The 56101-nt window shown below is 64.0% G+C and carries 54 protein-coding genes (1 of these 54 running past the window's edge); 24 read left to right on the forward strand and 30 right to left on the reverse strand.

Annotated elements, in window-relative coordinates; translation table 11 throughout:
• The 8 genes from AB1Z25_RS03310 to ccoN form a co-directional block, all read right to left on the reverse strand.
• Positions 1-756: the 5' portion of a peptide MFS transporter gene (locus AB1Z25_RS03310; protein WP_107798187.1), read on the reverse strand. 621 nt of this gene lie to the left of the window's left edge; only the first 756 of its 1377 coding nucleotides appear in the window; the start codon lies at positions 754-756; the stop codon falls past the left edge of the window.
• 446 nt (positions 757-1202) lie between these two features.
• Positions 1203-1622 (reverse strand): YbaY family lipoprotein, encoded by a 420-nt coding sequence (locus AB1Z25_RS03315; protein ID WP_227106993.1) that lies wholly within the window; start codon positions 1620-1622, stop codon positions 1203-1205.
• Complete coding sequence (locus AB1Z25_RS03320) at positions 1622-2149, reverse strand: FixH family protein (protein ID WP_107798188.1); 528 nt, start codon at positions 2147-2149, stop codon at positions 1622-1624. Before AB1Z25_RS03320 ends, AB1Z25_RS03315 begins: the two co-directional genes overlap by 1 nt.
• Positions 2150-2152: 3 nt before the next feature.
• Positions 2153-3604, reverse strand: a complete 1452-nt coding sequence (ccoG, locus tag AB1Z25_RS03325; RefSeq protein ID WP_107798189.1) for a cytochrome c oxidase accessory protein CcoG — start codon at positions 3602-3604, stop codon at positions 2153-2155.
• A gap of 154 nt (positions 3605-3758) precedes the next feature.
• On the reverse strand, positions 3759-4676 hold the full coding sequence (gene ccoP, locus AB1Z25_RS03330; RefSeq protein WP_019102683.1) for a cytochrome-c oxidase, cbb3-type subunit III: 918 nt from the start codon (positions 4674-4676) through the stop codon (positions 3759-3761).
• Positions 4673-4864 carry a cbb3-type cytochrome oxidase subunit 3 gene (locus AB1Z25_RS03335; RefSeq protein WP_048410958.1) on the reverse strand — a complete coding sequence of 64 codons (192 nt, stop codon included), beginning with the start codon at positions 4862-4864 and terminating at the stop codon, positions 4673-4675. The genes ccoP and AB1Z25_RS03335 overlap by 4 nt, the downstream gene beginning before the upstream one ends.
• 3 nt (positions 4865-4867) lie before the next feature.
• On the reverse strand, positions 4868-5482 hold the full coding sequence (gene ccoO, locus AB1Z25_RS03340; RefSeq protein WP_019102681.1) for a cytochrome-c oxidase, cbb3-type subunit II: 615 nt from the start codon (positions 5480-5482) through the stop codon (positions 4868-4870).
• Between the two features lie 16 nt (positions 5483-5498).
• Positions 5499-6923 carry a cytochrome-c oxidase, cbb3-type subunit I gene (gene ccoN / locus AB1Z25_RS03345; RefSeq protein WP_107798190.1) on the reverse strand — a complete coding sequence of 475 codons (1425 nt, stop codon included), beginning with the start codon at positions 6921-6923 and terminating at the stop codon, positions 5499-5501.
• Between the two features lie 472 nt (positions 6924-7395).
• On the opposite strand from ccoN, the gene AB1Z25_RS03350 reads away from it, so the two are divergent.
• A complete protein-coding gene (locus AB1Z25_RS03350) occupies positions 7396-9174 on the forward strand; it encodes a M61 family metallopeptidase (RefSeq protein ID WP_227106996.1) in 1779 nt (592 codons plus the stop codon).
• A gap of 82 nt (positions 9175-9256) precedes the next feature.
• Positions 9257-11881 (forward strand): aminopeptidase N, encoded by a 2625-nt coding sequence (gene pepN / locus AB1Z25_RS03355; protein ID WP_486636556.1) that lies wholly within the window; start codon positions 9257-9259, stop codon positions 11879-11881.
• A gap of 80 nt (positions 11882-11961) precedes the next feature.
• Here the strand turns inward: pepN and AB1Z25_RS03360 are convergent, their stop codons facing one another.
• Complete coding sequence (locus tag AB1Z25_RS03360) at positions 11962-12393, reverse strand: Hsp20/alpha crystallin family protein (RefSeq protein ID WP_235084336.1); 432 nt, start codon at positions 12391-12393, stop codon at positions 11962-11964.
• Positions 12394-12510: 117 nt separating this feature from the next.
• A complete protein-coding gene (locus tag AB1Z25_RS03365; RefSeq protein ID WP_486636557.1) occupies positions 12511-14181 on the reverse strand; it encodes an SgrR family transcriptional regulator in 1671 nt (556 codons plus the stop codon).
• A 119-nt stretch (positions 14182-14300) separates the two neighbouring features.
• Between AB1Z25_RS03365 and AB1Z25_RS03370 the strand changes: the two genes are divergently transcribed.
• From AB1Z25_RS03370 to AB1Z25_RS03390, 5 genes are all read left to right on the forward strand, one after another.
• The gene (locus AB1Z25_RS03370; protein ID WP_486636558.1) at positions 14301-15512 is read left to right on the forward strand and encodes an MFS transporter; all 1212 of its coding nucleotides are present in this window, start codon (positions 14301-14303) and stop codon (positions 15510-15512) included.
• A 386-nt stretch (positions 15513-15898) separates the two neighbouring features.
• Positions 15899-16816 carry an alpha/beta hydrolase family protein gene (locus AB1Z25_RS03375; protein WP_486636559.1) on the forward strand — a complete coding sequence of 306 codons (918 nt, stop codon included), beginning with the start codon at positions 15899-15901 and terminating at the stop codon, positions 16814-16816.
• 59 nt (positions 16817-16875) lie between these two features.
• Positions 16876-17520 carry a 2OG-Fe(II) oxygenase gene (locus AB1Z25_RS03380; protein WP_486636560.1) on the forward strand — a complete coding sequence of 215 codons (645 nt, stop codon included), beginning with the start codon at positions 16876-16878 and terminating at the stop codon, positions 17518-17520.
• A 57-nt stretch (positions 17521-17577) separates the two neighbouring features.
• The gene (gene aroC, locus AB1Z25_RS03385) at positions 17578-18678 is read left to right on the forward strand and encodes a chorismate synthase (RefSeq protein ID WP_486636561.1); all 1101 of its coding nucleotides are present in this window, start codon (positions 17578-17580) and stop codon (positions 18676-18678) included.
• 50 nt (positions 18679-18728) lie between these two features.
• Positions 18729-20165: an EAL and HDOD domain-containing protein gene (locus AB1Z25_RS03390; protein WP_107798199.1), complete on the forward strand. Its 1437-nt coding sequence runs from the start codon at positions 18729-18731 to the stop codon at positions 20163-20165.
• An 87-nt stretch (positions 20166-20252) separates the two neighbouring features.
• Here AB1Z25_RS03390 and AB1Z25_RS03395 read toward each other — a convergent pair whose 3' ends face one another.
• The 3 genes from AB1Z25_RS03395 to AB1Z25_RS03405 form a co-directional block, all read right to left on the reverse strand.
• Positions 20253-20648 (reverse strand): hypothetical protein, encoded by a 396-nt coding sequence (locus tag AB1Z25_RS03395; protein ID WP_486636562.1) that lies wholly within the window; start codon positions 20646-20648, stop codon positions 20253-20255.
• 121 nt (positions 20649-20769) lie between these two features.
• On the reverse strand, positions 20770-21954 hold the full coding sequence (locus AB1Z25_RS03400; protein WP_486636563.1) for an FAD-dependent monooxygenase: 1185 nt from the start codon (positions 21952-21954) through the stop codon (positions 20770-20772).
• A 94-nt stretch (positions 21955-22048) separates the two neighbouring features.
• Entirely contained in the window at positions 22049-22981 is a 933-nt protein-coding gene (locus AB1Z25_RS03405) for a LysR family transcriptional regulator (protein ID WP_253313828.1), read from the reverse strand.
• A 328-nt stretch (positions 22982-23309) separates the two neighbouring features.
• Between AB1Z25_RS03405 and AB1Z25_RS03410 the strand changes: the two genes are divergently transcribed.
• From AB1Z25_RS03410 to adhE, 3 genes are all read left to right on the forward strand, one after another.
• Entirely contained in the window at positions 23310-23693 is a 384-nt protein-coding gene (locus AB1Z25_RS03410) for an ester cyclase (RefSeq protein ID WP_235084320.1), read from the forward strand.
• Positions 23694-23851: 158 nt separating this feature from the next.
• Positions 23852-24979: a carbonic anhydrase gene (locus AB1Z25_RS03415; protein WP_486636564.1), complete on the forward strand. Its 1128-nt coding sequence runs from the start codon at positions 23852-23854 to the stop codon at positions 24977-24979.
• 428 nt (positions 24980-25407) lie between these two features.
• Positions 25408-28077 (forward strand): bifunctional acetaldehyde-CoA/alcohol dehydrogenase, encoded by a 2670-nt coding sequence (adhE, locus tag AB1Z25_RS03420; protein WP_227107012.1) that lies wholly within the window; start codon positions 25408-25410, stop codon positions 28075-28077.
• A gap of 60 nt (positions 28078-28137) precedes the next feature.
• On the opposite strand, the gene AB1Z25_RS03425 is transcribed toward adhE, so the two are convergent.
• Entirely contained in the window at positions 28138-29535 is a 1398-nt protein-coding gene (locus AB1Z25_RS03425; protein ID WP_486636565.1) for a methyl-accepting chemotaxis protein, read from the reverse strand.
• Positions 29536-30019: 484 nt separating this feature from the next.
• On the opposite strand from AB1Z25_RS03425, the gene AB1Z25_RS03430 reads away from it, so the two are divergent.
• The gene (locus tag AB1Z25_RS03430; protein ID WP_227107016.1) at positions 30020-31417 is read left to right on the forward strand and encodes an amino acid permease; all 1398 of its coding nucleotides are present in this window, start codon (positions 30020-30022) and stop codon (positions 31415-31417) included.
• A gap of 53 nt (positions 31418-31470) precedes the next feature.
• Here AB1Z25_RS03430 and AB1Z25_RS03435 read toward each other — a convergent pair whose 3' ends face one another.
• The gene (locus tag AB1Z25_RS03435) at positions 31471-31914 is read right to left on the reverse strand and encodes a hypothetical protein (RefSeq protein WP_227107018.1); all 444 of its coding nucleotides are present in this window, start codon (positions 31912-31914) and stop codon (positions 31471-31473) included.
• Positions 31915-32344: 430 nt separating this feature from the next.
• Here AB1Z25_RS03435 and AB1Z25_RS03440 point away from each other — a divergent pair, with 430 nt between their 5' ends.
• The gene (locus AB1Z25_RS03440; RefSeq protein WP_227107020.1) at positions 32345-32686 is read left to right on the forward strand and encodes a DUF6616 family protein; all 342 of its coding nucleotides are present in this window, start codon (positions 32345-32347) and stop codon (positions 32684-32686) included.
• Positions 32687-32774: 88 nt separating this feature from the next.
• Here the strand turns inward: AB1Z25_RS03440 and AB1Z25_RS03445 are convergent, their stop codons facing one another.
• The 4 genes from AB1Z25_RS03445 to AB1Z25_RS03460 all read right to left on the reverse strand — a co-directional run bounded on the left by AB1Z25_RS03445 (position 32775) and on the right by AB1Z25_RS03460 (position 35801).
• Positions 32775-33116, reverse strand: coding sequence for a hypothetical protein (locus tag AB1Z25_RS03445; RefSeq protein ID WP_486636566.1), 342 nt, complete (start codon positions 33114-33116; stop codon positions 32775-32777).
• A gap of 42 nt (positions 33117-33158) precedes the next feature.
• The gene (locus AB1Z25_RS03450; RefSeq protein WP_227107023.1) at positions 33159-33926 is read right to left on the reverse strand and encodes a hypothetical protein; all 768 of its coding nucleotides are present in this window, start codon (positions 33924-33926) and stop codon (positions 33159-33161) included.
• A gap of 346 nt (positions 33927-34272) precedes the next feature.
• The gene (gene xseA, locus AB1Z25_RS03455; protein ID WP_253313831.1) at positions 34273-35625 is read right to left on the reverse strand and encodes an exodeoxyribonuclease VII large subunit; all 1353 of its coding nucleotides are present in this window, start codon (positions 35623-35625) and stop codon (positions 34273-34275) included.
• Between the two features lie 5 nt (positions 35626-35630).
• Entirely contained in the window at positions 35631-35801 is a 171-nt protein-coding gene (locus AB1Z25_RS03460; protein ID WP_158274226.1) for a hypothetical protein, read from the reverse strand.
• Between the two features lie 2 nt (positions 35802-35803).
• Between AB1Z25_RS03460 and AB1Z25_RS03465 the strand changes: the two genes are divergently transcribed.
• On the forward strand, positions 35804-36088 hold the full coding sequence (locus AB1Z25_RS03465) for a hypothetical protein (protein WP_486636567.1): 285 nt from the start codon (positions 35804-35806) through the stop codon (positions 36086-36088).
• Positions 36089-36175: 87 nt separating this feature from the next.
• Here AB1Z25_RS03465 and mfd read toward each other — a convergent pair whose 3' ends face one another.
• Positions 36176-39580, reverse strand: a complete 3405-nt coding sequence (gene mfd, locus AB1Z25_RS03470) for a transcription-repair coupling factor (protein ID WP_486636568.1) — start codon at positions 39578-39580, stop codon at positions 36176-36178.
• A gap of 363 nt (positions 39581-39943) precedes the next feature.
• On the opposite strand from mfd, the gene AB1Z25_RS03475 reads away from it, so the two are divergent.
• From AB1Z25_RS03475 to rplI, 9 genes are all read left to right on the forward strand, one after another.
• The gene (locus tag AB1Z25_RS03475) at positions 39944-43156 is read left to right on the forward strand and encodes a sensor domain-containing protein (protein ID WP_233246642.1); all 3213 of its coding nucleotides are present in this window, start codon (positions 39944-39946) and stop codon (positions 43154-43156) included.
• Positions 43157-43224: 68 nt separating this feature from the next.
• Entirely contained in the window at positions 43225-43980 is a 756-nt protein-coding gene (gene rlmB, locus AB1Z25_RS03480) for a 23S rRNA (guanosine(2251)-2'-O)-methyltransferase RlmB (RefSeq protein ID WP_107798213.1), read from the forward strand.
• 178 nt (positions 43981-44158) lie between these two features.
• A complete protein-coding gene (locus tag AB1Z25_RS03485) occupies positions 44159-45661 on the forward strand; it encodes a multicopper oxidase family protein (RefSeq protein WP_486636569.1) in 1503 nt (500 codons plus the stop codon).
• 91 nt (positions 45662-45752) lie between these two features.
• On the forward strand, positions 45753-46079 hold the full coding sequence (locus AB1Z25_RS03490) for a metal-sensitive transcriptional regulator (protein ID WP_043632821.1): 327 nt from the start codon (positions 45753-45755) through the stop codon (positions 46077-46079).
• A gap of 25 nt (positions 46080-46104) precedes the next feature.
• Positions 46105-46407, forward strand: coding sequence for a hypothetical protein (locus tag AB1Z25_RS03495; RefSeq protein WP_048415984.1), 303 nt, complete (start codon positions 46105-46107; stop codon positions 46405-46407).
• A 312-nt stretch (positions 46408-46719) separates the two neighbouring features.
• On the forward strand, positions 46720-47097 hold the full coding sequence (rpsF, locus tag AB1Z25_RS03500) for a 30S ribosomal protein S6 (protein WP_048410930.1): 378 nt from the start codon (positions 46720-46722) through the stop codon (positions 47095-47097).
• Between the two features lie 17 nt (positions 47098-47114).
• Positions 47115-47414, forward strand: a complete 300-nt coding sequence (priB, locus tag AB1Z25_RS03505) for a primosomal replication protein N (RefSeq protein ID WP_048415985.1) — start codon at positions 47115-47117, stop codon at positions 47412-47414.
• Positions 47415-47419: 5 nt separating this feature from the next.
• Complete coding sequence (rpsR, locus tag AB1Z25_RS03510; RefSeq protein ID WP_011137185.1) at positions 47420-47647, forward strand: 30S ribosomal protein S18; 228 nt, start codon at positions 47420-47422, stop codon at positions 47645-47647.
• 22 nt (positions 47648-47669) lie between these two features.
• Positions 47670-48119, forward strand: coding sequence for a 50S ribosomal protein L9 (gene rplI, locus AB1Z25_RS03515; protein WP_048410928.1), 450 nt, complete (start codon positions 47670-47672; stop codon positions 48117-48119).
• A gap of 80 nt (positions 48120-48199) precedes the next feature.
• Here rplI and AB1Z25_RS03520 read toward each other — a convergent pair whose 3' ends face one another.
• Positions 48200-48535 carry a DUF2322 family protein gene (locus tag AB1Z25_RS03520; protein ID WP_227107032.1) on the reverse strand — a complete coding sequence of 112 codons (336 nt, stop codon included), beginning with the start codon at positions 48533-48535 and terminating at the stop codon, positions 48200-48202.
• A 465-nt stretch (positions 48536-49000) separates the two neighbouring features.
• Positions 49001-49552: a hydrolase gene (locus AB1Z25_RS03525; protein WP_486636570.1), complete on the reverse strand. Its 552-nt coding sequence runs from the start codon at positions 49550-49552 to the stop codon at positions 49001-49003.
• 170 nt (positions 49553-49722) lie between these two features.
• Between AB1Z25_RS03525 and AB1Z25_RS03530 the strand changes: the two genes are divergently transcribed.
• Positions 49723-50226, forward strand: coding sequence for a GNAT family N-acetyltransferase (locus AB1Z25_RS03530; protein ID WP_486636571.1), 504 nt, complete (start codon positions 49723-49725; stop codon positions 50224-50226).
• Positions 50227-50266: 40 nt separating this feature from the next.
• Here AB1Z25_RS03530 and AB1Z25_RS03535 read toward each other — a convergent pair whose 3' ends face one another.
• The 4 genes from AB1Z25_RS03535 to AB1Z25_RS03550 all read right to left on the reverse strand — a co-directional run bounded on the left by AB1Z25_RS03535 (position 50267) and on the right by AB1Z25_RS03550 (position 51383).
• Positions 50267-50431: a hypothetical protein gene (locus AB1Z25_RS03535; RefSeq protein WP_227107035.1), complete on the reverse strand. Its 165-nt coding sequence runs from the start codon at positions 50429-50431 to the stop codon at positions 50267-50269.
• Between the two features lie 243 nt (positions 50432-50674).
• On the reverse strand, positions 50675-50860 hold the full coding sequence (locus AB1Z25_RS03540) for a hypothetical protein (RefSeq protein ID WP_486636572.1): 186 nt from the start codon (positions 50858-50860) through the stop codon (positions 50675-50677).
• A gap of 152 nt (positions 50861-51012) precedes the next feature.
• A complete protein-coding gene (locus AB1Z25_RS03545) occupies positions 51013-51183 on the reverse strand; it encodes a hypothetical protein (protein ID WP_199225798.1) in 171 nt (56 codons plus the stop codon).
• A 32-nt stretch (positions 51184-51215) separates the two neighbouring features.
• Complete coding sequence (locus tag AB1Z25_RS03550; RefSeq protein ID WP_199225799.1) at positions 51216-51383, reverse strand: hypothetical protein; 168 nt, start codon at positions 51381-51383, stop codon at positions 51216-51218.
• A 194-nt stretch (positions 51384-51577) separates the two neighbouring features.
• Between AB1Z25_RS03550 and AB1Z25_RS03555 the strand changes: the two genes are divergently transcribed.
• The gene (locus AB1Z25_RS03555; protein WP_486636573.1) at positions 51578-52477 is read left to right on the forward strand and encodes a LysR family transcriptional regulator; all 900 of its coding nucleotides are present in this window, start codon (positions 51578-51580) and stop codon (positions 52475-52477) included.
• Positions 52478-52678: 201 nt separating this feature from the next.
• Here AB1Z25_RS03555 and AB1Z25_RS03560 read toward each other — a convergent pair whose 3' ends face one another.
• From AB1Z25_RS03560 to AB1Z25_RS03575, 4 genes are all read right to left on the reverse strand, one after another.
• The gene (locus tag AB1Z25_RS03560) at positions 52679-53923 is read right to left on the reverse strand and encodes a uracil-xanthine permease family protein (protein ID WP_107798218.1); all 1245 of its coding nucleotides are present in this window, start codon (positions 53921-53923) and stop codon (positions 52679-52681) included.
• Between the two features lie 4 nt (positions 53924-53927).
• On the reverse strand, positions 53928-54440 hold the full coding sequence (locus AB1Z25_RS03565; RefSeq protein ID WP_158274227.1) for a GNAT family N-acetyltransferase: 513 nt from the start codon (positions 54438-54440) through the stop codon (positions 53928-53930).
• A 74-nt stretch (positions 54441-54514) separates the two neighbouring features.
• Positions 54515-55147 carry a uracil phosphoribosyltransferase gene (gene upp / locus AB1Z25_RS03570; protein ID WP_227107045.1) on the reverse strand — a complete coding sequence of 211 codons (633 nt, stop codon included), beginning with the start codon at positions 55145-55147 and terminating at the stop codon, positions 54515-54517.
• Between the two features lie 137 nt (positions 55148-55284).
• Positions 55285-56097 (reverse strand): EAL domain-containing protein, encoded by an 813-nt coding sequence (locus AB1Z25_RS03575; protein WP_107798221.1) that lies wholly within the window; start codon positions 56095-56097, stop codon positions 55285-55287.
• Positions 56098-56101 lie beyond the last annotated feature (4 nt).

Below are 56101 nucleotides of genomic sequence, written 5' to 3' on the forward strand. Positions count from 1 at the left end.
CCAGAAGAAGATCACGAAGGCGGACACGATCAGGATCACCGCCAGGCGCTCTTTCTCTATGCGGGTCAGCGGGGCGTGAACCACTTTTTCGCCGCTGTCGTGGTGGCGCTTGGGCGCCATGCCGATGGGCTTGCCTTCCGGGGTCACCAGGTATTTGTTCTTGAACAGCGAGAACACGACCAGGCTCAGCAGCATGCCGAAGCCGGCGGCCATGAAGCCCCATTTGAAATCGGCCGGGTGGCCGGTGTCGCCCAGGGTGCCGCAGACCAGCGGCGCGATCAGCGAGCCGGCGTTGATGCCCATGTAGAAGATGGTGAAGGCGGAGTCGACGCGCTTGTCGCCCTCAGGGTAGAGCTGGCCCACCATCGAGGAAATGTTCGGCTTGAACAGGCCGTTGCCGGCAATCAGCATGCCCAGGCCGCCGTACAGCAGCCAGGAGGCGCTTTGCACATTGCTGTCGTGCAGCGATCCGGAGAAGAACAGCATGAACTGGCCAATGGCCATCAGCACGCCGCCCACCAGGATGGAACGGCGGTTGCCCCAGTAGCGGTCGGCGATATAGCCGCCGATCAGCGGAGTCAGGTAGACCAGGCCGGTATAAGTGCCGTAGATGTCGGCGGCGTGAGCCTTGTCGAACATCAGAGCCTTGATCATGAACAGCACGAAAATGGCGCGCATGCCGTAATAGCTGAAGCGCTCCCACATTTCGGTCACAAAAAGCAGATAGAGCCCTTTGGGATGCGAAGTGGTCGACATAGATTATTTCCTTGTGTGACTTGAGTGACACCACTTGAACGAGCAAGATCGAGTGAGGTGTTGTTGTAGTTTTTACTTGCCTTGGATTTTGTAGGCAATTTTTGATAATAACTAGGAAATGTTTGGATGTGAAAATTTTTTAATATTTGTTGCCATACAATCAGTGTTTATAGAGTAAATGCGTCACTAACTGTCTTTATTTGTCATATTTATTTGTAAGCAAAATGACATGGGTGCTGTGAGGCTTCACATTCGGGCTATTGTCGAAAATCCCGGCGGGAGAAGGGCTTAAGCGTGTTTGCGGCGCTGCCGGCCTTGGAGGGGAGGCTGAGGGCCGGGCTCGCCGGCGCTGAGGCAAAACAGCAACACTTGATCGGGCGCCGGCGGCGGCGGACAAAGAAAAAGCCCTGCGGGAAGCAGGGCCGGGAGGCGGAGCGCTTCGGCGTTTAATTGCCGCCGACGGTGTCCAGCCTCAGCTGCGGGTGTTCGTCGGCGCCGGCGCGCAGCACCTCGGTCTGGCGGCTGCTGTTGTAGCGCAGTTCGCCGTCAACGAAGATCTGGCCTTCCACCACGTAGCGACCGTCGGGTTTGATCGCCTGCTTGTCGTAGCACAGGGAGAAGTCCGCCGGGATGCTGCGCGGCTTTTCCAGGATTTGCTCGGCCAGCAGCTGCGGCGGCGCGTCCTGGCGGCTTTGATCCAGCAGGCGAACCTTGACCAGCACGTCCTTGGCCTGGGACAGCGTCGCGCTCTGCTGCGGCGCGATATTGCCGGTCAGGTAGGCGGGCACGAAGCCGCCGGCGTGGGCGGCGCTCATGGCCAGGCCCAGAGTCAGCGCGCACAGGGCGCGGAACCATCGCGTCATCATCAGTCCGCCGGCTCCAGGTTGGGGTGGCCCAGCGAGACGGTCTGGCCTTCAGCCGGCTTCCACTCGCCCTGCAGCCGCCATTGCTTGGCCTGGTCTTCCAGCAGGATGTACCAGTGGTTGGCCTTGACCGGAACTGTCGGCAGCGTGGCCTGGTAGAGATTGGGGCCGGCTTGGCGCATATCCACTTGTTGGTCGAAGTCGTCCTGAGCCGGATGCACCATGCGCATGGTGATGGTGGCGGGCAGCGCCACCTTGCTGGTGGTGATCAGCCGCAGCGTGCGCTGATCCGAGCCCACCATCAGCTGCGCGCTCAGGCCCATATTGAAGGCTTGCTTGTCGCGGCGCAGCTCCATATTGATGGCCTTGCCCTTTTTGTAATAGTCGTCGGTGACCAGGCCGTCGTCGGTGCGGATCGCGGTGGCGAGGAACATCACGCCGACGATGACGGAAATCAGCGGCAGGCCGAACAGAATCCAGGGCCAGGGCTCGCGGTACCAGGGGCGCGGAGCAGGGTGGGTGTGCTGCATGTATTACTCTCCGATGAAGCTGGACTTCTCTTCCACTTGCAGGGAAGGGTTGTTGATGGACTCGATCAGGAAGCGGATCTCGTGGCTGCCCTTGGTCGCGTACTGCGGATCGGCCTGGACGTGGACGGTGACGTCGGTGTTGCCGGTGGCCGCGACGGCGATGTCCTTGCGGTCGGCCTGCACTTTCAGGCCGGGCAAGCCCGATGCTGTGATCCTGAAATGCTGATTCTGTTCCGTAGTATTGATAATTTTAATGATATAGGTGTTTTCCAGCCAGCCGGCATCGGTTTCGCGCACCAGCGAGGCGCGGTCGCGCAGCACGTCCACCTTGAAGGGCTTGCGCATCAGCATGGAGCCGATGGAGGTGGCGATGACGACGCTGAGCACCAGCGTATACAGTATCACGCGCGGGCGCTTGAGCCGGGAGGCGATGGCCTTTTCCGGGTATTTGCCTTCCAGCGCGTTTTCCGTGGTGTAACGGATCAGGCCGCGCGGATAGGCCATTTTATCCATCACCTCGTCGCAGGCGTCGATGCAGGCCGCGCAGCCTATGCACTCGTATTGCAGGCCGTTGCGGATGTCTATGCCCACCGGGCAGACTTGAACGCAGATGCTGCAGTTGATGCAGGCGCCCAGACCCTGTTCCTTCGGGTCGCTGCCTTTCTTGCGCGCGCCGCGCGGTTCGCCGCGCTTTTCGTCATAGGAAATGATCAGAGTGTCGGCGTCGAACATCACGCTCTGGAAGCGCGCGTACGGGCACATGTATTTGCAGACCTGCTCGCGCATGAAGTTGGCCAGCAGATAGGTGAAGCCGGCGTAGAAGAACATCCAGAACGCTTCCCAGGGCCCGTAGTCGAAGCGCGGCGCGGCGGCCACCAGATCGCGGATCGGCGTGAAGTAGCCCACCAGGGTGAAGCCGGTCCACAGCGAGAACAGGATCATCAAGGCGTGCTTGGTGAATTTGAGGCGGAATTTGCGCAAGCTCATCGGCGACTTGTCCAGCTTGATGCGCTTGTTGCGGTCGCCTTCCACCCATTGCTCTATCCACAGCATGATTTCGGTGTAGACCGTCTGCGGACAGGAATAACCGCACCACAGCCGGCCGGCGATGGTGGTCCAGGTGAACAGGGCGAAGGCGCAGCACATCAGCAGCGCGGCCAGATAGACGAAGTCCTGCGGCCAGATGGTGAGGCCGAACAGGTGGAATTTGCGTTCGATCAGGTCGAAATGCAGCGCCTGGCGTCCGTTCCAGCTCAGCCAGGGCAGGCCGAGGAAGACCAGCTGGGTGCCTATGACGAAGAGCACGCGCAGATTGTTGAACAGGCCTTTGACGGCGCGCGGATAGATCTTGGTATGCGACTCGTACAGAGAAACGGTCTCGGTGGCGTCGGGCTGCTGGCCGGCCTGGCGCGGCGGTTCGACCTTGATCGGAATTTCCTTGAGCGAATCGGACATGGGCGTTTCCTTCTCTGCGGATTTGGCCAAAGCCATGCGCGGCATGGACTTGGCGAAATGCGCGGCTGCGTCGGAGCGGAGATGTTATATGAAATCATATAACATCCTCGCGAAAGAATACTGCCCGCGTGAGCGGGCAGTAGGTCGGCACCGGTTATTGCGGCGCTTTGGGGTTGTTGGACAAGCCCCAGACGTAAGCGGTCAACAGATGCACCTTGCCTTCACCCAGGAAGTCTTTCCAGGCCGGCATCTGGTTGTTGCGGCCGTTGGTGATGGTTTCGATGATGGTTTTCTCGCTGCCGCCGTACAGCCAGTTGTTGTCGGTCAGATTGGGCGCGCCCAGCTGCGGGTTGCCCTTGCCGTCCGCGCCGTGGCAGGCGATACAGACCGTGGCGAAGGTTTCCTTGCCGCGCACCGCGCGCTCCGCGTCATGCTTGCGCTTGGACAGGGAGAGCACGTAGTTGGCCACGTCCTTGACCTTTTCCTCGCCGAACGCCGCGCCCCAGGCCGGCATCTGGCCGTGACGGCCTTCGGAGATGGTGGTGTGGATGGTCTTGATGTCGCCGCCCCACAGCCACTTGTTGTCGGTCAGGTTGGGGAAGCCCTTGGCGCCGCGGGCGTCGGAACCGTGGCACTGCACGCAGTAGGTCTGGAACAGGCGCTTGCCCATTTCCTGAGCCTTGGGATCCGCGGCCACGGCCTTGACGTCCTGCTTCAGGAACTGGTCGTACAGCGGCTGATACTTGGCCTCCGCCTGCGCGCGTTCCTTCTTGTACTGGTCTACCGAGGTCCAGCCGAACACGCCTTTCCAGGTGCCGAGGCCGGGATACAGGATCAGATAGACCACGGCGAAGGCCAGGGTCACATAGAACATCAGCATCCACCAGCGCGGCAGCGGGTGGTTGTACTCGGAGAGGTCGCCGTCCCACACGTGGCCGGTGATCTCCACCTGTTCGCCCTTTTGCACCTTGATCTTGGATTGCGAAAACACCAGATAGGTCAGCCAGACGAGGCCGCCCAGCACGATCGCGGTGATCCAGATGTTCCAGAATTCGCTCACGAAATCACTCATTTTCTTGCTCCGTTGGAAGCTTGGTCTTGTTCCGCTTCCTGCACCTTGTCGTCGTCGAGGAAGGGCAGGTTGGCCGCGTCCTCATACCGGTTCTTGGAGCGCTTGCTGTAGGCGATGCCCAGCACCACGATGAAGAATGCAAAGCACACTACCGTGAACAGCGAGCGTCCGATGGTTACCCAGTCCATGGCTTAACGAACGTTCTTCAAGGCAAGGCCCAGGCCTTGCAGGTAAGCGACCAGCACGTCCATTTCCGACTTGCCCTCCACCTGGGCCTTGGCCTCGGCGATGTCCTTGTCGGTATAGGGAACGCCCACCAGGCGCAGCGCCTTCATCTTGGTCGGCACAATGTCGGCGTCGGCCAGATTCTTGGCCAGCCACGGGAAGGCCGGCATATTGGACTCGGGAACCACGTCGCGCGGGTTGATCAGGTGCACGCGGTGCCATTCGTCGGAGTAACGGGCGCCCACGCGGGCCAGGTCCGGACCGGTGCGCTTGGAGCCCCACAGGAAGGGGTGGTCGTACACCGATTCGCCGGCCACGGAGTAGTGGCCGTAGCGCTCGGTTTCAGCGCGGAACGGACGGATCATCTGCGTGTGGCAGGTATGGCAGCCTTCGCGGATGTAGATGTCGCGGCCGGCCAGCTGCACGGCGGTGTAGGGCTTGACGCCGGCCACCGGCTGAGTGGTCGATTTCTGGAAGGCCAGCGGCAGAATTTCCACCAGACCGGCCACGCTGACGACCAGCAGGGTAAACACGATCAGATAGCCGACGTGTTCTTCGATCAGTTTTTGTATCTTATCCATGATGTTTCCTTGCGCCTCAATGAGCGTGGGCGGTGATGGCCGGGATCTTGGCGTCTACGGCACGGCCCGCGGTTACGGTGCGGAAGGTGTTGTAGGCCATCAGGAACATGCCGAGCAGGTACAGGAAGCCGCCGAGCAGACGCACGAAGTGGTACGGATAGGTGGCCTTGACCGCCTCTACGAAGGCGTAGGTCAGGGTGCCGTCCGGGTTCAGCGCGCGCCACATCAGGCCCTGGGTCACGCCGGAGATCCACAGCGCGGCGATGTACAGCACCACGCCGACGGTGGCGAGCCAGAAATGGGCTTCAACCAGCTTCAGGCTGAACATGGATTCGCGGCCGAACAGGCGCGGAATCAGGTAGTACATGGAACCGATGGTGATGAAGCCCACCCAGCCCAGCGCGCCGGAGTGCACGTGGCCGATGGTCCAGTCGGTATAGTGGGACAAGGCGTTGACGGTCTTGATCGACATCATCGGGCCTTCGAAGGTGGACATGCCGTAGAAGGACAGCGAAACCACCAGGAATTTCAACACCGGATCGGTGCGCAGCTTATGCCAGGCGCCGGACAGCGTCATGATGCCGTTGATCATGCCGCCCCAGCTCGGAGCCAGCAGCACCAGGGAGAACACCATGCCTACGGACTGGGTCCAGTCAGGCAGGCTGGTGTAATGCAGGTGGTGAGGACCGGCCCACATATAGGTGAAGATCAGCGCCCAGAAGTGCACCACGGACAGGCGGTAGGAGTAAACCGGACGGCCGGCCTGTTTCGGGATGAAGTAGTACATCATGCCCAGGAAGGCGGCGGTCAGGAAGAAGCCCACGGCGTTGTGGCCGTACCACCATTGCACCATGGCGTCCACGGCGCCGGAGTAGGCGGAGTAGGATTTCCACAGCGACACCGGCACGAAGGCGGAGTTGACGATGTGCAGCAGGGCCACGGCCAGGATGAAGGCGCCGTAGAACCAGTTGGCCACGTAGATGTGCTTGACCTTGCGGATGGCGATGGTGCCGAAGAAAACGATGGCGTAAACAACCCAGATCACCGCGATCAGCAGTTTGATCGGCCATTCCAGCTCGGCGTATTCCTTGCTGGTGGTCAGGCCCAGCGGCAAGGTGATGGCGGCCAGCACGATCACCAGCTGCCAGCCCCAGAAGGTGAAGGCGGCGAGCTTGTCGGAGATCAGCCGGACGTTACAGGTACGCTGCACCACGTAATAGGAGGTGGCGAACAGGCCGCAACCGCCAAAGGCGAAGATGACCGCATTGGTGTGCAGAGGACGCAGGCGGCCAAAGTGGAACCAGGGGCCGAAGTTCAATTCGGGCCAGACCAGTTGGGCCGCAATGATGACGCCCACCAACATGCCGACAATGCCCCACACGACGGTCATGATGGCAAATTGGCGCACCACCTTATAGTTATAAGTGGATTGCGTTTCCATTTAGGGTTTTCTCCAAGGTTGCTAACTCAGAACGTGACATATCTAATCGGCGGCTTGAAGTCCGGGAAACTGTCCCCATCTGTACCGATGTGACTGTATCCAGACGATGCCGCAGGGAAAACGACTTTTATTAAAATCAAGCGCTTGACCCAGATCGCAGCGGTACTGATGTCTGTATTAGCAGTTCATCCCGTATTGCGACAGCGCAATTTCCCCATTTAGTTAACCCGGCATTCTAAATCAATTACCCATATCGGGCCAGTTTGGACGGCCGGGGGATGTCGCTTTCCCATTTGTCTTTATTTATGTCTCAAGCGAGCGTGACAGTTCTTGCAAATACTGTTGCTACTGACCGAGATTGTATTGTCTGGCGGCCCAGCCTTCTTGACCTGGATCAAGATGTCATAAAACGCAGCGTTTACCCGCGGCAAGTGCTAAAATCAGAAGGTTTTGCAACGATTGCAGGCAGATCATGACCGTTTCCGTCCGCTACACCCTATGTCCGAGCGCCCCGGAGGCGCATCTTTTCGAGGTCGTCCTGACCGTTTCCCGGCCCGCCAAGAATGGCCAGATTTTCTCATTGCCGGCGTGGATTCCCGGCAGTTACATGATCCGGGAGTTCTCCAAACATATTGTGGAAATTCGCGCGGAATCCGCGGGAAAAGCGGTGCGGCTGGTCCAGCTGACAAAAAACAGTTGGCAAGCCGCGCCAGTCAAGGGCTCGTTGGTTCTACGCTATAAAGTTTATGCGTTTGATCTGTCGGTGCGCGGCGCTTATCTGGACGCGCAGCGCGGCTTCTATAACGGCAGCAGCGTTTTCCTGGCGGCGGACGGCTACGAGAACGAGGCTTGCGAGGTGGAGATCCTGCCGCCGGAAGGCAAGGCCTACGCCGATTGGAAGGTGGCGACCAGCTTGCCGGCGCGCGGCGCGGACAAGAAAACCGGCTTCGGCGGCTATCAGGCCGCCTCTTACGACGAGTTGATCGACCACCCGGTGGAACTGGGCGCTTTCGAACGCGTCAGCTTCAAAGCCTGCGGCGTGCCGCACGAATTCGTCGTCTCCGGCCGCTTCCGCGCCGACCTCAAGCGCCTGGCGCGCGACGCCAAGAAAATCTGCGAATACCAGATCAAGCTGTTCGGCGAGCCGGCGCCCTTCGAGCGCTACGTATTCATGCTTTTCGTCGGCAAGGACATCTACGGCGGCCTGGAGCATCGCGCCTCCACCGCGCTGGTGGCCAATCGCGACGACTTGCCGCAGCAGGGCGTCGAGGAGATCGGTGACGGCTATCTGAAGCTGCTGGGCCTGATCAGCCACGAATATTTCCACAGCTGGAACGTCAAGCGGATGAAGCCGGCGGCGTTCACGCCCTACGATCTGAACCAGGAAGGCTATACCCGTCTGCTGTGGGCCTTCGAGGGCATCACCTCCTATTACGACGACCTGAGCCTGGTGCGTTGCGGCCTGATAGACGAGAAGCGCTATCTGGGCCTGCTGGCGGAAACCATCAGCGGCGTCGAGCGCGGCGCCGGCCGCTTGAAGCAGACGCTGGAGCAATCCAGCTTCGAAGCGTGGACCAAGTACTATCGACAAGACGAAAACAGCCCCAACAGCATCGTCAGCTATTACACCAAGGGCGCGCTGGCCGCGCTGGCGCTGGACCTGACCATACGCCGCGACAGCCAGGGCCGTCAGTCGCTGGACGACGTGATGCGCGCGCTGTGGCGCAAATGGCTGGACGACGGCAAGGGCCTGGCCGAGGACGAGTGGGAAAGCCAGGCGCAGGCCGTCACCGGCCTGGACCTCAAGGCCTTTTTCGATCGCGCGCTGCGCGGTGTTGAGTCCCTGCCGCTGGCCGAACTGTTGGCGGCCCAGGGCGTGGAGCTGCGCTTCGAGCCGGCGGCCAACGCCGGCGACCGCGGCGGCCTGGCGTTGAGCGGCAAGCCTGCGCCGGCCAGCCTGGGGGTCAAGGCCGTGGCCGAGGCCCAGGGCGTGCGCGTGCTCAATGTCTACGACGGCGGCGCGGCGCAAGGCGCCGGCCTGTCCGGCGGCGACGTGATCGTGGCCATAGACAAGCTCAAGGCCGTGGACCTGGACAAGGCGCTGGCGCGCTACCAGCCCGGCGATAAGCTGAAACTGCACTGGTTCCGCCGCGACGAACTGATCAGCGCGCAAGTGGAGCTGCAAGCCGCTCCTGCCGACGCCTGCCGCCTGCTGTTGCAGGACGGCGGCGCGCAGTGGCTGCGCCGCTAATATTCATCGGGTCGGCGCCGCTGCCCGGCGTCGTCCCCCTCCAGCCAAGACCGGCGCAGCCGGCATCGAAGGAGACGTAGACATGGCTCAACAGCCGCAAGTCAAGTACCGCAACGACTACGCAGCCCCCGCTTTTCTGATCGACCGCGTCGATCTGAGCTTCGACATCGAAGACGACGCCACCCGCGTGCACGCGCGCCTGGTGGTGACCCGCAACGACAAGGCCGCGCGCCAGGACGATCTGGTGCTGGACGGCAGCGCCGCATTGGTGGCGGTGACGCTGGACGGCGAACGCCTGGGCGAAGGCGGCTACGCGCTGGCCAACGATCAACTGACCGTGCGCGGCGTGCCGGACAGCTTCATCCTGGAAGTGGAAACCGAGATCGATCCGGCGGCCAACACCAGTCTGATGGGCTTGTACGCGTCCAACGGCAATCTGTTCACCCAATGCGAGCCGGAAGGCTTCCGCAAAATCACCTATTACCTGGACCGTCCCGACGTGATGGCCAAGTTCACCACCACCATCATGGCGGACAAGCACAAATTCCCGGTGCTGCTCTCCAACGGCAACAAGGTGGGCGAGGGCATGGTGGACAAGAAGCGCCACTGGGTGAAGTGGGTGGACCCGTACAAGAAGCCGTCTTATCTGTTCGCCTTGGTGGCCGGCAAGCTGACGGCGCTGAAGGACAAGTTCGTCACGATGCGCGGCCGCGAAGTGGCGCTGGAGATCTGGACCGAACCGGCCGATCAGGACAAGACTCAGCACGCGATGGAGTCCCTGAAGCACTCGATGAAGTGGGACGAGCAGCGCTTCGGCCTGGAATACGATCTGGACATCTATATGATCGTCGCCGTCGGCGACTTCAATATGGGCGCGATGGAGAACAAGGGCCTCAACGTCTTCAACACCAAGTACGTGCTGGCGCGCAAGGACACCGCCACCGACGCCGACTTCCAGGGCGTGGAGCGGGTGATCGGCCATGAATACTTCCACAACTGGACCGGCAACCGCGTCACCTGCCGCGACTGGTTCCAGCTGTCGCTGAAGGAAGGCCTGACCGTGTTCCGCGACCAGGAGTTCGGCGCCGACATGAGCAGCCGCGCGGTCAAGCGCATTGAGGACGTCAAGGGCCTGCGCGCTCATCAGTTCCCGGAGGACGCGGGCCCCACCTCCCATCCCATCCGCCCGGACAGCTATATCGAGATGAATAATTTCTACACCATGACGGTGTATGAAAAAGGCGCGGAAGTGGTGCGCATGTATCACACCTTGCTGGGCGAAGCCGGCTTCCGCAAGGGCATGGACCTGTATTTCAAACGCCATGACGGCCAGGCGGTGACCTGCGACGACTTCCGCGCGGCGATGGCCGACGCCAACGACGTGGACCTGGGTCAGTTCGGCCTGTGGTACAGCCAGGCCGGCACCCCGGTGCTCAGCGTCAGCGGCCGTTACGACAGCGTGGCGCGCAGCTACACCCTGAACGTGCGCCAATCCTGCCCGGCCACCCCGGGCCAGGAGCAGAAGCAGCCCTTCCACATTCCGCTGGCCCTGGGTCTGGTGGGCGCGGACGGCGCCGACCTGCCGCTGCGGCTGGAGGGCGAGGCCGAGGCGCAGGGCGGCACCCGGGTGCTGGACGTCAAGGCGGCGGAGCAGAGCTTCACCTTCGTCGACGTGCCGGCCGAGCCGGTGCCTTCGCTGCTGCGCGGCTTCTCCGCGCCGGTGAAGCTGGATTTCGATTGGCGCGACGACCAACTGGCTTTCCTGATGGCCAACGACAGCGACAGCTTCAGCCGCTGGGAAGCCGGCCAGACCTTGGCCGAGCGCCTGTTCAAGCAGCTGTTGACGACGCTGGCCGCCGGCGGCGAGCTGAAGTTGCCGGAAACCTTCGTCGCCGCCTTCCGCGCGGTGCTCAAGGACCATGTCGCCGATCCGGCGTTCAAGGCCTTGATGCTGGCTCTGCCTTCCGAGGCGGAAATCCTGGAGATGGTGGAGGCGGCCAACCCGGCGAGCATCCATCAGGTGCGCGATTTCGTGCTGGAGGAGCTGGCGCAGGCGCTGCGCGGCGAGTGGCGCGAGGCGTACGAGCTGAGCCAGACCCGCGATTACAAGCCGCAGGACGCCGGCAAGCGCGATCTGAAGAACCGGGCTCTGGCCATGCTGAACCGCCTGGACGACGCCTGGCCGGCGGAGGCCGCCTCCAAGCAGTGCCAGGAGGCGGACAATATGACCGACCAGATGGGCGCGATGCTGGCCTTGCGCGATCGCGACGGCGCCGAGCGCGACGATTGCTTCACCGCCTTCGCCGCCCGCTGGCAGGGCGACGCGCTGGTGATGGACAAGTTCTTCATGCTGGTGGCCAGCAGCCAGCTGCCGGGCACGCTGGAGCATGTGCAGGCGGCGATGCAGCATCCGGCCTTCACCTTGAAGAACCCCAATAAGGCGCGCGCGCTGATCGGCACCTTCGGCGCCAATATGGCCTTGTTCCACGCCGCCGACGGCAGCGGCTATCGCTTCCTCGCCGATCAGGTGCTGGCGCTGGACGCGATCAATCCGCAGGTGGCCAGCCGCATCGTCAACGCCTTCCGCCGGCTGAAGAAGCTGGAGCCGGCGCGTCAGGCGCTGATGCGCGAGCAATTGCAGCGCCTGGCCGGGCAAACGCTGTCCAAGGACGTGTACGAGATCGTGTCCAAGATTTTGGAAGCCTGAGCCGTCTCGCGCCGCTCAAAACAAAGCCCCGGTTTCAAACCGGGGCTTTTTTCATGGCGGCTTGGGTTGCCCGGCGCGGCTTATTCTACGCGCAGCCGTTGCCCGCCCTGTCCGCCTTGTTTCTTCGGCAGCGTCAGGCTGAGCACGCCGTTTTCATACTTGGCGCTGGCCGCGTTGCGTTCGATCTCGGCCGGCAGCTGGAAGCTGCGCGACACCGCGCCGTAAAACCGCTCGGTGCGCAGCGGGCGTTCGTCCTTGCGCTCGCTGTCCGTCTGGCGCACTTCCGCCTTGATGGTGACCAGCGGGCCGTCCACTTCCACATGGATATCCTCCTTGCCGACGCCGGGGATTTCCGCGTGAACGGTGAACTGGGTTTCGGATTCCCTCACGTCGATCTTGATCTGGCTGGGCAGGGGATCGCCGTGCAACGGCTTGATGAAAAAGCCGGGGCTGAAGTCGCGGAACAGTTCGTCAAACAGGCTAACATTGCCGCGGGAAGGCAGGATGTTCATCTTACTCTCCTTTTAGATCAATGGATTAGATGTAAAACGGGCCCTGTTGTCGATATAGGGACGCCGCGCGGATTCTCAAGCCCCGGCGCGGACGGAATGTGGCGGGACGCGCGCGTATCAGTCCGATTGGACAGGTCTCAGCCATAGGCCGGCGAAATCGGTCCAGCCGTTTTCGCTCATTTGCAGGCCGGCCAGTTGCGGGCTGGCTTGATGGCCCTGGCGCTCATGCGATAGCGGCAGCACCCAGCCCTCGGCGCACAGCCAGTCGCCGATGGCGGCGTAACCGGCCATCCGCTGTTGGGTGTCCGGCTGGCGCTGGATGTCCCGCAATTGCGCGTTCAGCCGCGCCTGCGCCGCCGCGCCCAGGCCGCGCTGCAACGGTTGCCGGGTGCCCAGCCATTCGTGGCAGCTGTAGTCGCGATCGTCGTGCAAGACCTCGCTGCACAACATCAGATCGGCCTGCCGCCACCAGTCCTGATCGTGAAAGAAGGCGCGCCGGCTGAGGGCGTGGATCTCCAGGTCGATGGACAGGGCGGCCAGGCGCTGGCGGATGGCGGCGGCCAGCGGCGGAAAGCAGGGCAGGTCGTAATGGAACAGGCGCAGGCGGGCGCGGTCCAGCCGGGGGCGGCGCTCGGCTCGCGGCAAGGGATGTCGCCAGCCCGGCAGCAGGCCGGCCGCCGGCGTCTGCAGAACGTCGTTGGCCTGGACCAGCGCGGGCTCGGCCAGCCAGCGCATCAGCGGAGCGCGCTCGCTGTCCGGCAAGGCCGGGTTCAGCAGCAAATAGGTGCAGGCCGATTGCAGCGTGCCGTTGGCGTCGTCGTTGGCGTAATCCAGGCGCAGGTGGAAGTCCTGGCCGTCGTCGCCGGCGGGAATGAACCAGAGCTCGATCTCGTCCAGCAGCGCCCGCTCGCGGTAATGGGCGGCGAAGGCGGCCAGGCTCAGCCGCTGCTCGCTGTGGCGCAGCGCCCGGAACGGACCGCTGCCCACCGGCAGGCGTTCGAAGTCGGCGCCGCGCCGTAAGGGGACGATGGAGCTGTTGGCGGTGGCCAGCCGCTGCGGCCATAGAAAATCTCCGTCGTCCAAGCGGCAGCTGAAGGACAGCGGATCGTGGACCTCGACCGCGCTCAGGTGGCGGTATTGCCGCTGATAAGGATTGTCGGATTCGCGCAGTCGCAGCAGGCTGGCGGCCGCGGCGTCGGCCTGCAAGGGCGAGCCGTCGTGGAATTGCAGGCCGGGGCGCAGCCAGAAGCGCCAGCGCCTGGCCGCGGCGTCGCTTTCCCAGTGATGGGCCAGGCCGCCCTGCAGGCTTTGCAGCGCGCGGTCGAAACGGCATAGCCGGTCGAATATCTGCCGGACCAGATGGGATTCCAGCCGGCCGCTGACGGTGACCGGGTCCAGGCTCAGCGGCGCATGCGGTATCGGGATGCGCAGGCAGCGGCCTTGCGCGGCGCTGCCCAGGTATTGCGGCAGCGCGCTCAGCAATTGTTCGCGCCGCTGCGGCGGCAATTGGGCGAAGGCCTGCTCCAGCTTGCCGTCGCGCAGCAAGCGCTGCAGACGCTGCCATTCCAGCTGTTCCGGCGGGCAGAGCAGGCTTAGCCGCGATTTACGGCCGCGCCCCCGGCCCGGCTCCCAGGCCAGCCAGCCGCGCTCGCGCATCTTGGCCAGCTGCAGCCGGGCGTTGCGCTCGCTGCAGTCCCACAGCGCGCACAGCTCGGCCAGCCCCGGCTGGGCGGACTGCCGGCCGGCGTAGGCCCGGTGCAGCGCCTGATATTGTCGTTCCAGCTTCATGCTCGTTTCCGGTTGAGGGCTAGGCTAAAAGCGGAAGCAATTTGTTTGGTTCGCATCCATTTTTACATTCCGCTTTTAGCAGGATACTGGGGGCACTTCCTGTTTGCATAGGCCTTGGCATGATTGGCGAAAAAGAAATCCAGGTGCGTTGGCTGCTGGCCGGCTCCTGGCTGTTGACGATGAGCCGGGCGGTGATCGCGCCGCTGCTGGTGCTGACCCTGGGGCGGCAACTGAGCTTGAGCGGCGAGCAGACCGGCCTGCTGTTGGGCGGCGTCTTGCTGCTGTCCGCCTTGATGGGCTTGTACGGCGGCCATTTGCTGGATCGTTGGCCGCGGCGGCCGGTGCTGCTGGGTGCCGCGGCCTTGATCGCGTTGAACTATCTGGTGCTGCCGCTGAGCCAGCAGCTGTGGTGGAGCGCGCTGGCGCTGGCGCTCAGCGAGATCGGCCAGGCGGTGCACAGCATCGCGATCAAGGCCATGATCAGCGATTTACTGCCGCCGGAGCGGCGCGGCAAAGCCTTTTCCCTGCGTTACACCCTGGCCAATGTCGGCTGGGCGCTGGGGCCCTTGCTGTGCAGCCTGCTGTTGGCTTGGGACGGGAACTGGCCGTTCTGGTGCGCGATCGCGCTGGCCGCGGCCGGCGGAGCGGCGACGCCGCGCGGCCCTTGCGCGCCCAGCCGGGAGGCCGGTGCGCCTGCGCCGGGCTTTTTGGCGACGCTGGGCCGTTTGCGGCAAGACCGGGTGCTGGTCTTGTTCACCCTGAGTTGCGCCTTGGCCAACTTGGTGTACGCGCGTTTTTCCAGCTATCTGCCCCTGTATCTGATGCAGAGCTTGCCGGAGGCCGAGGTGCTGCGCTGGATGTCGGCGCTGATCAGCTGCAATGCGGTCGGCGTGATCTTGCTGCAATACCCGCTGGGCCGGCGGATAGGCGACGCCGGCTTGATGAAGGCCATCGGCGCCGGCTTTCTGCTGCTGGGGCTGGGCACCTTGGGCTTGGGCTGGGTCCCCGGCGGGCTGCTGGGCATGTGCGCGGCGATGCTGGTGTTCACCGTGGGCGAGATCGTGCTGGTGCCGGCCGAATACCTGTACATAGACGCGATCGCGCCGGAGGACTGCAAGGGCGTCTACTACGGCGCGCAGAATCTGGCCAGTCTGGGCGGAGCGCTGGGGCCGATGCTGGTCGGCTGGATGCTGGCCCGCGCGTCCGGGGGGACTTTATTCGCGGCGATGGCGAGCTTGTGCGCGCTGGCCTGGTGGCTGGCGCTGCGCGGCGAGGCCTTGCGGCAGGCCCGGGGCGGCGGCGTGTGGCAGGCTTCGGCCTTGAAGACCTGAGAACCTGTTCAAAGTCTGCTGCGCTTCGGCGATACGGCGTTAAAAACAAGCTCAAAATGCTCATGTACCACTTGTACACTCCGCTTTTTCGCTCGTTTTCGCCTTGTCTCGCCCTTGCTCGCGAGACTTTGAACAGGCTCTGAGAACTTGTTTACGATCTGCTACGCGTCGGCGATACGGCGTTGAAAACGTCTTCAGAATGCTCATTACCACCCGTACATTCCGCTTCTTCAGCCGTGTCCGCCTTGTCTCGCTCTGGCTCGATAGACTTTGAACAGGTTCTGACGCAGGGCGGGCTTTCTCTTTGGCGGCTTTTTTGTCATGATCAAGCGCTTGTTTGAATTGTCGCGCAGACGACGAAGTAGACGCCGATACGAGGAGAAGGCATGGAAAAGCGCCAGCAGGACCGCTTTGTCGCGGTGGGCGGCGAGCAGCTGTATCTGAAACGCATTTATTGCCGCGAGGACGGTCCGCCGGTGCTGTTGCTGCACGGGGTGATGGCCAACGGCCGCACTTTTTACAGCGATTCCGGCCGAGGGCTGGCTCATTACCTGGCCGAGGCCGGCTACGATGTGTTCGTCGCCGATCTGCGCGGCCGCGGCCGCAGCCTGCCCAAGATCAGCCGCGCCTCGCGCCACGGGCAGACCGAGACCATCTGCGAGGATTTGCCGGCGCTGCATCGCCACATCCGCGAACTCAAGAACGGCGCGCCGCTGCATTGGATGGCTCACTCCTGGGGCGGCGTGCACATGTCCAGTTGCCTGCTCCGTTTTCCGGAGCTGGCGGGCGAGGTGGCCAGCCTGGTGTATTTCGGCAGCAAGCGCAGCGTGCGGGTATGCAATCTGAACAAGCTGGTGGAGGTGGACTTCATGTGGAATGTCGCCTCGCGGGTCTTGATCCGTCTGTTCGGCTATCTGCCGGCGCGGCGTATCCGGCTGGGCGCGGATGACGAGAGCGACAAGAGCCATCTGCAAAGCAAGTTGTGGGCTCAGCCCAAGCCGTGGGTGGACAGTGACGACGGCTTCGATTATGGCGCCGCCGCCAAGCACGCGCGGCTGCCGCCGGCCTTGTACCTCGCCGCCGGCAACGATCCCTGCCGCGGCCACCCGGAGGATGTGCGCCGCTTTCGCGACGAGTCCGGCCCGCATCTGTCGCGGCTGCATCTGTTGTCGCGCCGCGCAGGCCACTTGCACGACTACAATCATGTGTCATTATTGACCCACCCTGATGCCATTCGGGACCATTTCCCGCTGGTATTGGCATGGCTGCATGGACAGTATGATCGGGTCAGCGAAAATTACTGATAAATCACATTTTCCTGGAGGCGCGGCTGTGGTAGAAATCGCGCCTGGGAGAATGAATCATGACACAACGCTTTGAAGTTGCGCCCTATTTGCTGGGGCCCGTTATCGACAACCTTGCCGAACAGGGCTGGGTCGTGGACCGCAGCCTGTTCACCGCTGAAGAAATCCGCCTGCTGCGCGAGGAATGCCTCGCCAACTGGCAGCAGGGCAAATTCCACGAGGCCGCCGTTGGGCGCGCCGCACAACAAAACCGCCGCAGCGAAATCCGTTCCGATTCGGTGCTGTGGCTGGAGCCGGACAACGCGGATTCCGCCGCGTCCTTGTATTTCTCCAAGCTGGATGCCGTCCGTCAGGCGGTCAACCAGGCCTTTTACATGGGCCTGGAGGACTTGGAGTCTCACTTCGCGGTTTACCCGCAAGGCGCATTCTACAAAAAACACCTGGACCGCTTCCGCGACGACGACGCGCGCGCGCTGACCGCGGTGCTGTATCTGAATGATGACTGGCCGGCCGACGCCGGCGGCGAGATGCGCCTCTATCTGGACGAGGAGGGCGCGCGCCATGTCGATGTCCGGCCGGAAGCCGGCACCCTGGCGCTGTTTCTGTCCGACCGTTTCTGGCACGAGGTATTGCCGGCCGGCCAGCAGCGGCTCTCCATCACCGGCTGGTTCCGACGCCGGCTGGCAACGGCGGTCGGCTGGTAGCCGGAACGGTCGTGCTAGAATCTTCGCCAAGCATTCAGCACACAAAGGACAGTGAAGATGTCAGGCAATACCATGGGATTGTTGTTCACGGTGACTTCCTTCGGCGAAAGCCACGGCCCGGCCATCGGCTGCGTGGTGGATGGTTGCCCGCCGGGACTGGAGATCAGCGCGGCCGACATCCAGCTGGAGCTGGACCGGCGCAAGCCCGGCACCAGCCGTCACGTGACTCAGCGCCGGGAGCCGGACAGCGTTGAAATCCTGTCCGGCGTGTACGAGGGCAAGACCACCGGCACGCCGATCGCGCTGCTGATCCGCAATACCGATCAGCGCAGCAAGGATTACGGCAATATCGCCGACACCTTCCGTCCCGGCCACGCCGATTACTGCTATTGGCACAAATACGGCATCCGCGATCCGCGTGGCGGCGGCCGTTCCTCCGCCCGCGAAACCGCGGTGCGGGTAGCCGCTGGCGCCATCGCCAAGAAATGGTTGAGCGAACGCTATGGCATCGTCATCCGCGGCCATATGAGCCAGATCGGCGAAGTCGCGATTCCGTTCAAGGGGTGGGAGCATGTGTCCGGCAATCCCTTCTTCGCCGCCGATCCCGAGGTGGTGCCGCAGCTGGAAAGCTATATGGACAGCGTGCGCAAGAGCCTGGATTCGATAGGCGCGCGGCTGCGGGTGGTGGCCGAGAACGTGCCGGTGGGCTGGGGTGAGCCGGTGTTTGACCGGCTGGACGCCGATATCGCCCATGCGATGATGAGCATCAATGCGGTCAAGGGCGTGGAAATCGGCGCCGGCTTCGGCTGCGTCACCCAGCGTGGCAGCGAGCACGGCGACGAGCTGACGCCGCAGGGCTTCGCCAGCAATCACGCCGGCGGCGTGCTCGGCGGCATTTCCACCGGGCAGGACATCGAGGTGTCCATCGCCATCAAGCCGACGTCCTCCATCGCCCAGCCGCGCCGTTCCATCGACAAGCAGGGCCAGCCGCTGACCATGGAAACCCACGGCCGCCACGACCCTTGCGTCGGCATCCGCGCCACGCCCATCGCCGAGGCGATGCTGGCGCTGGTGTTGATCGACCACGCCTTGCGCCATCGCGCGCAATGCGGCGATGTTTCGGTAGATACTCCCAGAATTGCCGGCCGAATCGGCTAGACTGTAAACCGTAAGCCGGGACGACGCCGGCATATCCGGTAGGATGGAACATGCTGAAAAATCTGATCAGCGGCCTGACCGGCCGTATGAAGAAATCTTCGGACTCCTCCAGCGACGAACAGGTCGTGCCCGCGCCGTTCACCGAGCTGGCGCACGACTCGCCGGCCAGCCGGCAGCTGGAAAACGCGCCGCCGCTGGATTTGCCGCCCACCCTGGGCTTTGTTTCGCATCAGCCGGTGATGGACAGGCTGCAAAGGGTGGTGGCTTACGATTTCTTCGTGCGCCAGGGCAAGCGCAATATCGCCGCCGGCAAGCAGCAAGAGTTCGACAGGCTGATGCTCAGCACGCTGCAGAATATGGACATCTTCCGCTTGCTGGCTTTCCGCCGCGCCTTTGTCCATATCTCCATCGACACCCTGGACGAGCCTATGCTGTCGAATATGCCGGCCAGCAGCGTGATCTTCGTGCTGGAGCCGTCGCAGACCGGTTCGGTGTCCGAAGAGATGATCCGGCAGCTGGACGCGCTCAAGCAAAAAGCGATGCGCTTCGCGCTGGAGCCGGCCGGCTACGATCCGGGCAGCCTGCCGGCGCACCTGCAGAACGATTTGTTCAGCCGCATGGACTTCATGATCCTGGACTTCGACGCGCCGTCCGGCAAGGTGCTGGAGCCCATTCTGGATCAACTGCCCAAGCGTTATCCCACTGTGCGCTGGATGGCGCGCAACGTCGGCACCGCCGAGGATCTGGACGTCTGTCTGCGCGGGCCGGGGCATAATCGTTTCGCCTTGTTCCACGGCCCCTTCATCGCCACCGTGCGCGCGCTGGAGGGCGGCAAGGTGGACGCCAGCCAGACCCGGGTGTTGCAAATCATGCGCATGTTGCGCGCCAATGCCGAAGCCGCCGAGATCGAGACCCAGTTCAAGCTGGACTCGGTGCTGCTGTTCAAACTGCTGCGTTTCATGAATTCGCCAGTGCACGGTTTGTCGCGCAAGGTGCAGACCATAGAGGAAACCCTGCTGCTGCTGGGCCGGGAAACCTTGTTCAAGTGGCTGTCCATGCTGTTGTTCACCGCGCGCAAGGACGACGGCACCGCGGTGTCGCTGCTGGAAAAGTCGCTGATCCGCGCCCGCCTGCTGGAGCGCATGGGCAGCTATCGCGGCAACCGGGTGGAGGCCGAACATCTGTTCCTCACCGGCATGTTCTCCATGCTGGACGTTTTGCTCGGGGTGCCGTTTCCCGATGTGCTGGACCCGCTGGAGCTGGCCTCGCCGGTGCGCGAGGCGGTGGTGGAGCGCCGCGGCATGTTCGCGCCCTTCCTGGCGATGGCGCTGGCCTGCGAGCAGGGCGACACCGAGCAGATCGAAGCCTTGGCCAAGGTGCTGGATTTCGAGGTGGAATTGGTCAACCAGTACTATATGGACGCCGCGGTGTGGGCGCAGGTGGTCTTGCGCGACAGCGAAGTCCACAACAATGTGGAGGCGGTTTGAGGGCCTGTTCCAAATCAGGCATGACGGCGCGCTGACAGCAAACAGGCCGCATCCTCGGATGCGGCCTGTTTGCTTTCCTGTGCTTGTTTATTGGCCGTTGCCGGCCGGAGCCTGTCCCTGAGCGGCCGCATCGTCGGCGCCCGGCGCCGCGCGGCGGTCTCCCGGCGGTTCCCCATGGGGCGCGCCGGAGGGCGCGTTGCCGGGGGCCGCGCCGTGTTGCGGGCCGCCGTTGGCGTTGCCGGGAGCATGACCGCCGCCCTGTGGGCCGCCGTCATGGTTGCCGCCGCCTCCGGAGCCACCGCCGGCGCCGCCTCCCTCATGTCCGCCGCCGCCGCCCTCGTGTCCACCGCCACCGCCACCGCCACCGCCACCGCCGCCAGCCTGGCTGAGCAGCGGCCCGTGGGCAGGCGAGACGGACCAGGCGTGGGAGGAAAGGGCGCCGAGCGCGTAAAGCAGCGCCGCCAGCAATGTCAGACGTTTCATGGAATGGCCTCCTTGAGCGATGGCCGACCCGCCGCGACGGCGGCGCTGATGAGGGCCAGACGCTTCAGCATAGCCGCCAAGGGGCGATGACGCCGGCCGCTCAAGGAGACGCCGCCGGGCGTCAGCCGCCTTTCAAGCCCAGCGCGTAGCGTATCGCTTCGCGTTTCAGCGGGCCGGCGTGGTTGGCCACGCGCATCCCCAGCTTGCGCGCCAGCCGCAGCGGGGCGATATCGTTGCCGAAGCCGTAGCAGAAGGCGTCCATCGCGGTCTGCATCGCCAGATTGGCCGGCTTGCGCGCGCGCTGGTAGCGTTGCAGCGCGTCGACGGCGGCGAAGTCCCGGCCTTGGGCCGCGGCTTCCCGTATCACCTCGGCCAGCTTGGCCGCGTCCTGGAAGCCCAGGTTCACGCCCTGGCCGGCCAAGGGGTGGATGGTGTGGGCGGCGTCGCCCACCAGGGCCACGCCGTCCTTGACGTAGCGCTGCGCGTGGCGGCGGGTCAGCGCGAAGCTGCCCTTGGCCACGATGCGGCGGATCGCGCCCAGCTTGCGGGGGAAGGCGGCGTGAAAGGCCGCGGCCAGCTCGGCCTCGTCCAGCGCCAGCAGCCGCTGGACGTCCGGCGGACGGTGATACCAGACCAGCGAGCCGTATTCGCCGGTCAGCGGCAAAAAGGCTTGCGGGCCGGTGGGGGTGAAGCGTTGCCAGGTGATGTCCTGCTGCGTTTGCTCTTGCTCGCAGCAAGCCACCAGCGCGTGCATGGGATAGTCCCAACTGGTGACGCCGATGCCGGCGGCGTCGCGCACCGACGAGCGCGCGCCGTCGGCGGCGATCAGCAAGCGGGCGCTCAATTGACGGCCGTCTTCCAGCTCCACGCGGGAGGCGAAGGGCTGGTAGGCGATGCGGCGGATGGCGGCCGGGGCCAGATAGTCGACGTCGGCGCATTGGCGCAGGGCCTGGGTGGCGGCCAGTTGCACCACCCGGTTTTCCACGATGTGGCCGAGCGCGGCCTCGCCGGCCTCCTCGGCGGTGAACAGCGTGCCGTCGGCTTCTTCGCCCTCCCACACCTGCATGCGCAGATAGGGGGCCGCGCGCATCGCCAGCACCGCGTCCCAGGCGCCGATGCCGGCCAGAAAGCGAGCCGAGGCCGGACTGATCGCCGAAACCCGCAGATCCGGCGGCTGGGCTGCGTCGAACGGGGCGGGCGGCGCTTGCTCCAGCACCGCAATGCTCAGGCCGTGGCCGGACAGCGCGGCGGCCAGCGCCGAGCCCACCATGCCGCCGCCGACGATGAGAATATCGCTGTATTGCATAAATCCCTTTCCAATCGTTTGCCCGCGCCTTTCGCCGAGCGCCGGGTCGCGCGCCAGCATAGCCCAGGGGAGGCGCCGCGCGTCTTGGCCTGGATCAAGCCGTTTGCGGTTCCGCCGCCAGCAGCGCGCGCAGCCGCGGCACCACGTGCTGGACGAAGATCTCGTTCTTGCGCGGCAGCGGGTGACGGTAAGGGTAGACCAGGAAGGCCGGCCAGCAATCGTGGCTCCAGCCCGGCAGCACCGGCACTAACTGGCCGGTGGCGAGAAAGCTGCTGGCCACGTAGTGGGGCAGCAGCGCCAGTCCGCAGCCGGCCACCGCGCCGGACACCAGCGGCGAATACTGATTGCAGCTGAGCACCGGCCGCACCGGCATGCGCACATAGACGCCGTCCTTCTCCAGCGCCCATTCCACCGCCTCGCTGGGCGCCTTGCTGGAATCGTAGAGCACGCGGTGCAGGCACAGGTCTTCCGGGTGTTCCAGCCTGGGCGCCTGGGCCAGGTAGCCGGGCGAGGCGTAGACGGTTTCGCGCATGAAGCCCAGCGGTTTGGCCACCAGTCCGTCGTCGTAGACATTGCGCGTGCGCACGCAAAAATCCAGCCCTTCCGCCACCGGGTCTTGCAGCCGGTTCTCCACTTGCAGCTGCATCTCCAGCCCCGGGTATTGATTGGACAGCTCGGACAGGATGGGGACCAGCAGGAACTGGGCGAAGGCGGACGCGGAGCTGATCACCAGCGGCCCTTCCACGCAATCCTGCACATTGCCGACATCGCCGCGCACCCGGTCCAGCATCTCGCGCAGCTGGCGCGCGTGCACGGCCAGCCGCTGGCCGGCCTCGGTCAGCGCCACGCGCCGGGTATTGCGCAGCACCAGCACCGCGCCCAGCTCCAGCTCCAGTTGCTTGACCAATTGGCTGACGCGGCTTTTGGCGCAGCCGAGCGCGTCGGCCGCCGCGGTGAAGCTGCCGTGGCGGGCCAGCGCGTCGAAGGCCAGCAGAGCATCCGGAGAGGGAGGGTGGTTTGTTTTCATTTCAGAACAGTGTGTGGATATTTCACGGATTTTATTGTATGCGCATGTAGATTAGCATGCTTGCGTGATCAATAGCAGAACAATTGGAGCGCATCATGGCATTGGGAGCCTGGGGGGCGTGGAGTCGATTCTGGGGGCGGTTGGGCCGTTTGTGGTGGCAGGGCATGCAAGCTCACACGCGGCGGGCGTTGCGCGATGAAACGGAGGCGCTGGAGCGGGCGAGGTGCGCGGCGTCGAACGGAGGGCGGCAGTGCGCCAATCCGGTGGATTGCGCGCGGAACCGACGGGTGTTTCATTGACCGTGATGTCGAATCGAGGAGAAACGAAAATGCAGGATACCAGAGCGGTAGTGACGGGGTTTTTGAAGGAGGTGCGTTCCGGACGCAATCCGGACGCGGCCGGCGATTATCTGGCGCCCAAGGTATTGGCGCATCAATTGGTGGCGGAGTCGCCGCATACGCTGGAGCGCAGCCCGGCCGACTATGCCGCCCATGTGCGGGACTTCCTACGCGACTACGGCGCCTTTGAACTGAGGGTGGACGAATTGCTGGTGGACGGAGACAAGGCTTACGCGCGCTGGACCCAGTTGGGACATGACCTGGCCGGCCTGGACGGCCGCCCGCCCAGCGGCGAGCCGCTGCGCCAGATCGGCAGCGCCTGCTACCGGGTGGCGGATGGCCGCATTGTCGAGTACTGGATACAAAGCAGCTGAGCCGTCGGCGCCGTTTGCATGTTGAATGGCGTTAATTTAACTTATTGTCATTTTTTTGGGCTAATTACCGGTCAATTAATATCGTCTTTCAGTTTTATCAAACATAGCCGATATTGCATAAATATAATGACCGCCAAGATGACAATAAGGAGTGGTAAATGGGGATGCTTGGACGCAAGCGCCGACTGGCGCTTTGTCTCTTGTTGTTGACGGCCCAGGCTTGGGCGGAGGAGGCGGCGCCGGCCGAAGGGTCTCAGCCCAAGACGGTGATCAAGCTGCCGCTGAAGTTGAAGCCGGCGGCGCCGGAAGCCCACAAGGCGGAGCCGGCCAAGCCGGCCGCGCCGGCGGCGGAACACAAGACCGAGGCCAAGCCCGCCGCCAAGGCGGAGGCCAAAGCGGAGGTCAAGCCGGAGGCGAAGCACGCGGAAGCCAAACCGGCGGAGGCCAAGCCCGCTGAAGCCAAACACGCCGAGGCCAAACCGCCGGAGAAAATGGAACCGGCGGTGAAGATGGCGCCGCCGCCGGCGGCCAAGAATTTGAGCGAACCCAGTCCGGAAGTGCACGCGCCGGTGAAAAAGCGCCGCGTGGTCAAGCCCAAGCGCAAGGCGGTTGCTGCCGAGCACGGCGACGCGCACGCCGGCGCGCATTTGGCCTCCGAGGCCCAGCAAGTGCGCGGCGTGGTGGAGACCATAGTCGAAGCCAACGCCCGCTATATGAAGGCGCACGACAAAGCTTATTTTGAGCGCTTCGCCGAGCATCAGAGCCCGCGCGCCACCGTGGTGACTTGCTCGGATTCCCGGGTGCAAACCAATGCCTTCCATGGCGACGCGGTCAACGATCTGTTCATGGTGCGGGACATCGGCAATCAATTGGCCACCGCCGAGGGTTCGGTCGAATACGGGGTGAGACATTTGCATACCCCCTTGCTGATCATCATCGGCCATGCCGCCTGCGGCGCGATCAAGGCCGCCTCCGGCGACTATGGCGGGCTGGAGCCGGCAATCCGCAAAGAGCTGTCCACCATCGACATTCCCAAGGGCATAGACCCCACCAACGGCGCGCTGCTGAACGTCAACAATCAGGTGGAAACCGCGATCATGACCTACGCCGGCGAGGTGGAGGCGGGCAAGCTGGCGGTGCTGGGCGCGTTCTACGACTTCCGCAACGATCTGAAGCAAGGCTACGGCAAGCTGGTGATCACCAATCTGAACGGCGAGACCGATCCGGCCAAGATCCGCGAAATGAGCCGCGCCGGCCAGTTCTTCAAATACAGTTTCATGAAATAGCGGCGCGCCGCATTTCCGCTTCGCCCATGGCCGCCGATAGGCGGCCATTCTATTTGCGCGGCGTCGGCGCGGTAGCGTCGCCGTTACAGCCGATGCGCGCGCTTTTCCCTTCATGATTCCGGTTGTGACATTTTTTCTCCGCTTAATCCGTATTTGTTTGGCAATGCGCAAAAACGAATATCGTTTTTTCGCTTAGCATGGACTTATTGATGCCGCCGCTATGGTTTCGCGTTTGCGGGCGACAGGGTTTTTCGGTGTTGAAAGCGTATCGCTGTAATGCGCTTGCTACAAAAAAGTTTTGAAGCGATGAGAATGGGCGGTGAATGGACAATATTATTGTCTAGATTTTATTTTCATAAATGAAAGTAAAATGTCACTAATTAGTCATTCTCTCGCTGCGACAGGTTTAACTGTTTGGGAGACTTGAAATGACCGTTGGCAATGAACTGGAACTGGACGCGCTGGTGGCGCGGGTGAAAAAGGCGCAGGCCGCGTTTGCCGGCTTCAGCCAGGAGCAGGTGGACCACATCTTCCGCTCCGCGGCGCTGGCCGCCGCGGACGCGCGGATACCGCTGGCCAAGATGGCGGTGGCGGAAACCGGCATGGGCGTGCTGGAGGACAAGGTGATCAAAAACCACTTCGCCTCCGAATACATCTACAACAAGTACAAGGACGATAAAACCTGCGGCGTGCTGGCCGAGGACGACACCTTCGGCACCATCACCATCGCCGAGCCCATCGGCCTGATCTGCGGCATCGTGCCCACCACCAATCCCACCTCCACCGCCATCTTCAAGGCGTTGATCTCCTTGAAAACGCGCAACGGCATCATTTTCTCGCCGCACCCGCGCGCCAAGCGTTCCACTTGCGAGGCGGCGCGGCTGGTGTTGCAGGCGGCGGTGGCGGCCGGCGCGCCGCCGGACATCATAGGCTGGATAGACGAGCCCTCGGTGGCGCTGTCCAATCAGCTGATGCACCACCCCGACCTCAATCTGATCCTGGCCACCGGCGGGCCGGGCATGGTGCGCGCCGCCTATTCTTCCGGCAAGCCCGCCATCGGCGTGGGCGCCGGCAACACCCCGGCGGTGATAGACGAGACCGCCGACATCAAGCGCGCCGTCGCCTCCATCCTGATGTCCAAGACTTTCGACAACGGCGTGGTCTGCGCGTCCGAGCAGTCCGTCATCATCGTCGATGAAATCTACGAGGCGGTGCGCGAGCGCTTCGCCAAGCACGGCGGCTACATCCTGTCCAAGCGCGAAGCGGAGGCGGTGCGCAAGGTGATTCTGCAGGACGGCAGCCTCAACGCCGCCATCGTCGGCCAGAGCGCGGCCAAGATCGCCGCGATGGCCGGCATCGAAGCGCCGCCGGCCACCAAGGTGCTGATCGGCGAGGTCAGCGATGTGTCCGCCGCCGAGGCCTTTGCGCATGAAAAGCTGTCGCCGACGCTGGCGATGTACCGCGCCGGCGATTTCATCGACGCCTGCGACAAGGCCGCGGCGCTGGTGGCGATGGGCGGCATCGGCCACACCTCGGCGCTGTACACCGACCAGGATCTGCAAGGCGAGCGCATCCGCTACTTCGGCGACAAGATGAAGACCGCGCGCATCCTGATCAACACGCCGTCGTCCCAAGGCGGCATCGGCGACCTCTACAACTTCAGCCTGGCGCCGTCGTTGACGCTGGGCTGCGGCTCCTGGGGCGGCAACTCGATCTCGGAGAACGTCGGGCCCAAACACCTGATCAACAAGAAGACCGTGGCCAAGAGGGCGGAGAACATGTTGTGGCATAAGCTGCCCAAGTCGATTTACTTCCGCCGCGGCTGCCTGCCGGTGGCCTTGGAGGATCTGTCCGGCAAACGCCGCTGTCTGATCGTCACCGGCCAGTATCTGTTCGACAACGGCTTCGTCGACGAGCCCATCCGCCTGCTGAAGAAAATGGGCCTGGAGGTGGAAGTGTTCTTCGAGGTGCCGGCCGATCCCACGCTGGCGGTGGTGCGCAAGGGCGCGGACCTGGCCCACGCCTTCAAGCCGGACGTGATCATGGCCTTGGGCGGCGGTTCGCCGATGGACGCGGCCAAGATCATCTGGGTGATGTACGAACACCCGGAAGTGCATTTCGAAGACCTGGCGCTGCGCTTCATGGACATCCGCAAACGGATCTACCAGTTCCCCAAACTGGGGCGCAAGGCGGAGTTGGTGGCCGTGCCCACCACCTCCGGCACCGGTTCGGAAGTGACGCCGTTCGCCGTGGTCACCGACGAGAACACCGGGGTCAAATACCCGATCGCCGACTATGAGCTGACGCCGAACATGGCCATTGTCGACGCCAATCTGGTGATGAATATGCCCAAGTCGCTGACCGCCTTCGGCGGCATCGACGCGGTGACCCACGCGCTGGAGGCCTACGCCTCGGTGATGGCCAACGAGTATTCCGACCCTCAGGCCTTGCAGGCCTTGAAGATGCTCAAGGACTATCTGCCGTCCGCCTACCGCAACGGCGCCGGAGACCCCAAGGCGCGCGAGCAGGTGCACAATGCCGCCACCATCGCCGGCATCGCCTTCGCCAACGCCTTCCTCGGCGTCTGCCACTCGATGGCGCACAAGATAGGCGCCGAGTTCGGCCTGGCCCACGGTCTGGCCAACGCGCTCTTGATCAGCAATGTGATCCGCTACAACGCGGCCGATGTGCCGACCAAGCAGACCGCCTTCAGCCAGTACGACCGGCCCAAGAGCGTGGCGCGCTACGCTGAAATCGCCCGCCATCTGGGCCTGGAAGCCAGCCGCGACCACGAGCGGGTGGAGAAGTTGATCGAGTGGGTGGACGAGCTCAAGCGCACGCTGGACATTCCGGCGTCCATCCAGGCCGCCGGCGTGGCCGAGGCGGATTTCCTGGCCAAGGTGGACTTGCTGGCGGAAGCCGCCTTTGACGACCAGTGCACCGGCGCCAACCCGCGCTATCCCTTGATCAGCGAACTGAAGCAGCTGCTGTTGGACAGCTATTACGGCCGCGCCTACAAGGAAAGCTGGGAGCGCGAAGCCGGCGCGGAGGCCAAGCCGGACGCGCGCCCGGCCAAGGGCAAGCTCAAGGCGGTGTGAGTCCCGCTGCCGTCCGTTAAGCCGCCGCGCCTCAGCCCGGCGGCTTTTTCACGGCGCGGCTCAGTATTTGAAATAGCCTATGGTCTGCGCCAGCTCCACCGCCTGCTCGCTCATGCCGCGCGCGGTGGCGGTCAGCTGTTCCGACGCCGCGGCGTTGGCCTGCATGGAACGGCTGATTTCGCTGACGCCCTGATTGATCTGTTCCACCCGCTGCGCTTGCTGGTTGGAGGACTGATTGATTTCCTGCACGAAGCTGGCGGTGCTCTGTATCGTCGGCAACATCTGATTGAACAGTTCGCCCGCGTGTTCGGCGCGGCGCACGCTGCTTTGCGTCAGCTGGCTGATTTCCTTGGCCGCCTGCTGGCTGCGCGCCGCCAGCTTGCGCACTTCGCCGGCCACCACTGCGAAGCCGCGGCCGTGTTCGCCGGCGCGCGCCGCCTCGATCGCCGCGTTCAGCGCCAGCAGATTGGTCTGGTAGGCGATGTCGTCGATGATCAGCACCTTGTTGGCGATGTCCCACATCGCGGCGATGGTCTCGTCCACCGCCTGGCCGCCGGCCGCCGCGTGCCTGCTGCTGTCGCTGGCCATCTGATCCGTGGTGCGGGCGTCGTCCCGGTTCTTCCACACGAAGGCGGAAATCTGTTCCAGGCTGGCGCTGTTCTTGTCGATGTTGTTGGCCTGCTCCGACGCTTGCTGGCTCAGGGTGTCCACCGCCTGGCTGATCTGGCGCGCGGCGTTGGCCAGGTCCGAGGAAAAAGCGTCGATATGCGCCAGAATGCCGGCCAGCTTGGCGACCAGCCGGCGAGTGGATTCGGCCAGATCGCCCAGTTCGTCCTGGCTGGCGTAGCGCGGCGGCGCGGTCAGATCGCCGTCGGCGATGGCGTGCAGCGCCTGGCTCACCTCGCGGATGGGCCGGTGTAGCAGGCGGCGCACCAGCAGGGACAGCACCAGGACGGTGACCAGGTCCAGCAGCAGGATTTCCGCCGTCACCCGCCACAGCACCGCGCGCAGTTTCTCGCGGATTTCTTCCGTGGACACTTGCAGGCTCAGCTTGCCGACGACGCGCGCGGTCGCGCCGTCGTGAAAGACCACGGCGCGTTCGCGCGTCAGGTCCGCGTCCGGCGCCGGCGCGGCGCCGCGCAGCAGCGAGCCGTCGGCCTCGCGGCGGTAGCCGGCGAAGGGAACGCCGTTGGCGTCGCGGACGAACACGCCGCGGAGCGCGTGTTTGCCCATCTCCGCCTCCAGCACCCGCAAGCCTTGGGCGCTGTCGAAATTCCACATGGGTCCGGCCATATTCGCCGCCAGCCGCGCGCTGATCGCGGCGATTTCTCCGTCCAGTTCCTGACGCAATTCCTGTTGGGTGCGCCAATAGTCCAGCGCGCCGAAGGCCGCCAGCAGGGCGGACATGATGAGCATGAAGGCCAGGTTGAGCTTCAGGCTGATGCTGTGGTGCCGCATGGGTGCATGCTCCCGGCTCGATAAACCGATTCAACGCTTTATTGATAGCACCTGTCGGCTTGGGCCGGGCCGCCGGATGCCGGCGGCGGAAACGGCGGCGGGGCTTGCGTTAAATCCTTATGGCATTAAGCGGGGACGCTTGATCACAAAGCGTCGCGTTTATGCCTTTTGCGCGCATGTATATTCTGAAACATGACATGACAAGGGTCTTGAGGTAATCTCGACCCCCATGTGTTATGGGCCATAACGACAATCCAAAGCCATAGCACCGGCGGCGGCGCTGCCGTTTACCTGTTCAAAGTTTGCTGCGCTTCGTGAAAGCCGGCGCGGCGAGTACCGCTGCGAAACGCCGATGTGCCTTGTGCGCCGTCCGCTTTCTCAGCCGTTTCCGCCTTGTCTCGCTCTTGCACGCGACGCTTTGAACAGGCCTTAAGCGCCAAGGCCACAACCCTTACGCAATACAAAGACAGTTAAAGGAGCAACTATGCAACCTGCTCAAGACACCCTGCACCGGGGTTTGGAAGAGCGGCATATCAACCTCATGGCCTTGGGCGCCACCATCGGCGTCGGCCTGTTTCTGGGATCGGCCACCGCCATCAAGATGGCCGGCCCCGCCATCATGCTGGCTTACGCCCTGGGCGGTTTCGCCATCTTCCTCATCATGCGCGCGCTGGGCGAAATGGCCATCCACAATCCGGTGGCCGGCTCATTCAGCCGCTACGCGCTGGATTACCTCGGCCCCTTGGCCGGCTACCTGACCGGCTGGAATTACTGGTTTCTGTGGCTGGTGACCTGCATGGCGGAAATCACCGCCGTCGGCGTCTATATGGGCATCTGGTTCCCGGACATTCCGGCCTGGTACTGGGCGCTGGCCGCGCTGGTGGCCATGGGCGGCGTCAACTTCATCGCGGTCAAGGCTTATGGCGAATTCGAGTTCTGGTTCGCGCTGATCAAGATCGTCACCATCGTGCTGATGATCATCGGCGGCCTGGGCATGATCGTGTTCGGCCTGGGACACGGCGGCGTGGCCACCGGCATCTCCAATCTGTGGAGCCACGGCGGCTTCATGCCCAACGGCTTTGGCGGCGTGCTGATGTCGCTGCAAATGGTGATGTTCGCCTACCTGGGCGTGGAAATGCTGGGCCTGACCGCCGGCGAAGCCAAGAACCCGAAGAAAGCGCTGGCCCGCGCCGTGGATTCGGTGTTCTGGCGCATCCTGATTTTCTACATCGGCGCGCTGTTCGTCATCCTGGCGATTTACCCGTGGAACGAGCTGGGCACCCGCGGCAGCCCCTTCGTGCTCACTTTCGAGCAGTTGGGCATCCCCGCCGCCGCCGGCATCATCAACTTCGTGGTGCTCACCGCCGCGCTGTCCTCGTGCAATAGCGGCATTTTCAGCACCGGCCGCATGTTGTACAACCTGGCCCAGCAACAGCAGGCGCTGCCCATCTTCGCCAAAGTGTCGCGTCAGGGCGTGCCGGTGTTCGCCTTGCTGATGTCGGTGTTCGCGCTGTTGGTGGGCGTGCTGCTCAACTATCTGGCGCCCAAGGAAGTGTTCACCTGGCTGACCGCGATCTCCACCTTCGGCGCGATCTGGACCTGGGTGATCATCCTGCTGGCCCAGCTGCGCTTCCGCCGCACCTTGAGCCGCGAGCAGCTGGCGGCGCTGGCCTACAAGATGCCGTTATGGCCGTATGGCTCCTACATCGCCATGGGCTTCCTGATCCTGGTGGTGGGCTTGATGGCCTATTTCCCGGATACCCGCATCGCCTTGATCATCGGCCCGGGTTGGCTGGCCTTCCTGGTGGTGGCCTATTATCTGTTGGGCTACAACAAGCGCAGCGCCGAGGAAGTGGCGCGGCTGGCGCAGAACGCTCGCTGAGCGCGCGCCGCCGTCTTGTCAGCCCGCTCTTTTGGAGCGGGCTTTTTTGCGTCTTAACGCGGCAGCCAGCTGCCGCTCAGCGAGTAATCGCCGGCTTGCTGCCGCGTGGGGCCGCTGAGCGGATGGGCCGGCGGCGGCGCGTGCTGCCCGCAGTCGCTCTGGCCGAAGCAGCGCGGCAGCGGGTTGAAGCCGGGGCAGCCCGGCGGCGGGTTGACGCCGACGCAATGCTGCATTTGCTCTCTTTGCCGCCGCTCCAGCAGGCTGGGGCTGCGTATTTCGGCCTTGACCGAGAAATCCGGACCGGCGTCCAGGTTCTTCAATTGCACCGCGCCCTTGTACTTGAGCGCTTTATCGGTTTTGTCCTTCGCCTTCATCGACGGCTTGGCGCGCGTCTCCCAAGGGTCTTTGACGGCGAAGTCGTAAGAAGGCAGAGGCGCCGCCGCCAGGCTCGCGCTCAAGGCGGCCAGCGACAGCAATAGGGCGTGTCTACACTGCATGATGGATCTTTGTCCTGCGGTGGCAATGCCGCTGGCGCCCGGCTGCTGCCAGGCAGGGAGGGGCGCGCGGAATGCTCTTGTTGGGGGAATTGGCTGGCGCGGCCGTGGCCGCGGTGGCTGAACGCCGCTCCTGTAAATTTCAATGGGAGCGGGCGGATGCTTTTTATAACATTAAAGTTTTTCAGCTGGCAATAAGATGCAATGACAGGCGAAGCGGCGCGCGGCTTAATCAGCAGGCCGCGGCTTAGAACCTGTTTACGATCTCGCGAGCTAAGGCGAGGCAAGGCGAGGCAAGGCGAAAACGGCTGAGAAAGCGGAATGTACACGTGGTACATGAGCATTTCGAAGGTGTGCTCGCCGTGTAAGGCTCCACGACGCGCAGCAGATCGTAAACCGGTTCTTAGGCCGTTCACACTCACGGAGATTTTCTATGGCGCATTATCTGGTGGAATTGTACAGCCCGAAGCCGGCTTGGCTGGCCTTGAGTTTTTTGCACCGCACCGACTTCCTGGATCAGGTCAAAAGCAATATCGAGGCGCTGCCCGGCCTGGGCATTCAACTGCTGACCTTGAGCCAGATCGCGGCCGACGCCGATCAGGCGGCGCCCTATCGCTTCCTGGGCGTGTGGAGCCTGCCTGACCAAGAGGCCTGTGAGGGGATGCTGGCCGGCATCCGCGCCAGCGGCTGGTACGATTATTTCGATCACGTCAACGCGGTGGGCGCGGCCGGCGGCGTGGACGTGCATCTGGCGGACCTGCTGCAAGTCAAGTAAGCGCTTTGGAAACCGTTGCGGACGGCAGCTTGGGCTGTCGTCCGCAAAGAGACGTCAAGGGCGGCCGGCGGACAGCCGGCCGTTCCGCTTACCGTTCCCGCAGCACGCGCCGCTCCACGAACTCGGCGGGATCGCCGGTTTCCTTGGTCTCGAAGACCGCCGGAATGTGGAAGGGCTTGCCGGTGGCGACATTGGTGCCGGCGATGGTGACGGTCATGCCTTCTTGCAGCGGTTTAGGCCGCTCGCCGCCAGCTACGGCCACCGACCATGTGCCGCCGGGCAGCAGGCCGGCGAAGGTGGCGATGCCCTTGCCGTTTTCAATCAGCGGAATAGACCGTGGTTCATTGGGCGGGATGTCAGCGCTGACCGACACGTTGTTCAGGTGGATCTGGTAAGCGATCTCCTCATGGGGATCGGCGTCGTCGCGCACCTGCGGCCGCGGGCGGTGGGCATGGCGCGCGGCTTGCGCGGCTCAGGGATATTTGGCGGCGATATAGCAACGGCAGAAGCGGGCGGTCATGCCCGCGATCAGCGCGCTGGCGTCGTCGATATTGGTGAGCGCGCGCTTGGGCGGCGGGTTTTCCGACGCGCCGTGGCGGGCGTAGATGCCCAGGATGCTGGTGTTGTTGCAGGCGGCGGTGAACAGGCTGAGCTGTTCCGGATCCGCGAAGGCGTCGATGCCGGCGTCGATCTCCTTGGCGTAGTGTTTGACGCTGTCCAGTATCTTGTACAGCGTGCTCCAGGCCAGCACTTTTTCCAGCGTGGTGTTGGTGGAAATCAGGCCCAGCAGGAAGAGCAGATCGCGCAGACAGGGGTCGCGCTTGGCCAGGTAGAGCAGGTAGGACGGGTAGCGCTGGCGCGGATCTTCGTAACGGGTGTGGATCTGGTCGATCCTGGGGTTGCGGCTGAACGGGTCTTCTTCGATCCGGTGCGCGCTGACGGGATAGCTGCAGCCGTTCTCATAAGCGCTGAAGCCCAGAAACTGGATGGGCATGCTGCTCACGCAGCCGGCGGCGGCGCGCAAGGCGCCGTTGAGCAGCAGTTGCAGGCTGTAGAGGCGTTCGGATACGTGATCGGGGTCGTCCAGTTCGTCGATGTGGCGCGAATAGGCGTAGAACTGCATGCCGATGTGGTCGTTCTCGTAGCCCAGATCGATGTCGTTGCCGAAGAAATGATGAGCGAGATCGGGATAGTAGCCGCCGGCGGCGACGGTGATTTCCCATTTGTGTACTGGCGACATGGGGCTTCCCTGGCGGTGGCTGGAGGGGGGATGGTTGCGGGCGCGGGCCGCGCAAGGGGCCGGATGCTAGCATAGCTTGAGTCCAAGCGCATAAATTGCTTGGGCCTGCGAGACTTTGGTCATGTCCGGCGCAGCATTGATTGGGGGAGAGGATGGCGCTTGAAGCTTTAAGCCCGGCGCCGGCGTTGCCGGCCCGGCATGGCAATGGTCTGCTATGCGCACACCGGGCAGTGGGAGGACGCCATGCTGGCGCTGGCTGAGCGTCCTCTTGGATATTTCTGATCGGAAGCGGCAATGGGGACGTGCGGCTTTCCGCCGGCGCCGGCCTGCGCGGGCGCCGGCGGCGTCAGAACAAGCTGGGTTGCGCGCCTTGCGGATGGTCGATCACGGCCTCGGTGCTGCCCTCGGCCAGGCGTAGGCTGACGCGTTCGCGGTCGCGCAGTTCCGCCGGGGATTTGACCGCGGTGCCGTCCTGTTTTTGCACGATGGCGTAGCCGCGGGCCAGCACCGCTTCCGGATTGAGCGCCAGCAGGGTGGCCGCCAGGGTGTCCAGTTTCTGGGCCTGCCGGTTGAGCAGATCCCGACGCGCGCGTTGCAGCCGGGTTTGCAGCCGGTCCAGCGTTTGCGCGGTTTGGGCCAGGTCCGGCCGACGGCGCTGCAGCTTGCTGTCCGCCAGTTGCAGCGCCCAACGCCGTTGTTCGAACAGGCTGCCCAGCCGGCGTTGCAGCCGCTCTTGCTGGCGCTGCAGCGCTTCGCGTTGGCGTTGCAGCTTTTCGCCCGGGTGGGCCAGCCGGCGCGCCAGATAGTCCAGCTGCTGGGATTTGTCGGTCAGCAGGCGGCCGAGCGCGCGCTCCAGGCCGCGCTTGGCGGTTTCGAGCTGAGCGTTCAGGTGCTCGCGGCTGGGGGACACCAGTTCCGCGGCGGCGGTGGGCGTGGGCGCGCGTTTGTCGGCGACGAAGTCGCAGATGGTGAAGTCGGTTTCGTGGCCGACGCCGCTGACGGTGGGAATGGGGCTGGCGGCCACCGCGCGGGCGACGATTTCCTCGTTGAACGACCACAAGTCCTCGATGCTGCCGCCGCCGCGGCAGACGATGAGCACGTCCACCTCGCGCCGTTCGCCGGCGCGGCGGATGGCGTCGGCCACTTGCTGGGCCGAGCCTTCGCCCTGCACCTGGGCCGGGTAGAGAATCAGCGGGATGGAGGGCATGCGCCGGCGCAGCGTGCTGACCACGTCGCGCAGCGCGGCGGCGGCGGGCGAGGTGACGATGCCGATGGCGGCGGGGTGGGCCGGCAGCGGACGTTTGCTCGCCGGGTTGAACAAGCCTTCCGCCTGCAGCTTGGCCTTGAGTTTTTCAAAGGCCTCGTACAAACGGCCCAGGCCGGCGGAGCGCATCTGGTCGACGTTGATCTGGAAGTCGCCGCGGGCCTCGTACAGGGTGACGGTGCCCTTGAGCTCCACCTGCATGCCTTCCGCCGGGCGGAAGGGCAGTTGCGACACTTTGCCGCGGAACATCACGCAGCGCACTTGGGCGCCGCCGTCTTTCAGGGAGAAATAGGCGTGCCCGGACGCGGCCAGGGTGAGGTTGGAAATTTCGCCGCCTATCCACATCGGCGGCAGTCCGCTTTCCAGCAGATCGCGCGCCATGCGGTTGAGGGAGGAGACGCTGATGACGTCGTTCTGAGGTGCGGTAAAAAACATGATTGTCAAGTGATCCACAGCGGTGGGTGGAAAATATTTTCAGCTAAAGCGAGTTGCAACTTGGCTTGCGTAGCGTTTGATATCTCTAAAAAAATCAATAAAATCAATAACTTGATTGTTTTCTTATCCAGGGCGGCTTTCAGCTCAAAACGGCTTGGCGCTTGGCTTGAGAGCATATTTGCACAGTTTTATCAACAAAGTTATCCACAGGGTTTTCGGTTTCAATCCTGTGACGCTATTTTTTCCTGTAAAAACAAGGGGCAAGGCTTTTTGTCTCAGAGTCGCTGTCCTCGTTTATCTTGATGTTGCTCAAGTAAGCGCTTTCTTCTTTCGTCCGCAGGCCATGCCGAAGGCTTGGCATTGTCGCTTCATTATGCCTTTGGATTGGCTTGCCGGCCGCCTGGCTGAGCCGGGCGTTTGCCATCCCAAAGCGGGTGTCGCCTCTTGCGAGCCTGAGCGATAAAGGCGCCGGGACCGGGAAAGCGGCATGCGTGTTTGGCGCATGGGCATTGCCCGGCCCTCGCCGTTGCGCGAGGCCGCGCGACAGACTTTAGGAGCTCAACTCCTTCAACAGTTCCTTGACCCTGACCACGCGCAGCGCCACATCCTGAATATCGGCCTCCACGCGCAGCTTGTCCTGTCCCGCCAGCCTGTAGTTGCGCTTGGTTTGCAGCAGCTGGATGATTTTCATCGGGTCTATCGGCGGGTTCTTGGCGAAGTGGACCTGGATGGCCACTTCGCTGGCGTCCAGCTTTTGCACGCCCAAGGGCTTGGCCAGCAGACGCAGGCGGTGGCTGTCTATCAGGGTCTTGACGGTTTGCGGCGGCAGGCCGAAGCGGTCTATCAGCTCTTCGTGGATATCGTCGATTTCCTGTTCGCTCTCGCAAGTGGCCAGCCGCTTGTAGAGCACCAGCCGCTCGTGCACGTCGGGGCAATAGCCGTCCGGCAGCAGGGCCGGGCTGTGCATATTGATTTCGGTGGTGACGCCCAGCGGCGCGTCCAGGTCCGGGGTGCGGCCTTTCTTGAGATCGCGCACCGCCTGCTTGAGCATTTCGGTGAACAGGGAGAAGCCCACTTCCTGCATCTCGCCGGACTGGCCTTCGCCCAGCACTTCGCCGGCGCCGCGGATTTCCAGATCGTGCATCGCCAGGTAGAAGCCTGCGCCCAGTTCCTCGGACATCTGGATGGCTTCCAGCCGTTTCATCGCGTCCTTGGTGATGCCGTCCGGCGTCAGCAGATAGGCGTAGGCCTGATGGTGGCTGCGGCCTACGCGGCCGCGCAGCTGGTGCAGCTGGGCCAGGCCGAACTTATCGGCGCGGTTGATCAGGATAGTGTTGGCGTTGGGGATGTCGATGCCGGTTTCAATAATGGTGGAGCACAGCAGCACATTGAAGCGCTGCTGCAGGAAGTCGCGCATCACTTGTTCCAGCTCGCGTTCGCGCAGCTGGCCGTGGGCCACGCCGATGCGGGCTTCCGGCACCAGCTCCGCCAGCTTTTCCCGCATGTTTTCTATGGTGTCCACCTCGTTGTGCAGGAAGAACACCTGGCCGCCGCGTTTGAGTTCGCGCAGCACCGCTTCGCGGATCACGCCGTTGGCCATCGGGCTGACGAAGGTTTTCACCGCCAGCCGGCGGCTGGGGGCGGTGGCGATGACGGAGAAGTCGCGCAGGCCTTCCAGCGCCATCGACAGCGTGCGCGGAATCGGCGTCGCGGTCAGCGTCAGCACGTCCACATTGGCGCGCAGCCGTTTCAGTTGCTCTTTCTGGCGCACGCCGAAACGATGTTCCTCGTCGATGATGACCAGGCCCAGGTTCTTGAACTGGATGTCCGGCTGCACCAGCTTGTGGGTGCCGATGACGATGTCCACGCCGCCGTCGGCCAGGCCGGCCAGCGCGGCCTTGCTTTCCTTGGCGCTGCGGAAGCGGGACAGTTCGGCGATTTTCACCGGCCAGTCGGCGAAGCGGTCGGAGAAGTTCTGGAAGTGCTGTTCCGCCAGCAAGGTGGTGGGCACCAGCACCGCCACCTGTTTGCCGCCGAGGACGGCGACGAAGGCGGCGCGCAGCGCGACTTCGGTCTTGCCGAAGCCGACGTCGCCGCAGACCAGGCGGTCCATCGGCTTGCCGGAGCACATGTCCTGCACCACGGCTTCGATGGCGCTGGCCTGGTCCGGGGTTTCCTCGAAGCCGAAGCCGGCGGCGAAGGCTTCGTAGTCGTGGTGGGACAGGCTGAAGCTGTGGCCTTCGCGCGCGGCGCGCTGGGCGTAGAGGTTGAGCAGCTCGGCGGCGGTGTCGCGGGCTTTTTCCGCGGCGCGCTTCTTGGCTTTCTCCCAGGCCGGATTGCCCAGCTTGTGCAGGTGGATCTGGTCCGCCGCGCCGCCGGCGTAACGGGAAATCAGATGCAGCTGGCTGACCGGCACGTAGAGGGTGGCGCTGTCGGCGTACTCCAGCTGCATCAGCTCGGTTTCGCCTTCGCCCAGGTCCATGGACACCAGGCCGACGTAGCGGCCGATGCCGTGCTGTTCGTGCACCACCGGGTCGCCGGCCTTGACCTCGGCCAGGTCGCGCAGCATGGAGTCGGAGCCGGCGCGCGCGCTCTTGCGGCGGGTGTGGCTGCGCGCCACATGCTGGTAGAGCTCGGATTCGGTGACCACGGCGATGCCGGCGCCGGGCAGGGCGAAGCCGGTGTAGAGCGGGGCCACGCTCAGCGCCAGCGGCATGTCGCCGGCGATGAACTCGGCCCAGCCGTCCACCGGGCGCGGCTTGATGCCGTGTTCTTGCAGGAATTGATGGACGGTTTCGCGGCGGCCCAGGCTTTCCACGGTGATCAGGATGCGTTGCCCGCCGCTGCGGATGAAGGCGTCCAGCTTGTGCAGCGGTTGTTCGGCGCGGCGCTCCACCGCCAGTTCCGGCAGCGGGGCGCAGCCTTCCGCCAGTTCGCCGTCGCCGGCCAGTTCCACGCGGGCGTAAGGCTTGAGCCGCGCCATCAGTTCGTCAGGGCGCAGGAAGATGTCGGCCGGCGGCAGCACCGGGCGCTCGGTGTCGCCGCGCGCCATGTCGTAGCGGCTTTCCACGTCTTGCCAGAAGACCTGGGCGGCCTGTTGCACATCATGGTGCAACACGATCAGCGCGTCTTCGCCCAGGTAGTCGAACAGCGTCGCGGTGTCGTCGAAGAACAGCGGCAGGAAGTATTCGATGCCGGCCGGCCACAGGCCCTGGGAGACGTCTTTGTAAATGCGGCTCTTGCTGGGGTCGCCTTCGATGCGCTCGCGGTAGCGCTGACGGAAGGCGGTGACCCCGCTTTCATCCGCCGGGTATTCCCGCGCCGGCAGCAGGCGGATTTCCGGCACCGGGTACAGGGTGCGCTGATTGTCCGGGTCGAAGGTGCGCAGGCTGTCGATTTCGTCGTCGAACAGATCGATGCGGTAGGGCAGCGCCGATCCCATCGGGAAGAGATCGATCAGACCGCCGCGGATGGAGAATTCGCCCGGGGCCATCACCTGGGTGACGTGGTGGTAACCGGCGGTGACCATATTGGCGCGCAGCTGCTCCACATCCAGCCGCTGCTTGGTCTGCAGGAAGAAGGTGCGTCCCAGCAGATAGCCGATCGGCGCCAGCCGCGTCATCGCGGTGCTGACCGGGGCGATGATCACATCGCATTCGCGCTGATGGATCTGCCACAAGGTGGCCAGCCGCTCGCTGACCAGTTCGCCGTGCGGGGAGAAATGGTCGTAGGGCAGGGTTTCCCAGTCCGGCAGCAGCGCCACGCGCAGCGAGGGCGCGAAGAACGGAGCTTCGGCTTGCAGGCGCTGCGCCGATTGCGCGTCGGCGGCGAGGATGAGCAGCGGACGCCGCTCTGCGGCGAGGCGGGCGACGATGTTGGCGTCCAGCCCGGCGGGCAGGCGTCCGTGACGAGTTTTCTGACTGGCGGGAGGGATCCGCGGGAGGTTATCCAGCATGCTGCTTCACTAGTTTTGGCGGTTTCGGGCTTGGCGGTTTCGGGATTATAGCAGCCGTCCGGCGCGCGCCGTTTACCCGGCTTGCGCTGGGCGGGCGTCGCTTGTGTCCAGCGGGGTGAATATTTTCATCGTCATTGTCTGGCTGCATCCGGCAATTGCATATATTGTATGTCAGCCGGGTGATTTTGTTTTTCGTTTGGCATATATGCGCTTGATTTGTTAATGCAAAATTAATTTCGGCGCGCGGCGGGGCGCCGGCGCGAATGGGGGCGGGGTGGCGTGACAGTCGGATCGGCTTGCCGGGACGCGGCGGTGTTTCTGGGGTTTTTGGCGTGCACGGCTTTTTGGCCGCGCGAGCCGGTATTGGGATTTTCGCTGGCGGCCTTCCTCGCCCACGGTGTATGGAGCTATCGTTTTTTGCGTCGCGGCTGGCGCCAGTCCTGGTGGTGGCCGCTGGCCGCCGCCGCGCTGGCGGCGCAATGGTCGCCGCCGCAATGGGCGGCCCTGCTGCTGATCAGCCTGTACGCGCTGGCGCCCGGCCTGTACGCGGCCGGCCTGCGCGGGGGACTGGCGGTGCGTCAGCCGGCGGACTTGCTGCGGCTGCTGCTGCGGCTCGCCTGCTATCCCTCGGTGCTTTTGGCCGGCCTGGCCGCCGGCGCCGGCTGGCGCTGGTTCGGCATGGAGGGCTTGTGGTCGTGGGCGGCGCAGGCCTGGGGCGTGTCCGGCCTGGCCCTGTCCTTGTGCGCGCCGCCGGCCTTGTACGCGTCCGGCGCGCCGCCGACGCGGCGCCAGGTCTTGGAAACCGCCCTGATCCTGGCCCTGGCCAGCGTGATGTGGTTCAGCCTGCTGGGCAGCAGCGTCGCCTATTCTCTGCCCTGCCAATTGCTGTTTTTCCCGCTGATGCTGTGGGCGGCTTTCCGCGTCGGTTTCCGCGGCGCGGCGCTGGTGGGGGCCTGGGTGCTCGGCCTGCTGTCGCTATACGTGCTGGCGCCGGAGCTGACCATGCACGCCAGCGTGCTCAACGGCGCCAGCGAGGTGGCGCTGACCCTGGCCTTGAGTTGCGCCACCCTGCTGGTGTCGGTCTTGGCCGACGGCCATCGTCAGAACGAGAGCGCGCTGCGCGAGTTTCGCGCGCGGGTGGAGTCCCTGGTCAACAACAGTCCCAATATGATGTCGCTTAAAGGGCTGGACGGCCGGTTTCTGCTGGCCAACGCCGCCTATGCGCGCCGGGTGGGGCGCGCGCCTCAGGGCATGCAGGGTTTAACGGTGGAGGAGCTGTTCGACGAGCAGGACGCCGCTCAGATCCGCGAGCAGGACGCGGTGGTGCTGTCCTGCCTGGAGCCGCGCCAGTTCGAGGAGAGCTTTCTGTTCAACGGCGTGCTCAGCCATTTGCTGGTCACCAAGTTTCCCTTGTTCGACGCCCATGGCCGCCCGGCCGGGGTGGGCAGCGTGGACACCGACATCACCCAAACCCGTCAGGAGCAGAAAGCCAAGCGCGAAACGGAGGAGCGTTACCGCGCGCTGGTGGAGCAATCGCTGGTGGGCATCTACATCCTGCAGGACGAGAAGCTGATCTACGCCAACCCCAAGCTGGCCGCCATCATTGGTTATCAGCCCAAGGAAATGGAGGGCATGGGTCTGGAGCAACTGCTGGTGCCGGGCGAGGCCGCGCGCATCCGTCAGCAAATCGTCAAGCGCTACCGCGAGAACATCGCGGTGCTGCAATACGGCACCCGCGCGGTGCGCCAGGACGGCGTGGTGGTGGACGTGGAAATCCACAGCAGGCTGTTCGACTACGAGGGCAAGAAAGCCATCATCGGCGTGGTGATGGATGTTTCCGAACGGCTGGCGGCGGACGCCAATCTGCGGCTGGCGGCCAAGGTGTTCGAAAACTCGGCGGAAGGCATTCTGCTGATGGACGCCGAGGCGCGCATCATCGCGGTCAACCACGCCTTCAGCGGCATTACCGGTTACGCCGAGGCGGAGGCGCTGGGCAAGGTGTCGCGCATTTTTGGCGATCAGAAACAGCTGAGCCGGCAGGCGATGCTGGAGGCGTTGGCGGGCGGCGGCCATTGGCAGGGCGAGATGCTGGACCGCCGCAAGAGCGGCGAGTGGTATCCGGCCGAGCTGGCGATCTCGGCGGTGCGCGACGCCGGCGGCGCGCTCAGCAATTACGTGGCGGTGTTCTCCGACATCACCCTGCGCAAGCAGTCCGAGGAACGTCTGCAGTTTCTGGCCAATCACGATCCGCTGACGCAGCTGCCCAACCGCAGCAGCCTGACCACGCGTCTGGACGAGGCCATCATCAGCCTGGATTGCGCCAGCGGCTCGCTGGCGGTGATGTTCATCGACCTGGACCGTTTCAAACTGATCAACGACTCCTTTGGCCATCAGGCCGGCGACGAGTTGTTGCGGGAGACGGCGCTGCGCCTGCAACGGGCGGTGGGGGGGCGCGGCCTGCTGGCGCGGCTGGGCGGCGACGAGTTCACCCTGGTGATGACCGGCTTCAAGGACGCCGCCGCGCTGGTGACCGCCGCCGAGGACACGCTGGCGGCGCTGGGCCAGCCGCTGCGGCTGGAAAACCACGAGGTCTACGTCACCGGCAGCATAGGCATCAGCGTCTACCCCAATGACGGCACCGACGCTCAGACCCTGCTCAAGAATGCCGACGTGGCGATGTACCGCGCCAAGGAAGCAGGCAAGAACACTTACCAGTTCTTCGCCGCGGAAATGAACACCCAGACCTTCGAACGCCTATTGCTGGAGAACGGCCTGAGGCTGGCGCTGGAGCGCGGCGAGCTGGAACTGCATTACCAGCCGCAGGTGGACGCGGTCAGCCGCCGGGTGCTGGGCGCGGAAGCGCTGATCCGCTGGCGCCATCCGCAACTGGGCCTGGTGCCGCCGGGCCGCTTCATCCCGCTGGCGGAGGAAACCGGCCTGATCAAGCCCATAGGCGACTGGGTGCTGCAGGAAGCCTGCCGCCAATTGGCGGTCTGGGACCGTCAGGGCGTGGCGGTGCCGCGGCTGGCGGTGAATTTGTCCGCGCGCCAGTTCGAACAGCAGCTGCTGCCGCTCAAGGTGGCGGAGGCGTTGCGGGCGGCGGGCCTGTCCGCGGCGCGGCTGGAGCTGGAAATCACCGAAAGCATGATCATGCTCAACCCCGGCGAGGCGGTGCGCCAGCTGGGCGAATTGAAGGCGCTGGGCGTGGGCCTGTCCATCGACGATTTCGGCACCGGTTACTCCTCGCTGTCCCATCTGAAGCGTTTTCCGCTGGATACCTTGAAGATCGATCAATCCTTCGTCGAAGGTCTGCCGGACGACGGCGACAACGCCGCCATCGCCGAAGCCATTCTGGCGATGGCGCGCAAGCTGCAGTTCCAGGTGGTGGCGGAGGGCGTGGAGAGCGAGCGCCAGGCGCAATTCCTCACCAGCAAGGGCTGCGCCTTGCTGCAGGGCTATCACTTCGGCCGCCCGGTGCCGGCGGCGGAGTTGCCCGCCTTGCTGGCCGGCATCGTCGCCGTGGGCGAGCAGCGGCAGCTCGGGCTGATGTCCGGCGTGGAGGTGCTGGGCAGCTGAACGCAAGCCGGTTTTGCCCTGAACCGCCGCGCGCTCTAAAATGGCGGGATTGTCATTAGAGAATCGCCATGAGCAACAAACGCCTGATCCACGGCTTTCACGCCATCAATGCCCGTCTGTGGCAGAACCCCAAGAGCCTGCTGGAAGTCTGGCTGGCCGGCGGCCGCCACGACGCCCGCGCCAAGGCGGTGCTGGACAAGGCCGCCGAGGAGGGCATCAAGCTGCACATCGTCGACAAGGAACGCCTGGACAGCATGAGCGGCAACGCCCGCCACCAGGGCGTGGCGGCGATGATAGACGCCAGCCGCAACTTCGTGCACCTGGACGACGTGCTGGACAATCTGAGCGAACCGCCCTTGTTGCTGATCCTGGACGGCGTCACCGATCCGCACAATCTGGGCGCCTGCCTGCGGGTGGCGGACGCGATGGGCGCGCACGCGGTGATCGCGCCCAAGGACCGTTCCGCCGGCCTCAACGCCACCGTGTCCAAGGTGGCGTGCGGCGCCGCCGAGGTGATTCCCTATCTCACGGTCACCAATCTGGCGCGCACGCTGCGCGACTTGAAAGACGCCGGGATCTGGATCGCCGGCACCACCATGGAAGCGGATACCGACCTCTACCACTGCGACGCCGCCGGCCCGCTGGCCTGGGTGATGGGCTCGGAAGGCGAGGGCATGCGCCGCTTGACCCGCGAGCACTGCGACGTGCTGGTGTCCATCCCGATGTTCGGCACGGTGGAAAGCCTGAACGTGTCGGTGTCCGCCGGCATGGTGCTGTCGGAAAGCCGCCGCCAGCGCACGCTGGCGCAGGCCAAGGCCGATTGAGCCCTGGCCGCCCGCACCGCCAAGCCCCCGTCCTCGGGGGCTTTTTCTTGGGCGCGGGGTTTGACTGTGATCAGATGCGAGCCTAAAAAAGTAGACAGAATACGGAACCGATCTGGCGCCGCCGTAGTCTTGTTGATACCTTACCTGGGTATCCTATTTGCGAGAGGGGAGTGCAGTGATGGATAGACGTGGATTCATCGGCGCCGGCGCGGCGTTGGCTCTGGTTCCGTTGTTGCGGCAGGCCTGGGCGGCGCAGCCGCCCGCCGTCGATCACGCGGCGATGGGACATGGCGGCATGGGCGCGGCGGCGGAGACAATGCCGGCCGCGGCCGCTTTGGGCCTGCCGGCGGGCCTGGCTTTGCCGGCCCTGCCGCTGTTGCGCAACCAGAGCGTCTTGCCCGGCGTGTTCAGCGCGGCGCTCAGCGCCGGCGCGCAGGCGCTGCCGCTGTTGCCCGGCAAGCCCGCCACCGTGTTCTGGAGCTATAACGGCCAGGTGCCGGGGCCGACGATAGAAGTGTTCGAAGGCGACGAATTGCGGCTACATTTCGAAAACCGCCTGTCCCAGCCCACCACCATTCATTGGCACGGCCTGCCGATTCCGGCGGACCAGGACGGCAATCCGCAAGACCCGGTGCCGCCGGGGGGGAGCCGCGAATACCGCTTTACTTTGCCGCAGGGCTGCGCCGGCAGTTACTGGTATCACCCGCACCCGCACGGACATACCGCCGAGCAGGTGTATAGGGGACTGGCTGGCGTGTTCGTGGTCAAGAGCCACAGCGATCCGCTGGCGCATCTGCCGGAGCAAAGACTGGTGTTGTCGGACCTGAAGCTGGACGCCGACGGCAAGATCGCGGCCAATAGCGAAGCCGATCGCATGGATGGCCGCGAAGGCCAGTTCCTGCTGGTCAACGGCGCCTGGCGGCCGCATCTGACGCTGGGTGTCGGCGAGCGCCAGCGCTGGCGGGTCTGGAACGCCAGCAGCGCGCGCGTGCTTAAGCTGGCCCTGCCCGGCCACGAACTGGAACTGGTGGGCAGCGACGGCGGCCTGCTGCAACGGCCGCGACGCATCGACAGCCTGACGCTGCCGCCCGGCGCCCGCGCCGAGCTGGTGGTGACCGGACGCTTCGCGCCCGGCCACGGCGCCGGCCTGCTGGCCCTGCCGTATCGGCGCGGCAAGATGATGTCGGCCGAACAGGACGCGAGCCTGACGCTGCTGGAGTTGCGCCGGGGCGCCGTCGCCAAAACCACGGCGCCGCTGCCTGAGCGGCTGCGTGAAATCCGGCCCCTGGGCGCGCCGGCGGTGCGGCGCAGGGTGGTGCTGTCCGAAGACATGGCCAATCCCGCCGCGATGTTCCTGATCAACGGCAAGACCTTCGACATGGAGCGGGCGGACTTCCTGGGCAAGGTGGGGGCGGTGGAGGAGTGGGAGATCGTGAACGAGGCCGATATGGACCACCCCTTCCACATTCACGGCACCCAGTTCCAGGCGCTGGCGCGCCGCAAGGATGGCGTCTGGCGCGAAGAACCGTTCCTGGCCTGGCGCGACGTGGCCAACGTCTCCGCCGGCGAGACGCTGCGGCTGCGTTTCCGCCAGGACATGCCGGGCCTGCGCATGTTCCATTGTCACATCCTCGAGCACGAAGATGCGGGGATGATGGGCATGCTGCGGGTGGAGGCCTAGGCGGCCGCGCGCAACTGCGTCACAATGGCCGCAGCCCGGCCCGCCGGACGGCGGCCGGGCTCGCTTTGAACCCGCTTGGATTAGGATGGACATGACGCAAGAAAAACCGCAGGACGGCTGTTGCGACGCAGCGGCCCCGCTTTCCGACAAAACCGTGGTGCAGCCGGGCAAGAGCGCGCTGATCAAGCGTTTGGCGCGCATCGAGGGTCAGGTGCGCGGCATCAGCGGCATGGTGGAGGCGGACCGTTATTGCGTGGACATCCTGACCCAGGTGGCCGCGGTCAAGTCGGCGCTGGACGCGGTGTCGATGCAATTGCTGGAAAATCACATGAAAGGCTGCGTGGCGCGCGCGCTGCATCAGGGCGACGCCACCGGCATGGTCACCGAACTGATAGACGTGGTCAAAAAAGTGCGCTGAGCCGCGTCGCCGCAAAGGAATGCACATGAAAACCCCGCTCGCCGTCCTGTTGTCCCTCGCTTCCGCGCTGGCCGCGGCGGGGCCGATTCCGTTCGAGGTCTACATCAAGCTGCACAAGGGCATGTCCGAGGCCGAACTGGTGTCCCAGGCCGGCGCGCCCGATTACAGCAGCAACGGCCCCACGGTCAAAACCAAGGACGCCAACGCGGTGGTGGAAACCAGCACCCGCTCGCTGTCCTGGCTCGCCAACGACGCCGTGCCCTATACCACCACGGTGACGCTGAGCAATGGGGTGGTGGTGGATATCTCCCGCGACAAAAAGCTCTGAGAACCTGTTCAAGGTCTGCTGCGCGTCATGAAGCGTTGTACGGCGAGTACGAGCTCAGAATGCTCATGTACCCCCTCGTACATTCCGCTTTTTCGCTCGTTTTCGCCTTGCCTCGCCCTCGCTTGAGAGGCTTTGAACCGCGACTTGGGGCGGATTCCGAATCCCGTCTTCGCCACAGCCTTGCCGCCGTTCCGCGCGGAAGCCCCTGATTTATTTGCCTGCCGCCGGCTTAGCGCGTAGAATGCTGCGGTTTCAACCCCTTGCCTTTTGCAACTGCATGGCAAAAGGCTTCAATAGCCACAAGGAGTTAACATGCGTCATTACGAAATCGTGTTCATCGTCCACCCGGACCAGAGCGAACAGGTTCCGGCCATGATCGAGCGCTACAAGGGCATGGTTCTGGCCGCTGAGGGCAAGATCCACCGTCTGGAAGACTGGGGCCGCCGTCAACTGGCTTACCCGATCCAGAAGCTGCACAAGGCTCACTACGTTCTGATGAACGTAGAGTGCCAGTCCGAGACCCTGGCCGAAATCGAACACGCCTTCAAGTTCAACGACGCTGTTCTGCGTCACCTGACCATCAAGCTGGAGCGCGCGGTTACCGAAGCGTCCCCGATGATGAAGGACGAAAAGGCCAAGAACCTGCTGGACGCCCAGCAGCCGGCAGCCGAGGCTGAAGCTTCCGCCTAATTGGCCGGAGCAAAGTCTTGCAGAACCGTCTGGCGCTGACCGCCACGGTCGACCGAGAGGATGCGCTGAGATACACGCCCGCCGGCTTGCCGGTGTTGGAAATGTGGCTCAAGCATCAGTCCAGACAGACAGCTCACGGTTTTGATCGGGATGTGGCCTGCGAAATACAGGCCGTGCTGATAGGCGAAGACGCCCGGAAGTTTTCCGGGAAACTGGCGGGAAACACGGTGAATCTCACCGGCTTTCTGTCCCAGCGCAGCCTCAGGAATCCGCGGTTAGTGCTCAATATCGAATATGTTGAATTTGTAAAAGGTTAGTCAAAATGGCTCGTCAACTCTTCAAGCGCAAGAAGTTCTGCCGCTTCACGGCAGAAGGCATCAAGGAAATCGACTACAAATCCGTTGATCTCCTGAAAGACTTCATCGCCGAAAACGGCAAAATCATTCCGGCTCGCATCACCGGCACCAAGGCCCGCTACCAGCGTCAGCTGACCACCGCTATCAAGCGTGCTCGCTTCCTGGCCTTCCTGCCGTACACCGACCAGCACTAAGCCGGGAAAAGGAACTTAAAAGATGCAAATCATTCTGCTCGAAAAAGTTGCCAACCTGGGTCAACTGGGTGATGTGGTTAAAGTCAAGGATGGTTACGGTCGTAACTTCCTGATCCCGCAAGGCAAAGCCAAGCGCGCTACCGAAGCCAACCTGAAACAGTTCGAAGCTCGTCGCGCCGAACTGGAAGCCAAGCAAGCCGAGATCCTGGCCGACGCCAAGGTCCGCGCCGAGAAGCTGAACGAAGCCGTTGTCACCATCGCTCAGAAAGCCGGCGTTGACGGCCGTCTGTTCGGTTCCGTGACCAACGCCGACGTGGCTGAAGCCGTGACCGCCTTCGGCGTTGCGGTTAAGCGCACCGAAGTTCGCCTGCCGAACGGCCCGTTCAAGGCCATCGGCGAGTACGACATCGAGATCGCTCTGCATCACGACGTCGTGACCCCGATCAAGATCGTGGTGGTTGCCGAAGCTTAATTCCTGTTTTCAGGAACGCTTTATCAAAAAGCCCGCTCATTCGAGCGGGCTTTTTGTTTGGGCGCGCGCCGGGGCGCGGATCAATCGTCCTGGCTCAGCACCAGGCGCGCGCGCAAGCCGGGCGCGTCGGCCTCGGCGATGGACAGCAGGCGGTCGATATTGGGGTGTTTTCCCGGATTGGCGCGCGCGTCCGGCGTGTGTTCGGCGTAAAGCGCCAGTCCCTCGCGCGCGGCCTTGCGGTCGATATGGCCGTGGGTCTTGATCAGGGCGTGGTAGACGCGCACCGAGCCGGCGGTGCCGGGCTGATTGTCCAGCCGGCCGACCGGCTCGCCGCTGGCGTCCAGCAGCACGATGGCGCGAATGTCGTCGACGGCGGGCAGGGTGTTGAGGATGTCCTTGAAAGCGCTTGCTTGCATGATGTGTTTCCTATTGTCGTTATCGTGGCGGGCCGCCGGGGCGGCCCGTTGAGGGGGGCGTTGCGGATGGGCCGCGGCGTTGGGCCGGGCCGGATGCAAGACCGTTCCAGTGTAGCCGGGTATTAGGCGGCGGGCCGGCTGAGAAAGTTCAGCCGGTTGCTGCGCATTGCACATTTTTGGTGCAGCCGCTCGGCCGTCTTGCCTTGATTTGGTGCAATGTATGCCGACAGCTCTTCATTACACCATGCTTTGGATGATTTTGTGTTGCGGATTTGTTAATGAATCAAAGGCTTGGCCTGTGATTGTTAACTTGGCACGGCAATTGCTAACTATAAAGCGATCTGGTGACGCCAGGGCATGGCCCGGCGTCTCGCGCCAGTCTCCAAAGGGGATAAGAGAGCGGCAAAGCCGCCTTGAATCGGGGTCGATCGGCGAAGCCGGCGACCCCGTTTCATTTTCAGCGCATCAGGGCTGCTCGCCCACCAGATAGCGCTGGCTCATCCGCTTGAAGTGCTCGCTGCCGGCCTGGCGCAAGCATTCGAACAGCACCATCTCCTTGCTGACGATGACGGCCCCGGCATCGCGCATCCTTTGCAAGCCCAGTTCAATGTCGGACGCCTTGCGGCTGGACACCGCGTCCGCCACCACGAAGACCCGCTTATCCAGCTCCAGCAGTTCCAGCACGGTTTGCAGCACGCAAACATGCGCTTCCATGCCGCAGACGATGACTTGCGGCCGGGCCAGCACGGCGTCCGGCAGACAGTGGGCGGCGACGCAGGAAAAATGGGTCTTCTCGACCACCTTGGGTTCCGGCGTCTGGGCGAGCAGCTCGGGCAGGGTGTGGCCCAGGCCGCGCGGATATTGCTCCGAAAACACCACCGGCAGGCCGTGGTCGCCGGCCACGCTGATCAGCCAGCGGCAGCGCGCCGCCATGCCGGCCGCGTCGACGACCGCCGGCGCGAGTTTTTCCTGGACGTCCACCACCAGCAGGCTGGCCAACTCCTTGTGCATCAGCATAATGCGCTCCTTGGGGCGTGTGAGGGGTTTGTCGCAGCATTCAGGATACCTGTTTTGACGCGGGCTTGCGCCGCGCCGAAATCCTTTTGTCATTTTCGCTTGCCGGCATCATCCCGTTCCGTTGATGATGACTCAAAGGACGAATCGCAATAATCGACAGGAGGTGAATCGTGGATGGACTGCATATCCGCAAGGTGGAGCCGGAAGACGCGCCCGTCTTGGCGGCGATGATGGTGTTGGAGGAGGTGGTGGCCAATACTTTGCAACTGCCCTACCAATCGGTTGAGGACTGGCGGCGGAAGCTGGCGCACACGCCGCCGCATGTGCATTCCCTGGTGGCCTGCAACGCCGAAGGGCGGGTGATAGGCAATGCCGGCCTGATAGGCGACGAGCGTCCGCGCATCCGGCACGCGGCCAGCCTGTTCATCGTCGTGCATCCGGATTGGCACGGCCACGGCGTGGGCTCCGCCTTGTTGCGGGCGCTGCTGGAGCTGGCCGACAACTGGTTGGGATTGTTGCGAGTGGAGCTGGCGGTGGTGCACGACAACGAGCCGGCGATCGCCCTGTATCGCAAATTCGGTTTCGAATTGGAAGGGCGACGGCGGATGGAGCAACTGCGCGCCGGCCGTTATGAAGACACCTTGATCATGGCGCGTTTGCACCGGCCGGAATGACGAAGCGCCCGCGTGGGCGGGCGCTGGCGCGGCTGCGCGCTTATTTGCCGGCGGCGTCCTGCGCTTGCGGCGCCGGCTGCTGCGTTTGCAGCTGAGCGTCCATGCGCGCGCGCATTTCCCACATATTGGACAATCCTTCGCCGGCCATCGCGGCGCCGGACAGTAGGATCAGGGACAGGGTGGTCAGTACGGTTTTCTTCAGCATGATGTTTCCTTTCATGGCAAATCGACCGGTCGACCGGCTCGGCGCAGGGCGTCGACGGAGGTCGGCTGCGGGCCTGGCGAAGCCTGTCGCTGTTTGGGCGGCCTGCATCGCCATTGAATTCTAGTGAAGGCAGGGATTTTGTCCGGTCATGGCGGTGATCAATTTGCAAACGAGTGTGAATCGCGTTTCGCGGGGCCTGGCCTCCCGCCGCGGAGCGCGGGCGGGAGGGGGCGGTTCGCCATCTTAGCTGGCGGATTGGCTGGTCTGAGCGCCGGCTGCCGCGCTTGGCTGCGGGGCGGTTTGCTTGGCGGCGATCTGGGCCTCCATGCGCTCGCGCATTTCACGGGCGTTGCTGGCGCCTTCGCCGCCGGCCATGGCGGCGCCGGACAGAATGATCAGGGACAGCGCGGTGAGTACGGTCTTTTTCATGATGGTTTCCTTTCATTGCGATCTTGCCGGGGCCGGACTTGCTGCGTCCGGCGGCAGGGCTTGAGTCGACATTCTATGGCGGGCTTTGCCGCAGTGCGGTAAACGATTGTGAGCGTGTGCTAATGAGTTTTGACGGCGTTTACAAAGCCGGATTACCGGCCGGCCTGGCTGGTTTGAGGCGCTGTCGGCGCTTGCTTGGCGGCGATCTGGGCGTTCATGCGTTCGCGCATTTCACGGGCGTTGCCGGCGCCTTCGCCGCCGGCCGTGGCGGCGCCGGACAGAACGATCAGGGACAGGGCTGCGATAAGGCTGTGTTTCAACATGGTGAATTCCTTGTAAAGTGTGGGACGGGCGCTTATTTAGCTTGCGGAGCCTGGGCCGGGGTTTGGGCCTGCTTGGCGTCGATCTGGGCTTGCATGCGTTCGCGCATTTCACGAGCGTTGCCGGCGCCTTCGCCGCCGGCGGCGGCGGCGCCGGACAGAACGATCAGAGACAGGGCGGCGATAAGAGTTTGCTTCAACATGGTCAAAATCCTTGTGTGATTGAGTGGCTTGGCGGCGGCGAGGATGTTCAAAATGCTAGAATCGATCCGGCGCTCCGCTAAGGAGTCGCTTAGCCTGCTCTGGCGGGCTGTGCGACTTAGTGACTGAATATTAAGGATGTTTTTTCGCCGCAGATAGCGGAATGATTTGCACTGAACCATCAGTAAATTTGAATATGAAATTATCTCTCGACGCTTTGCTGGTGCTGGACGCCATCGATAATCACGGCAGCTTCGCCGCCGCCGCGGACGCCCTGTTCCGGGTGCCGTCCGCGGTCACCTATACCGTGCAGAAACTGGAGCAGAGTCTGGGCGTGCAGATCTACGACCGCAGCGGCCACCGCGCCCGGCTGACGCCGGCCGGCGAGCGCCTGCTCAAGGACGGCCGGCATCTGCTGGACGCGGCGCGTCAGCTGGAGCTGCGCGTCAGCAAGCAGGCTCAGGGCTGGGAACACCAGTTGCGCATCGTGATCGGAGACCTGGTGGATTTCGCCCAGGTGATTCCCTTGATCGCGGAATTCGATCAGCTGGCCTCGGCCACGCGGCTGATTTTCCGCAGCGAGATTTTCGGTGGCACCTGGGACGCGCTGTACGACGACCGCGCCGATCTGGTGATAGGCGCGCCCAATATGCCGCCGCCCGGGGATTATTTCACTCGCACCATAGGCAGTTACGATTTCGTCTTGGTGGTGGCCGCCGGCCATCCGCTGGTGGCGGAGGATAAGCCGCTGCCGCCGCATGTGTTGCGCCAGCACCGCGCGGTGGCGATAGGCGACACCTCGCGGCGCTTGCAGCCGCGCACCGGCGGTTTGCTGGACGGCCAGGACGTGCTGACCGTGCACAGCAGCCGCGCCAAGCTGGACGTGATCCTGGCCGGCCTGGGCAGCGGTTATCTGCCGCGCTCCATGGTGGGGCCTTATCTGGCCAGCGGGGACTTGGTGGCCAAGGAGGTGGCCGAAGACAGCCCGGACCACCAGATGTGTTTCGCCTGGAAGCAGGCGCAGCCGGGCAAGGCTTTGCAGTGGTTCATTCAGCGGCTGGAGCAGGCGGTGGAGGCGGGCGAGCTGCGGCCGTGAAAAAGCCGGTGTCCGCGAGGAGGCCGGCCGGATAGGCTCAATTGCGTGGGGGTTCTTAGAGCGTGTTTACGATCCCGCGAGCTAAGGCGAGACAAGGCGAAAACGGCTGAGAAAGCGGAATGTACACGTGGTATATGAGCATTTCGAAGGCGTACTCGCCGTGCCACGCCTCACGAAGCGCAGCAGATCGTAAACAGCTTCTTACACGTCCTGACCCTCGACGATGCCGTCATGGCTGGCGGCGCGCTTGGGCAGCAAGAGGTTCAGCACGATGGCCAGCAGCGAGCACAGGCCGACGCCGGCCAGCTCGAAATCCCCCAGCTTCAGACTGAGGCCGCCGATGCCGGAGGTCAGCACCACCGAGATGATCACCAGATTGCGCGGTTCCATCAGGTCCACCTTGGCCTCGATCAGGGTCTTCAGGCCGATGGAAGCGATGGTGCCGAACAAGAGCACCATGATGCCGCCCATCACCGGCAGCGGGATGGACTGCAGCAGCGCGTTGAACTTGCCGAAGAAGGCCATGGCGATGGCGAACAGCGCGGCCCAGGTCATGGTGACCGGGTTGAAGTTGCGGGTGATCATCACCGCGCCGGTGACTTCGGCGTAGGTGGTGACCGGCGGGCCGCCGATCAGGCCGGCCACGCAGACGCCCAGGCCGTCGCCGGACAGGGTGCGGTGCAGACCGGGCGACTTGGTGTAGTCCTTGCCGGTGACGCCGCCTATCGCCATCACGCCGCCGATGTGCTCGATGGCCGGCGCAATCGCCACCGGCAGCATGAACAGCGCGGCGGCCCAATTGACTTCCGGGCTGTGGAAGGCAGGCATCGCGAACCACGGCGCGGCGGCCAGCTTGGCGAAGTCCACCACGCCGAGCAGGGCGGCGGCGATGTAGCCGACGATGACGCCGGCCAGAATGGGCACCAGCTTGAACAGGCCGCGCGCGTAGATGGACACGATGACGGTGGTGGCCAGCGAGATCGCCGCCAGCAGCATGGACACCGCGTAAGGCGTCACCTGCTTGCCGCCGGCGACGCCCATCGCCATGCCGGAGGCCGCGGAGGCCACCGACAGGCCGATGATCATGATCACCGGGCCGATCACCACCGGGGGCAGCAGCCGGTTGACGAAGGCCATGCCGCGCCAGCGGACCACGGCGGAAAACAGGAAGTACATGAAGCCGGCGCAGAACAGACCGAACTGCGTCGCGCCCTGGCCCCAGGTGTGCATGGAATAAATGATGGGGCCGATGAAGGCGAAGGAGGAGCCGAGGAAGATCGGCACCTGGCGCCCGGTGTACAGCTGGAACAGCAGGGTGCCGACGCCGGCGCCCAGCAGCGCCATCGCCGGATTGAGGCCGGTCAGCAGCGGCACCAGCACCAGCGCGCCGAAGGCGACGAACAGGATCTGGGCGCCGGACACGGCCAGCTTGAGTTGTTGGAACATGGTTTTAACCTTTTGGCTCGTCTTGGTCTGAATGGGGGGCGGGGGCCTGGTCCAGCCGCTTGCCCAGAATGCGCGACTGCGGTTCCAGGCCGCGACGCAGGTAGAAATTCAGCGCGGCCTGATTGAAGTCCTTCACCTCCAGGCGGATCTCGTCGGCCGAATGCCGCCGCGCCCAGTCTTCGGCCGCCGCCAGCAGCGCGCTGCCTTGGCCTTGCCCGCGCTCAGCCGCCGTCACCACCAGGGTGGTGACGCGGCAGATGCGGCGCGGCCGCAGGAAGGGCAGGGTGAGTTCCAGCAGGGACAGGGCGATGAAAGCGCTGACCTCTCCGCCGGATTCCGCCAGCAGCAGCGCGCCGCCGGGCGCGTCCAGCAGGCCGGCCCAGAACGCGCGGTCGCGGTCGGCGGCGCCGTTGGCGGCGAAGATGTGCGGCAGCGCGCGATGGTGCTGCAGGTTGATCTCGTCGGCCAGGCGGCAGATCGCCGCGAGGTCGCTTGCGGCAGCGGGACGTATTTTCATGCTTGGGGCCGGGCTGGGCGCGCAAAAAAGCGCCGCTTCCGGAGTGGGAGCAGCGGCGCTGGACGGGCTCATGATCAGGCTTGCTTGGTGCCGAAGATCTTGTCGCCGGCGTCGCCCAGGCCGGGGATGATGTAGCCGTGCTCGTTCAGGTGGCTGTCGAGCGAGGCGGCGTAGATCTGCACGTCCGGGTGGGCGTCGTTGACGATCTTCACGCCTTCGGGCGCGGCCACCATCACCACGGCTTTGATCTGTCTGCAGCCGTTGCGCTTGAGCAGGTCTATGGTGGCGACCAGGGAGCCGCCGGTGGCCAGCATCGGGTCGATGATGATGGCGATGCGCTCGTCCAGATTGCCGACGAACTTCTCGAAATAGGACACCGGTTCCAGCGTTTCTTCGTTGCGGGCCAGGCCGACCACGCTGATCTTGGCCGAGGGCACCAGGTCCAGCACGCCGTCCAGCATGCCGATGCCGGCGCGCAGGATGGGCACCACGGTGACCTTCTTGCCCTTGATCTGCTGGACGTCGATCTTGCCGCACCAGCCGTCTATGGTGACGCTTTCCAGTTCGAAGTCGCGGGTGGCTTCATAGGCGAGCAGGCGCGCCAGCTCTTGGGTCAGCTGACGGAATTTCATGGTGCTGGTGTCGGCTTCGCGCAGCAGGCCGAGCTTGTGTTGCACCAGCGGATGCTGGACGACGGTGATGTTCATGAGACGTTCCCATACCTTGGCAAAGAGCTGCTTTCGGCGCGGGCGCGCCAAAAGCAGCTCTTGGTATTAATTATGAAGCCGGCAGCCTTCGATGATCCCGGGCTGCCGGTGCGGGGTATTTGGTATGGGGCGGTATTTTACCCCTTTTCCCATTCCGAAATCCACTGCAAGAATTCGGCGGCGGCTCGCGGCGGGCTGCAGATATAGCCTTGCACCGCGTCGCAGCCCAGCTCGGCCAGCGTGGCCAAGTCGGCGCTGTCCTCCACGCCGATGGCTACCGTGGTGAGGCCGGAGGCCTTGGCCAGGCCGATGTCTTCGCGCAGGATGGCTTGCAGATGCTGATTGGAGCTGACGCCCTGCACGAAGGCGCGGTCCACTTTCAGCAGGCTGAAATGGCTGATCAACAGCTTGTCGGTCAGGGTGACGCCGATGCCGAACTCGTCTATGCCGATGCCGAAGCCGGCGGCGCGCAACTGGGACAGCTGCGCGTCGGCCTTCTGCCAGTGCTGGCGCAGCGTGGATTCGGAGAATTCCAGCGTCAGCTTGGCCGGCTCCAGGCCCAGGATGCGCACTTTCTGCAGCAATTGCTCGCACAGGCTTTCATCGTCCAGCGACATCGAGGTCAGGTTGATGGTGACCGGAATGTCGTGGCCGCGCTCCTGCCAGTCGCTGCAGGCGTACAGCGATTTTTCCAGGATCAGTTCAGTGAGTTCGCGAATCATGCCGCGCTCTTCCATCGCCGGCACGAAGCTGACCGGGGACAGCACGCCAAGCGCCGGGTGCTGCCAGCGCGCCAGCGCCTCGGCGGCGATCACCTTGCGGCTGGAGATTTCGACTATCGGCTGAAACCAGGGAATGAGCTGATCGTTGACCAAGGCGCGCCAGATCTCTTCGATGGGCATGGCGCTGGCGGGGCTGAGGGCTGCTTTGGTTTCCTGATGTGTCGGCATGGGG

The sequence above is a fragment of the Chromobacterium sp. HL1 genome (genome assembly GCF_057418835.1).

Coding starts and splice junctions, on each gene's coding strand:
- AB1Z25_RS03315 (WP_227106993.1), bottom strand. CDS start 1,622: ATGATGACGCGATGGTTCCGCGCCCTGTGCGCGCTGACTCTGGGCCTG.
- AB1Z25_RS03320 (WP_107798188.1), bottom strand. CDS start 2,149: ATGCAGCACACCCACCCTGCTCCGCGCCCCTGGTACCGCGAGCCCTGG.
- ccoG (WP_107798189.1), bottom strand. CDS start 3,604: ATGTCCGATTCGCTCAAGGAAATTCCGATCAAGGTCGAACCGCCGCGC.
- ccoP (WP_019102683.1), bottom strand. CDS start 4,676: ATGAGTGATTTCGTGAGCGAATTCTGGAACATCTGGATCACCGCGATC.
- AB1Z25_RS03335 (WP_048410958.1), bottom strand. CDS start 4,864: ATGGACTGGGTAACCATCGGACGCTCGCTGTTCACGGTAGTGTGCTTT.
- ccoO (WP_019102681.1), bottom strand. CDS start 5,482: ATGGATAAGATACAAAAACTGATCGAAGAACACGTCGGCTATCTGATC.
- ccoN (WP_107798190.1), bottom strand. CDS start 6,923: ATGGAAACGCAATCCACTTATAACTATAAGGTGGTGCGCCAATTTGCC.
- AB1Z25_RS03350 (WP_227106996.1), top strand. CDS start 7,396: ATGACCGTTTCCGTCCGCTACACCCTATGTCCGAGCGCCCCGGAGGCG.
- pepN (WP_486636556.1), top strand. CDS start 9,257: ATGGCTCAACAGCCGCAAGTCAAGTACCGCAACGACTACGCAGCCCCC.
- AB1Z25_RS03360 (WP_235084336.1), bottom strand. CDS start 12,393: ATGAACATCCTGCCTTCCCGCGGCAATGTTAGCCTGTTTGACGAACTG.
- AB1Z25_RS03365 (WP_486636557.1), bottom strand. CDS start 14,181: ATGAAGCTGGAACGACAATATCAGGCGCTGCACCGGGCCTACGCCGGC.
- AB1Z25_RS03370 (WP_486636558.1), top strand. CDS start 14,301: ATGATTGGCGAAAAAGAAATCCAGGTGCGTTGGCTGCTGGCCGGCTCC.
- AB1Z25_RS03375 (WP_486636559.1), top strand. CDS start 15,899: ATGGAAAAGCGCCAGCAGGACCGCTTTGTCGCGGTGGGCGGCGAGCAG.
- AB1Z25_RS03380 (WP_486636560.1), top strand. CDS start 16,876: ATGACACAACGCTTTGAAGTTGCGCCCTATTTGCTGGGGCCCGTTATC.
- aroC (WP_486636561.1), top strand. CDS start 17,578: ATGTCAGGCAATACCATGGGATTGTTGTTCACGGTGACTTCCTTCGGC.
- AB1Z25_RS03390 (WP_107798199.1), top strand. CDS start 18,729: ATGCTGAAAAATCTGATCAGCGGCCTGACCGGCCGTATGAAGAAATCT.
- AB1Z25_RS03395 (WP_486636562.1), bottom strand. CDS start 20,648: ATGAAACGTCTGACATTGCTGGCGGCGCTGCTTTACGCGCTCGGCGCC.
- AB1Z25_RS03400 (WP_486636563.1), bottom strand. CDS start 21,954: ATGCAATACAGCGATATTCTCATCGTCGGCGGCGGCATGGTGGGCTCG.
- AB1Z25_RS03405 (WP_253313828.1), bottom strand. CDS start 22,981: ATGAAAACAAACCACCCTCCCTCTCCGGATGCTCTGCTGGCCTTCGAC.
- AB1Z25_RS03410 (WP_235084320.1), top strand. CDS start 23,310: ATGCAGGATACCAGAGCGGTAGTGACGGGGTTTTTGAAGGAGGTGCGT.
- AB1Z25_RS03415 (WP_486636564.1), top strand. CDS start 23,852: ATGGGGATGCTTGGACGCAAGCGCCGACTGGCGCTTTGTCTCTTGTTG.
- adhE (WP_227107012.1), top strand. CDS start 25,408: ATGACCGTTGGCAATGAACTGGAACTGGACGCGCTGGTGGCGCGGGTG.
- AB1Z25_RS03425 (WP_486636565.1), bottom strand. CDS start 29,535: ATGCGGCACCACAGCATCAGCCTGAAGCTCAACCTGGCCTTCATGCTC.
- AB1Z25_RS03430 (WP_227107016.1), top strand. CDS start 30,020: ATGCAACCTGCTCAAGACACCCTGCACCGGGGTTTGGAAGAGCGGCAT.
- AB1Z25_RS03435 (WP_227107018.1), bottom strand. CDS start 31,914: ATGCAGTGTAGACACGCCCTATTGCTGTCGCTGGCCGCCTTGAGCGCG.
- AB1Z25_RS03440 (WP_227107020.1), top strand. CDS start 32,345: ATGGCGCATTATCTGGTGGAATTGTACAGCCCGAAGCCGGCTTGGCTG.
- AB1Z25_RS03450 (WP_227107023.1), bottom strand. CDS start 33,926: ATGTCGCCAGTACACAAATGGGAAATCACCGTCGCCGCCGGCGGCTAC.
- xseA (WP_253313831.1), bottom strand. CDS start 35,625: ATGTTTTTTACCGCACCTCAGAACGACGTCATCAGCGTCTCCTCCCTC.
- AB1Z25_RS03460 (WP_158274226.1), bottom strand. CDS start 35,801: ATGCTCTCAAGCCAAGCGCCAAGCCGTTTTGAGCTGAAAGCCGCCCTG.
- mfd (WP_486636568.1), bottom strand. CDS start 39,580: ATGCTGGATAACCTCCCGCGGATCCCTCCCGCCAGTCAGAAAACTCGT.
- rlmB (WP_107798213.1), top strand. CDS start 43,225: ATGAGCAACAAACGCCTGATCCACGGCTTTCACGCCATCAATGCCCGT.
- AB1Z25_RS03485 (WP_486636569.1), top strand. CDS start 44,159: ATGGATAGACGTGGATTCATCGGCGCCGGCGCGGCGTTGGCTCTGGTT.
- AB1Z25_RS03490 (WP_043632821.1), top strand. CDS start 45,753: ATGACGCAAGAAAAACCGCAGGACGGCTGTTGCGACGCAGCGGCCCCG.
- AB1Z25_RS03495 (WP_048415984.1), top strand. CDS start 46,105: ATGAAAACCCCGCTCGCCGTCCTGTTGTCCCTCGCTTCCGCGCTGGCC.
- rpsF (WP_048410930.1), top strand. CDS start 46,720: ATGCGTCATTACGAAATCGTGTTCATCGTCCACCCGGACCAGAGCGAA.
- rpsR (WP_011137185.1), top strand. CDS start 47,420: ATGGCTCGTCAACTCTTCAAGCGCAAGAAGTTCTGCCGCTTCACGGCA.
- rplI (WP_048410928.1), top strand. CDS start 47,670: ATGCAAATCATTCTGCTCGAAAAAGTTGCCAACCTGGGTCAACTGGGT.
- AB1Z25_RS03520 (WP_227107032.1), bottom strand. CDS start 48,535: ATGCAAGCAAGCGCTTTCAAGGACATCCTCAACACCCTGCCCGCCGTC.
- AB1Z25_RS03525 (WP_486636570.1), bottom strand. CDS start 49,552: ATGCTGATGCACAAGGAGTTGGCCAGCCTGCTGGTGGTGGACGTCCAG.
- AB1Z25_RS03535 (WP_227107035.1), bottom strand. CDS start 50,431: ATGCTGAAGAAAACCGTACTGACCACCCTGTCCCTGATCCTACTGTCC.
- AB1Z25_RS03540 (WP_486636572.1), bottom strand. CDS start 50,860: ATGAAAAAGACCGTACTCACCGCGCTGTCCCTGATCATTCTGTCCGGC.
- AB1Z25_RS03545 (WP_199225798.1), bottom strand. CDS start 51,183: ATGTTGAAACACAGCCTTATCGCAGCCCTGTCCCTGATCGTTCTGTCC.
- AB1Z25_RS03550 (WP_199225799.1), bottom strand. CDS start 51,383: ATGTTGAAGCAAACTCTTATCGCCGCCCTGTCTCTGATCGTTCTGTCC.
- AB1Z25_RS03555 (WP_486636573.1), top strand. CDS start 51,578: ATGAAATTATCTCTCGACGCTTTGCTGGTGCTGGACGCCATCGATAAT.
- AB1Z25_RS03560 (WP_107798218.1), bottom strand. CDS start 53,923: ATGTTCCAACAACTCAAGCTGGCCGTGTCCGGCGCCCAGATCCTGTTC.
- AB1Z25_RS03565 (WP_158274227.1), bottom strand. CDS start 54,440: ATGAAAATACGTCCCGCTGCCGCAAGCGACCTCGCGGCGATCTGCCGC.
- upp (WP_227107045.1), bottom strand. CDS start 55,147: ATGAACATCACCGTCGTCCAGCATCCGCTGGTGCAACACAAGCTCGGC.
- AB1Z25_RS03575 (WP_107798221.1), bottom strand. CDS start 56,097: ATGCCGACACATCAGGAAACCAAAGCAGCCCTCAGCCCCGCCAGCGCC.